The organism is Mucilaginibacter sp. 320_HR, assembly GCF_059691875.1.
Genome location: NZ_JCAWAI010000006.1, coordinates 115344 through 172258 on the forward strand (window position 1 = coordinate 115344; position 56915 = coordinate 172258).

57 protein-coding genes (2 of these 57 cut by a window edge) are annotated in these 56915 nt (G+C 45.1%); 42 read left to right on the forward strand and 15 right to left on the reverse strand.

Features of this window, described 5'->3' with window-relative positions:
• Together AC59GT_RS19265 and AC59GT_RS19270 are read left to right on the forward strand one after the other, a co-directional pair.
• On the forward strand, window positions 1–153 hold the end of the coding sequence (locus tag AC59GT_RS19265; RefSeq protein ID WP_497239166.1) for a leucine--tRNA ligase. 2790 nt of this gene lie to the left of the window's left edge; the window shows 153 of its 2943 coding nt (coding positions 2791–2943); its start codon lies off the left edge, out of view; it ends in the stop codon at window positions 151–153.
• A gap of 399 nt (window positions 154–552) precedes the next feature.
• The gene (locus tag AC59GT_RS19270; RefSeq protein WP_497239167.1) at window positions 553–3030 is read left to right on the forward strand and encodes a TonB-dependent receptor; all 2478 of its coding nucleotides are present in this window, start codon (window positions 553–555) and stop codon (window positions 3028–3030) included.
• Window positions 3031–3383: 353 nt separating this feature from the next.
• Here the strand turns inward: AC59GT_RS19270 and AC59GT_RS19275 are convergent, their stop codons facing one another.
• Window positions 3384–5180 (reverse strand): MutS-related protein, encoded by a 1797-nt coding sequence (locus AC59GT_RS19275; protein WP_497239168.1) that lies wholly within the window; start codon window positions 5178–5180, stop codon window positions 3384–3386.
• A gap of 69 nt (window positions 5181–5249) precedes the next feature.
• Here AC59GT_RS19275 and rlmH point away from each other — a divergent pair, with 69 nt between their 5' ends.
• Window positions 5250–5723, forward strand: coding sequence for a 23S rRNA (pseudouridine(1915)-N(3))-methyltransferase RlmH (gene rlmH, locus AC59GT_RS19280; RefSeq protein WP_497239169.1), 474 nt, complete (start codon window positions 5250–5252; stop codon window positions 5721–5723).
• Between the two features lie 83 nt (window positions 5724–5806).
• Window positions 5807–6295, forward strand: coding sequence for a VOC family protein (locus AC59GT_RS19285; protein ID WP_497239170.1), 489 nt, complete (start codon window positions 5807–5809; stop codon window positions 6293–6295).
• Window positions 6296–6298: 3 nt separating this feature from the next.
• Here the strand turns inward: AC59GT_RS19285 and AC59GT_RS19290 are convergent, their stop codons facing one another.
• Window positions 6299–7207, reverse strand: a complete 909-nt coding sequence (locus AC59GT_RS19290) for a serine hydrolase (RefSeq protein WP_497239171.1) — start codon at window positions 7205–7207, stop codon at window positions 6299–6301.
• Between the two features lie 44 nt (window positions 7208–7251).
• Between AC59GT_RS19290 and lpxK the strand changes: the two genes are divergently transcribed.
• Genes lpxK through AC59GT_RS19305 form a run of 3 tightly spaced genes read left to right on the forward strand, consistent with a single transcriptional unit; the run spans window position 7252 to window position 11265 of the window.
• Window positions 7252–8379, forward strand: coding sequence for a tetraacyldisaccharide 4'-kinase (lpxK, locus tag AC59GT_RS19295; protein ID WP_497239172.1), 1128 nt, complete (start codon window positions 7252–7254; stop codon window positions 8377–8379).
• Window positions 8351–9166 carry a purine-nucleoside phosphorylase gene (locus tag AC59GT_RS19300; protein WP_497239173.1) on the forward strand — a complete coding sequence of 272 codons (816 nt, stop codon included), beginning with the start codon at window positions 8351–8353 and terminating at the stop codon, window positions 9164–9166. Before lpxK ends, AC59GT_RS19300 begins: the two co-directional genes overlap by 29 nt.
• Window positions 9166–11265 carry a putative porin gene (locus AC59GT_RS19305; RefSeq protein ID WP_497239174.1) on the forward strand — a complete coding sequence of 700 codons (2100 nt, stop codon included), beginning with the start codon at window positions 9166–9168 and terminating at the stop codon, window positions 11263–11265. Before AC59GT_RS19300 ends, AC59GT_RS19305 begins: the two co-directional genes overlap by 1 nt.
• Here the strand turns inward: AC59GT_RS19305 and AC59GT_RS19310 are convergent.
• On the reverse strand, window positions 11262–12443 hold the full coding sequence (locus tag AC59GT_RS19310; RefSeq protein WP_497239175.1) for an asparagine synthetase B: 1182 nt from the start codon (window positions 12441–12443) through the stop codon (window positions 11262–11264). The genes AC59GT_RS19305 and AC59GT_RS19310 overlap by 4 nt on opposite strands.
• A 253-nt stretch (window positions 12444–12696) precedes the next feature.
• Here AC59GT_RS19310 and AC59GT_RS19315 point away from each other — a divergent pair, with 253 nt between their 5' ends.
• Together AC59GT_RS19315 and AC59GT_RS19320 are read left to right on the forward strand one after the other, a co-directional pair.
• On the forward strand, window positions 12697–13134 hold the full coding sequence (locus AC59GT_RS19315) for a peptidylprolyl isomerase (protein ID WP_497239176.1): 438 nt from the start codon (window positions 12697–12699) through the stop codon (window positions 13132–13134).
• Window positions 13135–13196: 62 nt separating this feature from the next.
• Complete coding sequence (locus AC59GT_RS19320; protein WP_497239177.1) at window positions 13197–13712, forward strand: DUF5606 family protein; 516 nt, start codon at window positions 13197–13199, stop codon at window positions 13710–13712.
• A gap of 79 nt (window positions 13713–13791) precedes the next feature.
• Here AC59GT_RS19320 and AC59GT_RS19325 read toward each other — a convergent pair whose 3' ends face one another.
• Complete coding sequence (locus AC59GT_RS19325; protein WP_497239178.1) at window positions 13792–14202, reverse strand: Dabb family protein; 411 nt, start codon at window positions 14200–14202, stop codon at window positions 13792–13794.
• Between the two features lie 34 nt (window positions 14203–14236).
• Window positions 14237–15154 carry a cation diffusion facilitator family transporter gene (locus AC59GT_RS19330; protein WP_497239179.1) on the reverse strand — a complete coding sequence of 306 codons (918 nt, stop codon included), beginning with the start codon at window positions 15152–15154 and terminating at the stop codon, window positions 14237–14239.
• Between the two features lie 119 nt (window positions 15155–15273).
• On the opposite strand from AC59GT_RS19330, the gene yihA reads away from it, so the two are divergent.
• From yihA to AC59GT_RS19350, 4 genes are all read left to right on the forward strand, one after another.
• Window positions 15274–15903 carry a ribosome biogenesis GTP-binding protein YihA/YsxC gene (yihA, locus tag AC59GT_RS19335; RefSeq protein WP_497239180.1) on the forward strand — a complete coding sequence of 210 codons (630 nt, stop codon included), beginning with the start codon at window positions 15274–15276 and terminating at the stop codon, window positions 15901–15903.
• 70 nt (window positions 15904–15973) lie between these two features.
• Entirely contained in the window at window positions 15974–16276 is a 303-nt protein-coding gene (locus tag AC59GT_RS19340; protein WP_497239181.1) for an endonuclease domain-containing protein, read from the forward strand.
• 133 nt (window positions 16277–16409) lie between these two features.
• Window positions 16410–17264: a UbiA-like polyprenyltransferase gene (locus AC59GT_RS19345; RefSeq protein WP_497239182.1), complete on the forward strand. Its 855-nt coding sequence runs from the start codon at window positions 16410–16412 to the stop codon at window positions 17262–17264.
• Entirely contained in the window at window positions 17252–17854 is a 603-nt protein-coding gene (locus AC59GT_RS19350) for a Crp/Fnr family transcriptional regulator (RefSeq protein ID WP_497239183.1), read from the forward strand. The genes AC59GT_RS19345 and AC59GT_RS19350 overlap by 13 nt, the downstream gene beginning before the upstream one ends.
• Before the next feature lie 12 nt (window positions 17855–17866).
• Here the strand turns inward: AC59GT_RS19350 and AC59GT_RS19355 are convergent, their stop codons facing one another.
• The 4 genes from AC59GT_RS19355 to panB form a co-directional block, all read right to left on the reverse strand.
• Window positions 17867–19234, reverse strand: a complete 1368-nt coding sequence (locus tag AC59GT_RS19355; protein WP_497239184.1) for a DEAD/DEAH box helicase — start codon at window positions 19232–19234, stop codon at window positions 17867–17869.
• Between the two features lie 208 nt (window positions 19235–19442).
• On the reverse strand, window positions 19443–19961 hold the full coding sequence (gene lspA / locus AC59GT_RS19360; RefSeq protein WP_497239185.1) for a signal peptidase II: 519 nt from the start codon (window positions 19959–19961) through the stop codon (window positions 19443–19445).
• Window positions 19962–20001: 40 nt separating this feature from the next.
• Complete coding sequence (locus AC59GT_RS19365; RefSeq protein WP_497239186.1) at window positions 20002–20724, reverse strand: RluA family pseudouridine synthase; 723 nt, start codon at window positions 20722–20724, stop codon at window positions 20002–20004.
• A gap of 77 nt (window positions 20725–20801) precedes the next feature.
• Window positions 20802–21617 carry a 3-methyl-2-oxobutanoate hydroxymethyltransferase gene (panB, locus tag AC59GT_RS19370; protein WP_497239187.1) on the reverse strand — a complete coding sequence of 272 codons (816 nt, stop codon included), beginning with the start codon at window positions 21615–21617 and terminating at the stop codon, window positions 20802–20804.
• A gap of 141 nt (window positions 21618–21758) precedes the next feature.
• Here panB and AC59GT_RS19375 point away from each other — a divergent pair, with 141 nt between their 5' ends.
• The 9 genes from AC59GT_RS19375 to AC59GT_RS19415 all read left to right on the forward strand — a co-directional run bounded on the left by AC59GT_RS19375 (window position 21759) and on the right by AC59GT_RS19415 (window position 29986).
• Window positions 21759–21935 (forward strand): hypothetical protein, encoded by a 177-nt coding sequence (locus tag AC59GT_RS19375; RefSeq protein ID WP_165852040.1) that lies wholly within the window; start codon window positions 21759–21761, stop codon window positions 21933–21935.
• A gap of 167 nt (window positions 21936–22102) precedes the next feature.
• Window positions 22103–23203 carry a glutamine-hydrolyzing carbamoyl-phosphate synthase small subunit gene (gene carA / locus AC59GT_RS19380; protein ID WP_497239188.1) on the forward strand — a complete coding sequence of 367 codons (1101 nt, stop codon included), beginning with the start codon at window positions 22103–22105 and terminating at the stop codon, window positions 23201–23203.
• Between the two features lie 222 nt (window positions 23204–23425).
• Window positions 23426–23749 carry a DUF6686 family protein gene (locus AC59GT_RS19385; RefSeq protein ID WP_497239189.1) on the forward strand — a complete coding sequence of 108 codons (324 nt, stop codon included), beginning with the start codon at window positions 23426–23428 and terminating at the stop codon, window positions 23747–23749.
• A gap of 71 nt (window positions 23750–23820) precedes the next feature.
• Window positions 23821–24675 carry a helix-turn-helix domain-containing protein gene (locus AC59GT_RS19390; RefSeq protein WP_497239190.1) on the forward strand — a complete coding sequence of 285 codons (855 nt, stop codon included), beginning with the start codon at window positions 23821–23823 and terminating at the stop codon, window positions 24673–24675.
• Window positions 24676–24750: 75 nt separating this feature from the next.
• Window positions 24751–25464, forward strand: coding sequence for a siderophore-interacting protein (locus AC59GT_RS19395; RefSeq protein ID WP_497239191.1), 714 nt, complete (start codon window positions 24751–24753; stop codon window positions 25462–25464).
• A 514-nt stretch (window positions 25465–25978) separates the two neighbouring features.
• A complete protein-coding gene (locus AC59GT_RS19400) occupies window positions 25979–27661 on the forward strand; it encodes a DUF5060 domain-containing protein (protein WP_497239192.1) in 1683 nt (560 codons plus the stop codon).
• 39 nt (window positions 27662–27700) lie between these two features.
• Window positions 27701–27913, forward strand: a complete 213-nt coding sequence (locus AC59GT_RS19405) for a hypervirulence associated TUDOR domain-containing protein (RefSeq protein WP_497239193.1) — start codon at window positions 27701–27703, stop codon at window positions 27911–27913.
• A gap of 92 nt (window positions 27914–28005) precedes the next feature.
• On the forward strand, window positions 28006–28770 hold the full coding sequence (locus tag AC59GT_RS19410) for an ABC transporter ATP-binding protein (protein WP_497239194.1): 765 nt from the start codon (window positions 28006–28008) through the stop codon (window positions 28768–28770).
• 79 nt (window positions 28771–28849) lie between these two features.
• A complete protein-coding gene (locus AC59GT_RS19415; protein ID WP_497239195.1) occupies window positions 28850–29986 on the forward strand; it encodes an ABC transporter permease in 1137 nt (378 codons plus the stop codon).
• 186 nt (window positions 29987–30172) lie between these two features.
• On the opposite strand, the gene AC59GT_RS19420 is transcribed toward AC59GT_RS19415, so the two are convergent.
• Window positions 30173–32122: a KUP/HAK/KT family potassium transporter gene (locus AC59GT_RS19420; protein ID WP_497239196.1), complete on the reverse strand. Its 1950-nt coding sequence runs from the start codon at window positions 32120–32122 to the stop codon at window positions 30173–30175.
• Between the two features lie 455 nt (window positions 32123–32577).
• Between AC59GT_RS19420 and AC59GT_RS19425 the strand changes: the two genes are divergently transcribed.
• From AC59GT_RS19425 to AC59GT_RS19460, 8 genes are all read left to right on the forward strand, one after another.
• A complete protein-coding gene (locus AC59GT_RS19425; protein WP_497239197.1) occupies window positions 32578–33099 on the forward strand; it encodes a T9SS type A sorting domain-containing protein in 522 nt (173 codons plus the stop codon).
• Window positions 33100–33164: 65 nt separating this feature from the next.
• A complete protein-coding gene (locus tag AC59GT_RS19430; RefSeq protein WP_497239198.1) occupies window positions 33165–33776 on the forward strand; it encodes a fumarylacetoacetate hydrolase family protein in 612 nt (203 codons plus the stop codon).
• A 66-nt stretch (window positions 33777–33842) separates the two neighbouring features.
• The gene (locus AC59GT_RS19435; protein WP_497239199.1) at window positions 33843–35585 is read left to right on the forward strand and encodes a M23 family metallopeptidase; all 1743 of its coding nucleotides are present in this window, start codon (window positions 33843–33845) and stop codon (window positions 35583–35585) included.
• 3 nt (window positions 35586–35588) lie between these two features.
• On the forward strand, window positions 35589–36053 hold the full coding sequence (gene bcp, locus AC59GT_RS19440) for a thioredoxin-dependent thiol peroxidase (protein WP_497239200.1): 465 nt from the start codon (window positions 35589–35591) through the stop codon (window positions 36051–36053).
• A gap of 64 nt (window positions 36054–36117) precedes the next feature.
• Window positions 36118–36672, forward strand: a complete 555-nt coding sequence (locus tag AC59GT_RS19445; protein WP_497239201.1) for an RNA polymerase sigma factor — start codon at window positions 36118–36120, stop codon at window positions 36670–36672.
• A gap of 50 nt (window positions 36673–36722) precedes the next feature.
• Window positions 36723–37637 carry a hypothetical protein gene (locus tag AC59GT_RS19450; protein WP_497239202.1) on the forward strand — a complete coding sequence of 305 codons (915 nt, stop codon included), beginning with the start codon at window positions 36723–36725 and terminating at the stop codon, window positions 37635–37637.
• A gap of 6 nt (window positions 37638–37643) precedes the next feature.
• Entirely contained in the window at window positions 37644–38141 is a 498-nt protein-coding gene (locus AC59GT_RS19455; protein ID WP_117382764.1) for a hypothetical protein, read from the forward strand.
• Between the two features lie 4 nt (window positions 38142–38145).
• Window positions 38146–38532 (forward strand): DUF1634 domain-containing protein, encoded by a 387-nt coding sequence (locus AC59GT_RS19460; protein ID WP_497239203.1) that lies wholly within the window; start codon window positions 38146–38148, stop codon window positions 38530–38532.
• Between the two features lie 13 nt (window positions 38533–38545).
• On the opposite strand, the gene AC59GT_RS19465 is transcribed toward AC59GT_RS19460, so the two are convergent.
• On the reverse strand, window positions 38546–40990 hold the full coding sequence (locus AC59GT_RS19465) for an outer membrane beta-barrel protein (protein WP_497239204.1): 2445 nt from the start codon (window positions 40988–40990) through the stop codon (window positions 38546–38548).
• A gap of 199 nt (window positions 40991–41189) precedes the next feature.
• Here AC59GT_RS19465 and AC59GT_RS19470 point away from each other — a divergent pair, with 199 nt between their 5' ends.
• Entirely contained in the window at window positions 41190–42476 is a 1287-nt protein-coding gene (locus AC59GT_RS19470) for an alpha/beta fold hydrolase (RefSeq protein ID WP_497239205.1), read from the forward strand.
• 6 nt (window positions 42477–42482) lie between these two features.
• Here AC59GT_RS19470 and AC59GT_RS19475 read toward each other — a convergent pair whose 3' ends face one another.
• Window positions 42483–42953 carry a DinB family protein gene (locus AC59GT_RS19475; RefSeq protein ID WP_497239206.1) on the reverse strand — a complete coding sequence of 157 codons (471 nt, stop codon included), beginning with the start codon at window positions 42951–42953 and terminating at the stop codon, window positions 42483–42485.
• 67 nt (window positions 42954–43020) lie between these two features.
• Here AC59GT_RS19475 and AC59GT_RS19480 point away from each other — a divergent pair, with 67 nt between their 5' ends.
• Window positions 43021–44820, forward strand: coding sequence for a DUF885 domain-containing protein (locus AC59GT_RS19480; RefSeq protein WP_497239207.1), 1800 nt, complete (start codon window positions 43021–43023; stop codon window positions 44818–44820).
• A gap of 14 nt (window positions 44821–44834) precedes the next feature.
• Complete coding sequence (locus AC59GT_RS19485; RefSeq protein WP_497239208.1) at window positions 44835–45026, forward strand: DUF5808 domain-containing protein; 192 nt, start codon at window positions 44835–44837, stop codon at window positions 45024–45026.
• A gap of 11 nt (window positions 45027–45037) precedes the next feature.
• Here AC59GT_RS19485 and AC59GT_RS19490 read toward each other — a convergent pair whose 3' ends face one another.
• Window positions 45038–45358, reverse strand: coding sequence for an FtsB family cell division protein (locus AC59GT_RS19490; RefSeq protein ID WP_235853983.1), 321 nt, complete (start codon window positions 45356–45358; stop codon window positions 45038–45040).
• Window positions 45359–45539: 181 nt separating this feature from the next.
• On the opposite strand from AC59GT_RS19490, the gene AC59GT_RS19495 reads away from it, so the two are divergent.
• From AC59GT_RS19495 to AC59GT_RS19510, 4 genes are all read left to right on the forward strand, one after another.
• On the forward strand, window positions 45540–46466 hold the full coding sequence (locus AC59GT_RS19495) for an NAD-dependent epimerase/dehydratase family protein (protein WP_497239209.1): 927 nt from the start codon (window positions 45540–45542) through the stop codon (window positions 46464–46466).
• Window positions 46467–46659: 193 nt separating this feature from the next.
• Window positions 46660–48360 carry a M3 family oligoendopeptidase gene (locus AC59GT_RS19500; protein ID WP_497239210.1) on the forward strand — a complete coding sequence of 567 codons (1701 nt, stop codon included), beginning with the start codon at window positions 46660–46662 and terminating at the stop codon, window positions 48358–48360.
• Between the two features lie 268 nt (window positions 48361–48628).
• A complete protein-coding gene (locus AC59GT_RS19505; protein ID WP_497239211.1) occupies window positions 48629–49120 on the forward strand; it encodes a glycosyl-4,4'-diaponeurosporenoate acyltransferase CrtO family protein in 492 nt (163 codons plus the stop codon).
• 94 nt (window positions 49121–49214) lie between these two features.
• On the forward strand, window positions 49215–49856 hold the full coding sequence (locus AC59GT_RS19510) for a hypothetical protein (protein ID WP_497239212.1): 642 nt from the start codon (window positions 49215–49217) through the stop codon (window positions 49854–49856).
• A gap of 1 nt (window position 49857) precedes the next feature.
• Here the strand turns inward: AC59GT_RS19510 and AC59GT_RS19515 are convergent, their stop codons facing one another.
• Window positions 49858–50514, reverse strand: a complete 657-nt coding sequence (locus AC59GT_RS19515) for a phosphatase PAP2 family protein (protein WP_497239213.1) — start codon at window positions 50512–50514, stop codon at window positions 49858–49860.
• 82 nt (window positions 50515–50596) lie between these two features.
• Between AC59GT_RS19515 and AC59GT_RS19520 the strand changes: the two genes are divergently transcribed.
• From AC59GT_RS19520 to eno, 3 genes are all read left to right on the forward strand, one after another.
• Complete coding sequence (locus tag AC59GT_RS19520) at window positions 50597–52291, forward strand: amino acid permease (protein ID WP_497239214.1); 1695 nt, start codon at window positions 50597–50599, stop codon at window positions 52289–52291.
• 158 nt (window positions 52292–52449) lie between these two features.
• On the forward strand, window positions 52450–53181 hold the full coding sequence (locus tag AC59GT_RS19525) for a DUF2490 domain-containing protein (protein WP_497239215.1): 732 nt from the start codon (window positions 52450–52452) through the stop codon (window positions 53179–53181).
• Between the two features lie 137 nt (window positions 53182–53318).
• Complete coding sequence (gene eno / locus AC59GT_RS19530; protein ID WP_117382754.1) at window positions 53319–54617, forward strand: phosphopyruvate hydratase; 1299 nt, start codon at window positions 53319–53321, stop codon at window positions 54615–54617.
• 135 nt (window positions 54618–54752) lie between these two features.
• Here eno and yiaK read toward each other — a convergent pair whose 3' ends face one another.
• A complete protein-coding gene (yiaK, locus tag AC59GT_RS19535) occupies window positions 54753–55739 on the reverse strand; it encodes a 3-dehydro-L-gulonate 2-dehydrogenase (protein ID WP_497239216.1) in 987 nt (328 codons plus the stop codon).
• Window positions 55740–55866: 127 nt separating this feature from the next.
• Here yiaK and AC59GT_RS19540 point away from each other — a divergent pair, with 127 nt between their 5' ends.
• Together AC59GT_RS19540 and purN are read left to right on the forward strand one after the other, a co-directional pair.
• Entirely contained in the window at window positions 55867–56373 is a 507-nt protein-coding gene (locus AC59GT_RS19540) for a lipocalin family protein (RefSeq protein WP_497239217.1), read from the forward strand.
• 44 nt (window positions 56374–56417) lie between these two features.
• On the forward strand, window positions 56418–56915 hold the 5' portion of the coding sequence (purN, locus tag AC59GT_RS19545; RefSeq protein ID WP_497239218.1) for a phosphoribosylglycinamide formyltransferase. Its footprint extends 81 nt past the window's final position; the window shows 498 of its 579 coding nt (coding positions 1–498); its start codon is at window positions 56418–56420; the stop codon falls past the right edge of the window.

The following is a 56915-nucleotide window of genomic DNA, read 5'->3' on the forward strand; positions in this document are numbered from 1 at the left end:
ATGAAGACCAACATCAGCATCCCGCTCAGCCTTGACGTAAAAGAGGTGGAAGCGTTTGTGCTGGCCAGTGCAGACGTGCAAAAATACCTCGACGGTAAAACACCTAAAAAGGTTATTGTAGTTAAGGGCCGGATAGTGAATATGGTGGTGTAAACCCAACTCACCCCGACGTTCTTCGCCGTCGACCATCTATCCGCTTCGCGCAAAGATGGTAAGAAAAAAGAAATTAAAATCACCACATAACAGCACCCCCTCTTTCCACGAAGTGGAGAGAGGGGGCAGGGGGGTGAGTCGGCTCGCAAAGCGATCGCGGATCAACTCACCCCGACGTGCTTCGCCGTCGACCCTCACTCCGCTTTGCGCAAAGAGGGTTAAAAAAGGTTGATAAAAAACATCTATTGATAGCACCCCCTCTTTCCACAAAGTGGAGAAAGAGGCAGGGGGGTGAGTTAGTGTAACATATACATTACAGTTATAACTATTTTACAAAAAAGGGAAATTACCCTGTAACATTTTAGGCAATTTCGCCTCAAAGTACCAAAATCAATAAATATGAGACGTATAATTTTACTTTTAATAATATTCTGTGCTTCAATAACAGCCAAAGCGCAATTCGGCGTTGGTGGCGGTGGCTCCGGTATTAAAGGAAAGATAAGCGGTACCATCGTCGACTCGCTTACCAAAAAGCCGGTTGACTATGCTACTATCAGCCTTTTCAGCAGCAAAGGCACCGTGCCAAAGAATGGTGTACTTACCGATGACAAGGGTAAGTTTTCTTTCGACAACCTAAGCACCGGCAACTACAAAATTGTAGTTTCTTTCCTGGGTTACCAATCAAAAACTATTGACCCGATTACCACTACAGCCGGCAAGCCCGACTTTAACCTGGGTAACATTATCTTGTCGCCTAGCGCACGCGCTTTAAAAGAAGTACAGGTGGTTGGTCAGCAGGCAATCATCGAAAACAAGATTGACAAGATTGTTTACAATGCCGAAAAGGACCTCACCGCGGCAGGTGGTACCGCTACCGATTTGTTGTCTAAAGTGCCATTGGTATCTGTAGACATTAACGGTAACGTATCTGTACGTGGCGACCAGAACGTACGTGTGCTGATCAATGGTAAGCCATCAGGTGCTACTTCGGCCAGCTTAAGCGACGTATTAAAGTCTATCCCGGCAAGCCAGATCAAGAACATCGAGGTGATCACCTCTCCGTCTGCAAAGTACGATGCAGAAGGTTCCGCTGGTATCATCAACATTGTTACCAAGCAATCAAACGTATCAGGCTTCAGCGGTGGTATCAACACTGCAGTGGGTACCCGCCAAAACAACGGTAACGCCAACCTCGCCTATAACAAGAACAGGTTTAACCTTAATGCCAACATTGGTGGTAACGCGTCATGGCCACAAACATCTAAAACGGATTTCAGGCAGTATTTTGGTACAGGAGCTAATATAGATTCGGTAATTACAACCGGCGAAAGCAGGTTGAAAAGACATGCATTGGTAGGCTCGGTAGGTGCCGGTTACCAGTTCAACGGTTTTAATAGTATTAATACCACCTTCAAATTTAACCAGATCAGGTTTGCTACTGAAGGGTTTAGTAATACCATGTCCAACGCTCCTTACTCTGTAAACAGCAATAACAACAACCAAATTAATGGTTTTGACTGGAACCTGGATTACACGCATAAGTTCAAAAAAGAGGGCCACGAACTTAGCCTGTCTACACAGTGGAGTCACAATACCGGTCTTACAGATTATACGAACGATTACAGCGCCGTTTATGCCGATGTAAAGAACAACATTGATGGTAAGAACAACGAGTACACTCTCCAGGCGGATTATACCCTGCCAATCAATAAAACGTTCAAGTTAGAAGCCGGTGGTAAATCTATCTTTCGCAGGTTAAACAGTGTTTCGGACTATTATAACTTTAATGGTGGCAACCTGGTACTTAACGACTCGTTGACTAACCAGTACAACTATGATCAAAACGTGTTTGCAGGTTACGGTGTGCTGACCACCACCCTTACAAAGGGATGGTCGGTATTAACAGGTTTGCGTTTAGAAAATACTGACATTACCGGTGAGCCGATCAGCACTACGCAATCGCTTACTCCATTTAATCAAAATTATAATACCTGGATCCCGAGCTTAACTATCCAGAAAAAGGTAAATGCAACCAATACGCTGAAGTTATCTTACTCTAAGCGTATTACCCGCCCAAGCCTGCAGTTCCTGAACCCGTTCCAGAACAGGAGCAATCCGCAAAACTTCCAGCAAGGTAACCCCGAGCTTAGTCCGGAAGTATCGCAAACCATTGAACTGGGTTTGAACAGCTTTATCAAAACATCTATCTTAAATCTGTCAGTGTACTATAAACGTACTTCCGGTTTAATTGAAGGTATATCTGATACCCTTACGTTTAACAACAGGCTGATCACCAATACCGTTTTCCAGAACGTGGGTAACAACAATTCCTTTGGCGGTAGTTTCTTTGGTACCATCAACCCAATAAAAGCTATTACCATAATAGGTAGTATTAACGCTTACACCTACAAGCCCGATCCTACAGGCAGGTTTATAGCGCAGCAGAGCCAGAACGGAACTTATATCCAATATAACGGCTTCCTGCGTGCAACTGCAACATTGCCAAAAAGCTTCCTGTTAGAGGCGTTTGCATTTGGCAGCGGAGCGCGCCGTACCATACAAGGCCAGCAACCTGCGTTCAGCATCCTTGGTTTTGGTGCACGCAGGCAGTTCATGCAAAAGAAAATGTCAGTCGGCCTGAACGTACTTAACCCTTTCTCGGAGTACAAAAACTTCAGGTCTAGCACTACAAGCCCTGGCTTTAGCCAGAGAAGCAATTTTGCATTGCCTTTCCGTTCATACGGCATCACATTTAGCTACAGCTTTGGTAAGTTAAACTTTAGCGGTCAGCAGCCTAAAAAAGGCGTTAACAACGACGACCTTAAACAAGGCGACCAGGGCGGCATGGGCGGCGGCGCACCAGCCGGCGGCAGATAATCTGTGCCAACAATATCATCTTCACAAGAAAGCCTCCCGAATGGGGGGCTTTCTTTGTTTTGTGGGGTTTGCAACCAATAACCGGGTTTATTTATCGGGTGCCTCGGTAAACAACAAGTATGGCTGTTATACAGACGGCGTCGCAATAAAACCGCCGCTCGCACGCTGCTCATGCCTGCAGCATAATGCTGTAACATCAGGTAAAAATTGCAAAAAAACTGTAACATGGTTCCAAAAACTGTAACATGTTCAAACATCTAAATTCTGTAATAACCTATTAAACAGATCGTTTGTTAATTTCACTCTGAAAAAAGTGTAACAGGTGTAACACCCTTTTTAGTGTTACAGTATGTTTAGAAGTTTATGCCTATGCGCTTAAGTAGGAGTGACGCATTAAAGGTTTTGCATTCGCCGTGCTTCAGCTTATAGTCGAACAGCATTTCGCCTTCCTGCACCTGTATATCAAAGTAGTAGTTGCGGACGTATTTGGGGTAGGTGTCTTCTAACCGCGCTATTTGCAGGTCGTGCGTAGCCACCATGCCCACACCCTTCTTACTGATGAGCTGCTCTATAACTGCTTTAGAGCCCAGGTATTTGTCAACAGAGTTGGTACCACGCAGCATTTCATCAATCAGGAAGAACACGTGATTCTCATTCTCTACAGCGGCAAGCAGCATTTGCAGGCGGTCGAGCTCGGCCTTAAAGGTAGAGGTGCTTTCGTTAAGGGAGTCCTTTATGCGCATATAAGTAACCACCCGTATCACCGAAACGCGCATAGCGGTAGCATACACCGGTGCGCCTGCCAGCGCAAGTACCGTATTAATCCCGATGGTGCGCAGGAAGGTGCTCTTGCCGGCCATGTTGCTGCCGGTGATAATATCGATGCTGAAGCTGTTATTCAGCTCGTAATCATTCGCCACCGGGTTAGTGCGGATAAGCGGGTGAGCTATGTTTGTAGCCGTTAAAGTATAACCATCGCCTTCGACTATCTCGGGGTAAGCCCACGTTGGATAATTAGTAGCTAACGATGACAGGCTGATGAGAGCCTCAAACTCGGCAATTACGTCAAAGGCTTCTTCCACGTATTTGCAGTTAGCGCGCTTCCAGTTCTCAATAGCAATAATCTGGCGGATATCCCACAGCAGGAAAGCGTTGAGTATAACGCCTACAATCATGTTTAAATGATAGTTGAGCTTATTGATGAGGTTGGACAGCTCTTTAATGTTCGCTGATGTTTGGTTTGCCTTGAGCTTCTGCGTCAGCCCGGCATTTAGCTCCGCCGACCAGTTTTGGGATTCTATTTTATTGAAAGCTGCAGCATAATTCTCCAGTGTCTTGCCAATCTTATCTGCCACTACATCCGCCTTGCGGATGTAGGCAGCTTTGGAAAATACCACACCCAGGTTAACCAACGCAATTAATATAGCAATTCCCTTTGCTACCGGGTAAAACAGAGTTACAACAATGGCAGCCGCCAGCAACCAAGGGGCAATTGCGGCGTATCTGCTTAATCCTTTTTCACCGGGCATGCTTAGCGGTAGGTGCAGGAACTTGAAAAGGTTTGTTAATCTGTTAGGTTCTTCACCATTAGCGAATAGGAGCAGGGCTTGTGTTTCCATCTTCCAATCGCGATTGGAGCTGATCTCCCGGACAGCCGCCTGCCGCTGCAAAACGGTTGCTTTATTTGCAGGCGACTTTAGCCACATCGCAAGTTTGTAATTGCCCGTAGATGTTGCCGAGCGATTTACTAGCTGGTAAAGCGATGATGGTCCGAAGATGTCCAGGTCTGAGGTATAAAAGTGTTTGTCGTTGCTATGCTGATCGCCGTTGTTGTACAGGTTAGCGCCTGAAGTTATGCTGTCCAGTTCATTACGGTTTACTGTCTGAAGGTTTAAATAGTAGTTGCGCTGGCGTTCGTATTCACCCTGTCGTGCAACCAGCCAGGCAAATGCAGTAAGTAAAAATACAAATGCTGCTGTAAGCACCACAAAGCTTTCTAGGGTGATGGTCAAATAGATTGCAAATACCATTAGCGCGAATACGCCTAACCGCAGCAGCGAATAGGTGTTCGCCAGCTTTTTATATTTTGCAGCTTCGTTACCTGCATTGTTTGCGGCTTGCTGATATACGTTTAAAATATCCTGTTCCATCAATAGTTATATTTGGATAGCTTTGTAACGTCTCAATTTTACAATAAATAGCTAACATTTCTGCGCGAAATGAAGATCACTTTTATAACCGTCGGCAAAACCGAAGATGCTTACCTTAAAGATGGTATAGACAAATATGTTAAACGGTTAAAACATTATACTAAGCTGGAGCTGATAGACTTGCCCGAGCTAAAGAATACGAAGGCGCTTACCGAAGAACAGCAGAAAGCCAAAGAAGCGGAGCTGATACTAAAAAAGGTGAATGCAACCGACCATCTTATATTGCTTGATGAAGCGGGGCAGGAGTTCACTTCCGTGCAGTTTGCCAACTATTTGAATAAACGCGCGGTATCATCATCGGCAAACCTGGTGTTTGTGGTGGGCGGTCCTTACGGGTTTGATGGGTCTGTTTATCAGCGGGCGAACGACAAACTATCTTTAAGCAGAATGACCTTCTCGCATCAAATGGTAAGGTTGTTTTTTGTTGAACAATTGTACAGAGCTTACACCATCATCAAAGGAGAGCCATATCATCATCAATAATAAATGTTTAAACATTTATTTACATACGTATTGCAGTTTTTGGGTGGGTAAACATCTACCTTTATATTGTTAAAACAATAACAATGAGCGATTATAAAATTCCGGCACAAACCCGTATCGGCCATGTACATTTAAAAGTAAGCGATCTGCAGAGGTCAATGGCTTTTTATTCCGATCTGCTTGGTTTTGAATTGGTGACGATGTATGGCGACCAGGCCGCATTTATATCAGCCGGCGGTTATCACCACCATATCGGACTAAATACCTGGCATAGCAAAGGTGCAGGTCCTGCTCCTGAGCGTGCGCCAGGATTATATCATACGGCAATTCTTTATCCTGAACGAAAGGACCTCGCTGCAATTTTACAGCGGCTGATAGACGCACGTTACCCGCTCACAGGCGCTTCAGATCACGGTGTATCGGAAGCCTTATACCTGGATGATCCGGATGGAAACGGTGTTGAACTTTATTGGGATCGCCCGAGGGATCAATGGCCTCTGGATGATGCAGGTAACCTCACTATGTATACACGCCGGCTTGATGCAGAAGGGCTGCTTGCGGAGCTGAAGTAGCGGCTACTCGTTTAACATATACTTGTCTACTCCGGGCGCTGGTTTCCAAACGCTTTTTGGCTCGAAGTAATGCCACAACATAGCTGATATTTTCTTGATGAGCAGTGATGCCTCGTTGTCAGCCGTCCAGCGCTGGTCGGTATTGTTTTTTGTTGTGATAGAAAAAACATAGTCACCATGAGGTGCATTCACCAAAACGGTTTCAGATTTCGCGTCATCAACAGCTCCTTGTTTTGAGATTGCCTGTACATAGGGCGGTATTTGCGACAAGGCTTTTTCGTCCCAATAAATACGGTTTAACGTACGGTACATACGCTCGCTTGCTGCCTGGCTAACTGCCTGGCCGTCGCGTATCATGGTAAACAGCTTGCACATTTCGCACGGAGTTGTTACACCCCAGCCATACCGCTTTTGCATTGCTTCGCGGCCGGGTACGCGCGAGTTTACCCGCATACTTTTAAATCCGTTGCTGTCCAGCCAGTTATTGATGTGCTGACCAGTCACCAGTTTTTGCAGCCATAAGCTTGCGGTGTTATCGCTCATGGTGATCATCAGCATGGTAACTTTGCTCAGCATTATGGTGTCTTTGTCTTTAAATGACCCGAGGATATCCTCACCGGCATATAAAAGGGAATCCCGATAGGCAAGTTTCTGATTATATTTAAGTTCACCGTGTTCTATTTTATCCATCACGCCGGCCAGTATGCTTACCTTAATCATGCTTGCCGTAGGAAAAAGAGTATCTGGGTTTATACCCGCAGTTTTGCCCGTTTTTAAGTTATGCACGTAAATGCCTGCCTGCCCGTGAAAACCTGCTACTGCTTCTTTAAGCTTAGCGGTGAGTTTTTCATCGGTTTGCGCATAGATGATTGATGGTGCCGCCAGCAGCAGCAAGACAAGTATTTTCTTCATTATAATTGATCAACGATGCCTAAGTTAATTAAAATGCAATAAACATGCTGTGCAAAGACGGACTGTCGCAGCATTGCATAGCAGATAAACGGGCTTTTTCTATCTTTACCCATCTTATGAAGTACCTGCGTTGGCTTTTATTACCATTCTCACTTCTTTACGGAGTTGCAGTGGTTGTACGCAATTGGTGCTACGACGCGGGCTTCTTCAAATCCCGGGAGTTTGATATGCCTGTTATAAGCGTTGGCAATTTGGATGTGGGCGGCGCAGGTAAAAGTCCTATGACGGAGTACCTGGTGCGTTTGTTGAAAAATCGCCATAAACTAGCAACATTAAGCCGGGGTTATGGACGAAAAACAAAGGGCTTTGTTTTAGCAAATGCAGCCAGCTCGCCTGCAGAGATAGGCGATGAGCCTGCACAGTTTAACAACAAATTTGCAGACATTACTGTAGCTGTTTGCGAAAATCGTGCTGCCGGTATAGATAAGCTAAAGGATGATCATGAGGTTATTATATTAGATGATGCATTTCAGCACCGTGGAGTAAAGGCCGGATTGAGCATATTGTTGTTCGACTACAATAAACTCTTCGACCCAAACCTCTTGTTACCCGCCGGTAACCTACGCGAACCTTTTAGCGGCAAGTGGCGCGCCGATATGTTTGTGATCAGTAAATGTCCTTCACATCTTACTCAAGAGGAGAAAACCAGGTGTTACTACCGCGTAGCTCCTCACCATGGCCAGCCGTTATTCTTTTCGGCCATTAACTATTTGCCTTTACAGGATATTCACGGTAATGCCATTCAAGATACAATTGATGCGGATACCACTGTGTTCCTGCTCACCGGTATTGCTAATCCAATCCCGTTGTACACTCACCTGAAAACCTTTACACAGTACATTGTTCATCATAATTATGCCGACCATCACCAGTTTACGTTGAAAAATATCGCTAAACTTGCCGATGCTTTTAATGCCTGCCCTTCACAAAAAAAGGTGATCATCACAACAGAAAAAGATGCGCAGCGTTTAGGTGTACGTGACCTGGCCCCGGCCGTTGCCAAATTGCCCATAAGCGTGTTGCCCATAGGCGTTAAATTTCTGGATAACAGCGGGCACGAGTTTGATAAATTAATTTTGAATTATGTTAGAAAGTATACAGAACACAACTAATTATATAAAGAAACGCATTAGTGATTTTGAGCCGGAAGCCGGTATTATACTGGGCACAGGACTGGGCGGTTTGGTGTCGGAAATAGAGGTAGAAAAGCAGCTGATGTACAGCAATATTCCCGACTTTCCTATGTCGACCCTGGAGTTCCATTCCGGTAAACTGATATTCGGTACACTCGCCGGGAAGAAGGTAGTTGCAATGCAAGGCCGGCTGCACTATTACGAAGGATACAGCATGCAGCAGATAACATTGCCTGTGCGGGTGATGAAGATGCTGGGGATAAAAACCTTGTTTGTTTCCAATGCGAGTGGTTCGCTTAACCCCGCAATAAAAAAGGGCGACCTTATGGTAATTGACGACCATATTAACCTGCAGCCCATGAATCCGCTTATAGGCAGGAATGACACCGAACTTGGTCCGCGTTTCCCCGACATGAGCCAGCCTTATAAACGTGAGCTGATAGAGAAAGCACTTCGCATTGCTGCGGCAAATAATATTACCTGCCATAAAGGTGTTTACGTGGCTGTTACAGGCCCTAACCTGGAAACTCGTGCAGAATATAGATACCTCCGTATTATTGGCGGCGACGCCGTAGGTATGAGCACTGTGCCGGAAGTAATTGTTGCCAACCATATGGGTTTGCCCGTTTTTGCTATATCGGTACTAACAGACGAAGGTTTTACAGAGGAGCTGACTCCGGTTTCATTGGAAGAGATACTGACTGTGGCTCGCGAGGCTGAGCCAAAAATGACGCAAATACTTAAAGAACTTATAGCAGGGCTTTAATGGCGCATAAGATTAGATACCTGTTACTTCTTTTGTTTTTTGCTGCGGCAGGAAAGGCTACCGCGCAGGTGCGCCCTACTTACCCCGGCCAAACGCCGCGTGAACCTGTTTATAGCCGTGATACATCACGTAATGTCAGACGCAATAATGGGTCGGATAACATCGATTCGCTGCGCAAACGGGAGGAGAATAAAAAAGATTCTGTGGTGTTCACCTCTAAGTTTATAAAGGTGACCAACGAAAGACTCCTGGCAGATAGCACCCAGCTTTTTCCGCTGGATACCGGGTTGGTAAATTTCGAGAATTACAGTCCGTTAAATCAACCCCGTAATCCAAAGATACACTTAGGCTACTTGGGAACGCCTCAACGCGACCTGTTGTTCAATCCGCGCAAAACAATAGGTTTTGACGAAGGTATGCATGCTTTGGACGCCTACCTGGTAAATCCGCAGGACTTAAACTACTACAATGCGCGGGCGCCTTACACGCTGCTTTCTTTATCAAGCACCTTTGGCAGCAGTGTAGAGCAGTATTTTAAGGCGCTGCATACACAAAACGTTAAGCCAAACTGGAATGTCGGCTTTTTGCTGAATTTTAACGGCTCAAGAGGTTTTTACAGCAGTAACAATGTATTAAGCCAAAACGTAAGCGGGTTGAATGCCGGAGTGTTCACCTGGTATCACTCGGTCAACCAGCGTTACAACCTCCTGGCCAATATATTATTCAATAACTTAAAAACACCGGAAACAGGTTCGCTTGTACGTGACGATATTTTCACAGGAGCATCTTCATTTGATAAAACAACTGAGCCTGTTCGTCTTCCGAGCAGCTATACTAACTGGCGTAATACAGGGATATATGTAAAGCAATCTTATTACATAGGGCATATAGATACGCTGAAAAAAGGCCTTGCAACTACAAACGTGCTCCCTACCCAGCGCGTGGCTTATACGCTTTATTACAACACACGTAAGTACAACTATTTGCAAAACTCGCCGGATACTTACGGTGTGTTCCCCGATTATTTCTTCAGCGCAGCCCATTCACGCGATTCACTTAACGTTACACACCTGCAGAATGAGTTCTCTTACAGTTTTTACCTTCGGGGTAAAACAACCAGCCTGGTAAAGAATGAACTAAAACTGGATGTTGGCCTGGCACAGGATTATTACAAATACTCGCAGTTTGTGAGCGATACGGTTATAAACGAGTTTGGCAGAAAAGTGTTAAAGCCATCAAGAGTACAAAACGAATCCTTTCAGAACATTACACTTAAAGCCAAGCTTGGTTACCGCTTTAGCGACCGAATAAACCTGGATGGCGACATCAGGCAGATAGTACAGGGCCGCAACTTTGGTGACCTTTTGTACGATGCTAAACTTACCCTTGCGGGCGGCAGAAAAGCAGGGCGAATAGTATTGGGTGCATACCTGCAAAGCAGCTCTCCGGGACTTATTTATAATGATTGGATAAGTAACCATTATATCTTTCACAACGATTTTGATAATCAGAAGGTAACCAATCTGTCCTTTAACTACGTAAACGACGCGTTGCGGCTGGATCTGAAGGCGGAATATTTTTTAGTAACCGACTACCTTTATTTTGCCTCGCCTAACGGCGGAGTGGATGTTAGTCCGCAGCAGTTTGGAGGCAGCATAAATATGCTTAAGCTTAGTTTAGGTAAGAACCTTACCTGGCACAAGTTTCATTTTGATAACTATATAGTTTATCAAAAAACAGATAACCAAAATGTGCTACGCACGCCAGAAGTTTATACCTATAGTAGCCTTTACCATAACTCAACATTATTCAATGTTTTGAAATCAGAGTATGGAGTATCGGTAAGATATAACACACAATACACTGCACCATCTTATGCAGTAGGGCTGGGCCAGTTTTATAATGGTGCTAATGTTACATTCTCATCCTACCCAATTGCAAGTGTGTTCTACAAGGCTACGTTGCAACGCACCAACATATTTGTTCAGTACGACTACGCAAACCAAGGGCTTTTTAGCCGTGGTTTTTATACAGTCAATCGTTATCCTCAGCAGAACGCTATCCTGAAGTTTGGCATAGCATGGACGTTTTATAATTAAGTCTTCTGTTTCTTCTTGTTTGCTGCAGGGAATAACACGTTATTTAAAATTAAACGGTATCCCGGCGAGTTGGGGTGGAGCTTTAAATCCGTAGGCGGGTCGCCAACAGCATGCTGGTAATCTTCAGGGTCGTGGCCTCCGTAGAACGTCCACTGACCTTTGCCATATTCCCCATGTATGTAGCGCGCTTCGTTGCCGGTTTTCATTTCACCCATTATAGTTACACCCGGTTTAAGGCGGTTCTTATTAAAGGCAGTTGTAAGCCCCATAAAGCCCTTAATTACTTTATCATGATCCTGCGTGAGCATGCTGGGCACCACATCCCACTTTGCAGAAAAGTCGAATAAGGTAAAGAAATCCCGAGTGCGTTCTACCTGCCTGGTTGGTGTTACATCAATATTGGCAAACTGGTGCGACTCCGGGTTCATATCCAGCTGGAAGTTTTGAAAAGCAAAAGTTTGGCTAAAATCCAGTTTAGATTGTGCTCCAGGATCTGCTGCATCTCCGTCGAACATAGGGCCGCATATATCTGTATTTGCCGCAGCAAGGGCAATGTCGAAGGTGTCGGTACCGCTGCACATCGCAAACAGGAACCCTCCTCCGGCGCAAAAATCGCGTATGTGTTGAGCAACTGCTAGTTTCATCTGAGACACCTTTTGGAAGCCCAGCTTTCTTGCTAATGCGTTTTGGCTCTTAACATCATCGCTGTACCATTGCGCGTAGCGGTAAGCTGCATAAAATTTGCTGAACTGTCCTGTAAAATCCTCGTGGTGCAGGTGCAGCCAGTCGTACTTTGGCAAGTCGCCTTTTATCACCTCCTCGTCGTAAAGTACATCATAAGGGATTTCGGCGTATTTAAGCACCATGGTAACGGCATCATCCCAGGGCAGCTTGGTCTTTGGTGAGTAAACTGCCATTTTAGGCGCCTTCTGCAGTTTAACCAGGTCCATGTTAACAGATGGGTCAGTCACCTCTTTTAATATCTCGTTCACCCGAGCATCGGCGATTACCTCATAACTAATACCGCGTATTTTACATTCCTCTTCCAGTTTTTGCCCGTACTTGGTTATAAAGCTGCCGCCGCGATAATTAAGCAGCCAGTCCACTTCCTCGCCGTTCTTCAGCACCCAAAACGCAATACCGTATGATTTCAGATGGTCTTTCTGCTCCTCATCCATTGGGATGAGAATGGATGATGCCCGTGTGAATTGAGCTAAAAGCAAAAAGGCAAAAGCTAAAAGAAGTTTTCTAGTGGCGGACCGAAAGTTATTACAAGGGTTGTTTTTACTCACGTTTAGATGCTGATATTCAAATGTAACGAATAAAAGGATAATGTATTACGATAACCAAATTGGTGTAACTGTATTGAAACTCAAACTTTCCCAATCCCGTCAAAATACCTACCTTTGCCACCTGTTTAAATTAATAACAATGAGCAAAGCAATAATCAAAACCGAAAAGGGCGACATGACCGTTCAATTTTATGACAAAGATGCGCCTAATACTGTGGCTAACTTTTTAGGTTTGGCCAAATCAGGTTTCTATGATAACGTAACGTTTCACCGCGTTATCCCTAACTTTGTAATACAAGGTGGCGACCCTACTGGTACAGGTGCAGGTGGCTCGGGTAAACGCATCGATTGCGAACTGACCGGCGACAACCAATACCATGACCGTGGCGTATTGTCAATGGCTCACGCTGGCCGTAACACCGGCAGCTCACAATTCTTTATCTGCCACAGCCGCGATAACACTGCTCACCTCGACCGTAACCACACCGTGTTTGGTAAAGTTATAGAGAACGTGGAAGTAGTTGACGCTATCCGCCAGGGCGATAAAATTTTAGGTGTAGACGTAATAGAGGAATAAGACAGTAAAGGAAACATTAAGCGTTTTAACACGCTTAATGTGGCTACTCACAACAATTAAACATGAATTTACAGGGAATAGTTGCGGTATCAGGAAAGCCGGGTTTATGGAGAGCGCTTGCGCAAAACAAAACCGGTTATGTACTGGAAAGCCTCGACGCGCAGAAGACCAAGCTGATTGCAAATCTATCAACTGCAAAGCTGGCGGCACTGGCCGAGATCACCATCTTCGGGATGGAAGGTGACATCAAATTAGTAGATATTTTTGAAGCGATGAAGAGCACCACTGTGCCTTCAGTGAAAGACGACGGCAATAAACTGCGCAAGTTCTTTTACGAAGTTGCTCCTGATCACGATGAGGAAAAGGTTTACTCGTCTGACATCAAAAAGATCATTAACTGGTATCTGATCTTAAAGGACATGCCATTGTTTAACGAGGCTGACCCAACCTTAGCGCTTCAAGCTGCAGAGGAGCCGGTAGCTGCTGAGCCTGTAAAAGAAGAAACACCTGTTGCTGAAGCTGCTGCTGAAGAAGCTCCAAAAGCAAAAGTTAAGAAAGCTCCCGCCAAGAAAGCGTAAGCTGATAAAGCAAGCAAAAAGCCCCGGCAGATTTCTTGACGGGGCTTTTTATTTAATGGTTTTTGCAGAGCGTTAAAGCCTACACCTCTTTCGCATCATACACGATCACCTTTTCCCAAAGGTGGCTGCAATCTTTTATGAACTGCTGATGTATAGGGTGGCTTTGGTAGGTAGCCTGGCCTTCCAGGTCTTTAAAGAACATCAGTTCAGATACTGCCCAGCTGTTGTCTACTACATCGCGTTTTTCGGTGCTTGCAACAACGCCTATGCGCAGTTCTTTAATGGTCTCTATCTTACGCAGGGTCTTCAATCCGGCTATTATCCTGTCGCGGTCTTCTACCGAACCGGGGTTCTTCAACCAGAAAAATACATGATGTACTATTGGGTATTTGCTTTCCATATTTATTGTGGGCATTGCGTTTACTATTGCGGTACCCGCGGCAACAGTTGCAGCGGTAGCGATGAATTTACGGCGGGAGGTTGGTTTCATGGGTGTTAAATGGATAGCAATTTAATAATTATCATTAACACTTTGGCTGTTCGCACTTTTCATCCTCAAATTCAGGCTCAAAGGTGCTATGGCTTATGGACAGATGCTCTAACCGGTGCCTTAGATCGTGCTTTATATCGTCAAACATCACCATGTCTTCCTGCTTCATTACCAGGTGGGCTGTTAGCGCATTCTCGGTGGTACTCAATGCCCAAACATGCATGTGGTGTACATCTACCACGCCTTTGGCTTTCTTTAGTTCAGCTTTTATTTTGGACAGGTCCATTTCCTTTGGCACGCCGTCCATCTCCAGCCGCAGGCTGTCCTTCAGCAGGCTCCAGGTACCGGTTAGGATAACGATACCGATGATGATGCTTACGGCGCTATCAACCCAATACCAATTTGTAAAATATATTACCACGCCCGATACCACCACACCAAACGATACAATAGCGTCAACCGCCATGTGCATATAAGCGCCTTTTACATTAAGGTCGGTGTCTTTATCTTTAACAAACAGCCATGCGGTAAACGCGTTAATGGCTATCCCTGCAAAAGCTACCCATGCTACTGTGGTGCCGGCCACACCTTCGGGATGGATAAACCGCATTACCGCCTCGTAAACTATAAAGCCTACTGCAACTACCAATATGACTGCGTTAAAAAAAGATACAATGATGGTAGAGCGTTTATAACCGTATGTATACGTACTGTTAGATTTTGCTTTAGCCAGCTTAAATGCCAGCAGCGCCAGGGCCAAAGATGCCACATCGCTGAGGTTGTGACCTGCATCCGTTAGCAGGGAGAGCGATCCGCTGATAAGCCCGGCGATCACCTCTATAATAACGAACGCCGAGTTTAGTACTATGCCCCAGATGAACGCCGCGTTAAGGTGGTCCAGCTTGGGGGCGTGATCGTGATGGTGTCCGTGCGAATGATCGTGACTGTGCATAACGTAAAGGTAAATCAAATTTAATTATCAGCCCAAAGCTTCAGTCAACCCAGCGTAGTAAGTAGCACGTGGCATTTAGGTTAAGGTTATATTAAAATGTAAAACCCTACCTTTGCATAATGGTAATAAAGACCGCCGATTTCATTTGCAGCAATACCCAAATATCCAAGTTGCCGCTACCGTTAAAACCCGAGTATGCTTTCATAGGAAGGTCTAACGTAGGGAAGTCGTCGCTCATTAATATGCTTACCCAAAAGAAAGGGTTGGCCAAAACGTCACAAACTCCCGGCAAAACACAGCTTATCAACCATTTTTTGGTTAACGACACCTGGTATATTGTCGATCTGCCGGGTTATGGTTACGCCCGCACTTCTAAAAGCAACAAAGAGGACTGGAACAAATTTATACGTACCTATCTTGATAAACGCGAGAGCCTGCAATGCGTTATGGTGTTAATAGATAGCCGACTCGATCCGCAGAAGATAGATCTGGAGTTCTGCAATTGGTTGGGCGAAAAGGGCTTATCATTTGTGACCGTATTTACCAAGGCTGATAAGCAGGGCAGCATTAAAACAGATCAAAACGTTGCTAAATTCAGGAAGGCATTGCTGGGCTACTTCGAAGAGGCTCCTCCTTACTTTGTAACCTCATCAGAAACCATGCTGGGCCGTGATGAAGTGCTTGGATTTATAAACGACATTAACAAAAACTTTACTCCCCCCAAGTTTGATGGGGAGCATTATAAATAGAAGTATGTACGTGTTTTTTGGTGTTTCCCCTCTTGAGAGGGGTTAGGGGTGTGTTAATAAACGGTTATTAATGAAGCGTAGAATAATTCCCTACGATGCTAAACTAAAGTTATTAGCTCGCAAAATAAGAAATGAAAGCACCATTGGAGAGATATTGCTGTGGAAGGAATTAAGAAATAAGAAGTTTTACAGTTTTGATTTTCACCGACAAAAACCGCTGCTGAATTATATTGTAGATTTTTATTGTTATGAGTTAAATTTGGTAATTGAAATTGATGGCAGCTACCACAACAACGAGGAACAGCATGCATCTGACGTTAGTCGTGATCCTAGAACTTGCCAAATACCATTTGACCGTTCTGCGTTTTACTGAAATGGAGATAAGGCAAGATATACTGAATGTATTTAGAACCATAGAAATGCACATAGAGGCGCAAGGTTTTAATATTGACAAATAAAAAGTTAGAAAACACACCCCCAGCCCCTCTCAAGAGGGGAGATTACACATGAAGAAATACTTTTCGCTTGTAACTTTTTCTCATACCATATTTGCAATGCCATTTGCATTTATCGGCTTTTTTTTGGCTGTTACTACTACAGACCATAAGTTCGAGTGGCAGAAACTTGTAATGATGCTGCTTTGTATGGTATTTGCCCGCAACTCGGCAATGGCATTTAACCGATACCTGGACCGGAATATCGATGCAAAGAACCCGCGCACTAAGCAACGCGACATACCCGCAGGCCGGATAAGCCCTGCTGCTGCATTGATCTTTACACTGGTTAACTGCGCTTTATTCATCCTGATGACGTGGTTCATCAACCCGCTCTGCCTTTATCTTTCGCCAATAGCGTTACTGGTAGTGTTAGGTTATAGCGCCACCAAACGTTTTACAGCGCTTTGCCACATGGTGCTGGGTGCTGGCCTATCGTTAGCGCCAATTGGTGCTTACCTGGTTGTTACAGGTGCTTTCGCGCTAACGCCGGTTTTCTTTTCGCTGTCGGTACTGTGCTGGGTAAGCGGTTTCGATATCATCTATGCTTTGCAGGACGAGGAGTTTGACCGTAACGAAAAGCTGCATTCTATACCCGCATGGATGGGCAAGGTAAATGCACTCAGGCTATCTACATTTTTGCATGTATGCTCGGCTATATTTATATTAATGCCTGTATTTTATACTAACGTAGGGTTATTGTATTACATCGGAATAGCATTCTTTTGCGCCATGCTTGTTTACCAGCACCTGCTGGTAAAACCAAATGACCTGAGCCGGGTGAACATCGCGTTCATGACTACAAACGGCATTGCCAGCGTGGTATTTGCAGGGTTCTTTTTACTTGATAGGATATGGATGCGCTAACGTCGGCTGAGTTAGACGCCTTCCGCGAAAGCATTAAACGTTATGTCGATTTTAACGAGGCTGAGTGGATTGTTTTTACCCAGCACCTTACGGTAGTTAATCTTAAGAAAAAGCAGCATTTTGCCGAGCCTGGAAAGGTTTGCAACCACATCGGGTTTGTTTTGCGAGGTTCGGTAAGATATTACCTCGTTAAAGATGGTGTCGAGATCACCGGCTACTTCAGCTTTGAGAACGAGTTTGCAAGTTCGTACAAGAGCTTTCTGACACGTGAACCTGCCCTCAACTATATACAGGCATTGGAGCCGAGCCGCATATTGCTCATTAGCCACGCCAATCTCCAGTTGATGGTTAATAACCCGATGCTGGCTTACAAGATGGAGCGCTTCGGTCGCCTCATTGCAGAGCATTATCTTATTTGCTACGAAGAACGTATGAGCGATTTCATCACCCACACGCCCGAAGAGCGCTATCTTAAACTCCTGCGAACAGGTAAAGATATATTGCAGCGTATGCCGCAGCACTATATTGCAAACTTTTTAGGAATAACGCCAGTATCGTTATCCCGTATCAGGAAACGTATACTGGCGTAAAATATATTCTTTTTAGTACCTGCGACCTGACTTGGCTGCACCGCTCATGCCGCTGCTGCCGCCCGCCTTGCTGCTACTGCTACCACCATTACGGCTATTGCCGTTGCGGCTGCTCCTGCCACTGCGATTACCGCCGCCATTGCCATTACTACGACTGCTGCGCCCAGATCCGCCGCCTGCACTGCCTTTCTTTGCAATGCTGATGGGTTTACCATTCATGCGCGACTCTATAAGTTCCATACTTACAGGGTAAGGGTGCCCTTCTTCAACAGGGATTTGCTTAGCAATCAGCTTATGAATGTCCTTCAGGTATTCCAGTTCTTCTTCGCCATCGCAAAAAGAGAATGCAATACCGCTTGCACCTGCACGGCCAGTACGGCCAATACGGTGTACATAAGTTTCCGGTATGTTTGGTAGCTCGTAGTTGATAACGTGCGTAAGATCATCTATATCAATACCACGTGCTGCAATATCAGTAGCAATAAGTACACGTGTGGTACGGTTCTTAAAATTTGTAAGCGCGCGCTGACGTGCGTTTTGCGATTTATTACCGTGTATAGCCTCGGCAGTGATGCCTGCCTTAACCAGGTCTTTTACCACCTTATCTGCCCCATGCTTGGTACGGGTGAATACCAGTACGGTTTTAATGGTTTTGTCTTTTAGTACGTGCAGCAGCAAGCCTCGTTTGTCGTTCTTTTCTACGTAGTAAACCGACTGCTGTATTGTATCAGCCGTGCTGGATACAGGTGCAACTTCCACACGTGCAGGGTTGTTCAGGATGCTGTCTGCAAGGTGCTGGATCTCCTTAGGCATGGTAGCCGAAAAGAAAAGCGTCTGCCTTTTTGCAGGTACTTTAGCGATGATCTTTTTTACATCATTAACAAAGCCCATGTCCAGCATGCGGTCGGCTTCGTCCAGGATAAGTATCTTGATGTGCTGTAGGCTGATAAAGCCCTGCTGCATTAAATCTAGCAGGCGGCCGGGAGTAGCTATCAATATATCTACGCCACGACGTAAAGCATCAACCTGCGGGTTTTGCGATACACCACCAAATATTACAAGGTTTTTTAATCCGGTGTTGCGCCCGTAAGCACTAAAGCTCTCGCTAATCTGGATAGCCAGTTCGCGGGTGGGGGTGAGTACAAGCGTTTTTATGGTTTTTTGTTCGCGGTGCTGCTGCCTGTCCTGGTATAATAACTGCAGGGTAGGAATAGCAAAGGCCGCTGTTTTACCGGTACCGGTTTGCGCGCAGCCAAGCAGGTCGCGGTTTTGTAGTATGTATGGTATTGCCTGTTGTTGTATTGGGGTTGGGCTGGTATAACCCTCTGTTTGCAGAGCCTTTAAAATAGGCTCGATTAATTTAAGATCTGTAAATAACATGTAATTGTATTGTATCGTAATGCTGATGCTTCGATCAGTAGAATATGAAGAGTAAATGGTATGATACCGTAATGAACGGCTTTTAATTACCGCAAAGATACGTTTTTAGATTCAATGATGAACATGCCCATATTATTGTGGCTGATGGCTGACAAGAGAAGCCTAATTAAACTGAATAAAAGGCGTTTTGGCAGGATAAGAAGGATATCTATGAGGTAACTGCCTCTTGCTTTTTTTCTTCTTTATGACGCACCCAGGCATCAAGAAGGATAAGACCCATGCCAACCATAATGGATACATCAGCTACGTTAAAAATGCCTGTTTGAAAGATGCCGAAGCGGATGTGCATGAAATCGGTAACTGAGCCGTGCATAATGCGGTCGTAAATATTGCCTATACCACCGCCCACAACGCATATGATTCCAGCTAAAGTTATCCTGTTGAAATTGGTTTTAATGATGATGTAAACCACCGCAGCCAAAAGGGATAGCACCGGCAGTAGTGTTAATAGTATGAACCTGTATGGATTTGCCAATTTATCGCCCAGGCTCAGGAACGCGCCGGTGTTCTCTATTTTTATCAGCGTGAAGTGGTTATTTACAAAGCTAATCGGCTCGTCGTAGCGCATCTTTTGGCGTACAATGGTTTTAGAAACCTGGTCGCAGCCGATGTTTAATGCCAGTACAACAATTATCAATATCGCCCGGTAAATTCCTTTCAGATTCATCGTTGCAAAGTTAGCCAGAGATTTCGGTATTTGCTATCGGTTACTTTATCCATTGCTCAAACTTCTCCCAGAAGCCATCCTTCGGTGACGATGCCTCGATAACTACAGGTTCGTTCTTTACGGGGTGAATAAACTGAAGGCGTCGCGCGTGAAGGCAAATGCTTTTACGAAGGCTGCCACGCGGATAACCGTATTTGTTATCACCAACAATAGGGCAGCCCAGGGTAGACAGTTGTACCCGTATCTGGTGGGGGCGACCGGTTATTGGGTCGACCTCTATTACATAGTAGCCGTTATGTTCGCCGACTAGTTTATAGTTCAGTTCAGACCGCAGGCTGCCTGCAACTTCTTTATCATGTGCTTTAGTTACGTTCTTTTGTGAGTTTTTTACGAGCCAGTGTACCAGGTTGCCGGTTTCAGGATTGGGGCGGTTGCGTACAATAGCAAAATAGGTCTTGTGCATTTCGCGGCCCTTGAACATTTTGTTTATCCTGTCCAGTGCTTTACTGGTTTTGGCGAACAGGATTACACCGCTTACGGGCCTGTCCAGCCGGTGCACTACACCCAGGAAAGCGCCGTTTGGCTTGTTGTATTTTTTTGCAATGTACTTCTTAACCTTCTCGTCCAGCGGTTCGTCGCCGGTTTCATCAACCTGCACAATATCGCCTGCGCGTTTGTTCACAGCAATTAAGTGGTTATCCTCGTAAAGGATATCCGCATCAGTTATCTCGTGGTTAACGTATTTTGGAACAATGTTGGCCAATTCTGTTTAAGAATTTAGATGTACAATTCTGGACTGATGTGAACGCTTTTAAATGTTGCTGTACTAACGGCAAGAGATTAATACTCTTCTTTTTCGTTTGGGAACGCTTTGCCCTTTACATCAGATACATAATTACCAATAGCATTGTGCATTACGTCGTACAAGCCGGCGTACTGGCGTAAAAAGCGCGGTTTAAAGCCCTTATTTATACCCAGCATATCGTGTATCACCAATACCTGTCCGCTGCAATGCTGCCCTGCACCAATGCCTATGGTAGGTATGCTAAGGCTTTCAGTAACCTCTTTGGCAAGTTTTGATGGTATCTTCTCAAGCACAACGCCAAAGCAACCCAGCTCCTGCAGTTTTAATGCGTCTTCTTTCAGTTTATCAGCTTCGGCCTCTTCCTTAGCGCGAACGGTATAGGTGCCAAATTTATAGATCGATTGTGGCGTAAGCCCCAGGTGCCCCATTACTGGTATACCTGCAGTTAGTATCCTGCTGATGCTCTCTGCTATCTCAACTCCGCCTTCCAGCTTAACAGCGTGGGCGCCCGCTTCTTTCATAATGCGGATAGCTGACGCCAGCGCCTCCTTTGAATTGCCTTGGTAAGAACCGAAAGGTAGGTCGACCACTACCAGCGCCCGCTTAGCGGCCCTCACTACCGACGATGCGTGATAGATCATCTGGTCGAGGGTTATCGGCAGGGTGGTTTCGTGCCCGGCCATTACGTTGGATGCCGAGTCGCCTACCAATATAATGTCCGTGCCTGCTGCATCAACTATAGTAGCCATAGAATAATCGTATGCGGTAAGCATCGCTATCTTTTCGCCTTTGTTGCGCATTGCCTGCAGGGTGTGCGTGGTAATGCGCTTAATTTCCTTATTTACCGACATTGGGTATATGGTGTTTATACAAGCAAAGGTAGAAACTCAATCCGAATTTCCTTTGCAGTAAATAGTGTGGGTTTGCACACTGCCAAATAATTATTATTTTGCAAAAACCAATTAAATACGCCTCATCGTATTTCACACTTCATGGATACTAAGATTATACATTGCATGTATTGCAATAAGGCTATGAACTATACCGACCGTGCTAAACGCAGCTACTGGTTAAAAACGTTTTTTCCTTTCCTGTCTGTAAGGCCTTACTGGTGCACGCATTGTTTGCGCACTACTTACGTATGGGGCAAAAGCGCTGCGGATAAATAAACCTGTTTGTATTAGCGGATAAATTTCATTTTTCTGTGAATTTCTGCAAGAAAACAATACCTTTGCGCCGTGAATAAAGAGGTGCAAAACTTCATTCTTCCAGCTTATTCTTACGGAGCTTCGAGCCACAAGATCCGGACCGTTCACCCTTTCAATCTTTTTGCTAAATGAATCATTTCACCAAGCTTCCGGCTATTTTATTGCTGGCCGACGGCACCGTTTTCCATGGTAAAGCTGCCGGCAAGATCGGCACTACCACAGGCGAGATCTGCTTTAACACGGGCATGACCGGGTATCAGGAGATATTTACCGACCCATCTTACTTTGGGCAGATTATGGTTGCCACCAACGCTCACATAGGTAACTATGGTATCAATACCGAGGAAGTAGAATCGGCACAGATACAAATTTCAGGTTTGGTTTGTAAGAATTATAACATCGCCTATAGCCGCAAGCAGGCAAATGAGTCTATCCAGGATTATTTTCAACAGCAGAACATCGTGTCGATATCAGACATTGATACCCGCCAGCTGGTGCGCCATATACGCGATAAAGGTGCCATGAACGCCATTATATCATCAGAGATACTGGACCTTGATGAACTGAAAGCAAAGCTTGATGAAGTGCCGTCTATGGATGGCCTGGAGCTTTCATCACAGGTGTCTACAAAAGAAACCTACACCTTTGGTAACGAAGATGCTAAGTACCGCGTTGCCGTGCTTGACCTTGGAGTGAAAAAGAACATCCTGCGCAACTTTGATGACCGCGATGTTTTTGCTAAAGTGTACCCGGCGAAAACCACCTTTGAGGAGATGGAGAAAGATTTTGCACCATCGGGCTACTTTATCTCCAACGGCCCCGGCGACCCGTCTGCAATGCCGTACGCTGTGAGTACGGTAAAAGAAATTTTAAATGCCGATAAGCCGCTGTTTGGGATTTGCCTCGGTCACCAGTTGTTAGCACTTGCAAACGATATCCCTACCAGGAAGATGTTTAACGGGCACCGTGGCCTTAACCACCCGGTTAAAAACGTGATTATTGACCATTGCGAAGTAACCTCTCAAAACCATGGTTTTGGTGTAGTGCCCGAAGCAGTGCGCGCGAGCGATAAGGTGGAGATTACACACATAAACCTTAACGATCAATCGATAGAAGGTATCCGCGTTAAAGACAAAAAGGCATTCTCGGTGCAGTATCACCCGGAATCCTCTCCCGGCCCGCACGACAGCCGCTACCTTTTTGATGATTTTATTAAACTAATGCAATAGAATTAAGATCCCCTTAATATATATCTAAGGCCCTGCAGAACTTCTGCAGGGCCTTTTTTGCGTGCGTACTAAAATATAAACCTTATTTTTATTTGGATTTATTCTAAATAAGGTTTTTCTTTGTGGTGAGCCAGCGGCCAAAAAGCTTAAGTTCTGTTGTAAAGGCAACCTTCGTGGGTGAGGGGCGCCGTTGCAGCGGGCACAAATTAACACCATTTACCTATGTGCGACGCAAAAGTTTTAAGCCATAAAGGGGCATCGGTAATTAGCCGGTGCTCCGAGTGTCAGTGTATTTTCATCTGGAACCACAATCTTATCCTTAGCTTTTCGCCGCTGCAGTTCACGCAATTCAAGGATTTTTCGGTCGAGCTTGACTTTGAAGCGCACTCTTTTCCGTTTCCTGACGGGGAGGAGCGGATGGTGATGCGTACCCCTGCTGACGATATACAATTCACGTTTACCAATTGTGAGTGGGAAGATTTTCACGCCGCCCTGGGCGAAGCCAGTTACATGCTGGAGGTGTATTTGCTTATGGAGGGCCGTTAATGTTGTTATTGCAAAGTCGATATTGCAATTAAATAAGGCGCTATGCGTGGTAATTGCTTTAATTTAGCCGTATGAAAGATATCCCTATTCATCAGTTGCAGGCCAGGGCCGTAACCGGGTTAGAGATAAGCTACTTTGCGCCGGGAGAAGTAGACACCGACGAAGTACAAGCGCTTGGCATCCACCGGGATGACCATTACATTTTCTTTTTGCTGGATGAGGGCAACGCCTCGTTAATGGTTGATTTTAGGGACATGTACTTTACTGCGCCGGCGCTATATTATATTTTGCCGGGACAGGTGCATAAAAGGATAGAAGCGGAAAAGGCAGGCGGATGGTTCATCGCCATTGACCCGATGCTGGTTGCGCAGGATTATCGCACCGTGTTTGACGATCAATTGCCTTTTCAGCAGCCGCACATGGTATCGCCACAACAACTTGCGCAATGCAGCGGAACGCTGCGTTTGCTTACGGAAAGGTATGAAAACGAGGACGGGTCACCATTTTACCTGCCGGTAGTTCATTCGCTGCTGCAATCTTTCCTGGGGATGGCTGCTTCATGTTATTGCCTGCATACCGGGCCAAGAGAGCAGCCATCGCGCCCGGTGCAAATAACGCAGCAATTTAAACGCCTGCTGGCAGCAAACATCCGTACAGTAAAAAGCCCTTCGGCTTACGCGGCTATGCTCAATATTTCTGAAACTTACCTGAACGAAGCGCTGCGTAAAACCTCGGGCCTGCCGGTAAGCTACTGGATAATGCAGGAGGTTATGCTGGAAGCTAAACGGCTGCTGTACTATGGCGACATGAACGTTAAAGAGATAGCGCATCTGCTGGGCTATCCGGATCCCACCTATTTTTCCAAGCTGTTTAAAAAAGCGGCAGGTACTACGCCGCTTGCATTTCGGGAGAGTTACCGCAAATAGTACAATCATTCCCCCAAAGCTGCCATTTCAGGCCGGGTGCTTTAAGCCTTTCTTTGTGCTATTAAAACATCAGCAATGGAAACACCCGTTTTACAAAAACTTAAGGCTAAAGCAGGCAGCCTGCTGGAAAAACGCCTGATACAAAGCGCCAACGTACTTGAGGTAAGGCACTGGGTACCATCTACCATGATAGAGGTAGACCTGCACCTGCCTGCCGCAGAAGTGGCCGCCTGGCAGGAAGTACCTTATCTTAAATTTAAAGTGGCCGACCTTACTTACCGTGATTATACCCCATCCGGCTGGGACGCCGAAACACGCACCTGCACTATTTATGTAGATGCTGCGCACACTGGCCCCGGCAGCCGCTGGGCATCATCGCTAAAAAAGGGAGACGAGGTATACTATATTAAAATTGGCTCAACCCGCCATTCGCCAAAAAGCACACCGGCCATTATTGGCTTGGGCGATGAAAGCAGCATGGGGCACCTGCTTGCCTTACAGCAAATGGTAGTGCCAAAAGCGCGCTTTTCCGGCGCAGTAGTAATAGCAAACGAAGATCACCGCAGGCAATTTGAGGAATACTTCTGGTCGCCGCTGCAGCCGCTGGCCCGTACTGATGTACACGGTCACCAGAGTATTATAGAGTGGGTTAAACAGCAGCACTACGATGTTAGCCAAACTGCTTTTTACCTGGCCGGTAACAACACCATGGTGCAAAAGTTACGCAAGATGCTTCGGGAGATGGGTTTTCCGCCTGCACAGATAAGTACACAAGGGTTCTGGAGTTAAGCAAGGTACACCATGCAGAGATGCTGGTACAAACATGAGGCATGGCTGTAACCTTGTTGTGTGTTGTAGCGTCGTACTTGCAATAGTTTAAGGGGAATCAGGAAGCTTCTCGCTTTTTGATAAAACTTAGTTTTGAGTGTTTCAGGGCTTATTTTGCCGAAAATTCGCCGATGATACGCCATTCACCGATTTGAATGGGCCTGCTTATCGACCGGTATACACGTTTACCGATGATTTGGCATACTTCGCCTAATATCTGTAACGCAAAATCCTGTGGTGATGCAATTTTGTGGTGTTCAAAACGAAAAACACCATCATGACAACTTCACTCACCAGCCCCTCACTTTACGCAATAGTAGCTATAGCTGTAAATGTTGCAGTAGTACTTGGCCTTATTGTTTGCCAGGTTTGTAAGTAACCCAACCGGTAACTGCCCGGCTGGTTACTTTTACAGCACCGGGGCAATTTGCAAAAAAACATAATAGCTATATTAGGGCTTTAAACCATTACACCAATGAAGCCCTTACGCATAATACTCCTGCTGCTGGTGATATCGTTCACCTATACTTTTTGCGAGGCTCAGCCGGGGCTTGTTAACTTCACCTATAATAATCAACCCTTTAAGCAGTACCAAAAGTTTGAGTGGACCATTAATTTGTCTGCTGCTTTTACAAACCCTTACGATCAGCACGACATTAAGGTTGATATGGAAATTGTATCGCCTTCAGGCAAGCAGCTTGGCCTGCCCTGCTATTACGAAAGCGGCGACAACAAGGCATCAGTATGGAAAGCTCGCTTTACCCCGCAGCAAACCGGTGAATACCGTTACACTTTCGTGGTAAAAAGTAAGAGTGGGGAGTGGCGGTCTGATATGAACTTTATTACTGCCACCGCAACTGCTAAGCAAGGCTTCCTGCACAAGAATAATCTTTGGACCTTTAAGTACGACAATGGCGAACTCTTTCGAGGCGTAGGCGAAAACATCGGCTGGGAATCCCGTTCATTCGAAAACGATAAATACACCTACGATTATCTATTACCAAAACTTGCCAAAAGCGGCGGTAACTTTTTCCGGACGTGGATGTGTTACTGGAACCTGCCGCTGCAATGGAAAAAGGTGCAGTCGACCAAGCGCTACAGTAACAGCGACGATTATTTTAACCCCGGCGCCATTAAGCGGATGGACGAACTGGTTGATCTTACCGACTCGCTCAACCTTAAATTCATGCTTACTTTAGACTGGCACGGTCATTTAATGGAAGAAGGCGGCTGGAAAAACAGTAACTACAACGCGGCTAACGGCGGCCCGGCCGAAACCCCGGCGGAGTTCTTTACCTCGCAGGAAGCCCGCGCCATGTACAAGAATAAGTTACGGTATATAGTAGCACGTTGGGGATACAGCACCAGCATAGCGGCGTGGGAATTCTTTAATGAAGTAGACAACGCTGCATTTACAGGCGCCGACAGCGTGCTAATACCGCTACATACCATTACCGAATGGCACGACGAAATGAGCCGTTACCTGAAAGATATTGACCCCTATGGCCACATGGTGACCACCAGCGTATCGCACCGTGATATTACTGGCATGAACGCCATCCCTTACATTGATTTTAACCAGAAACATATTTATAAGCATACCGATAAGATTGCGGCAATTTACCCGGATTACATTAGTGCGTTTGGAAAGCCCTACGTAATTGGTGAGTTTGGTTTTAGGTGGGAGGACGACGACCAAAAATATGGTTCCGACGCTGACTTCGAGTTTAAGCGTGGCCTTTGGTATGGTATGTTCAGTCCCACGCCTATCCTGCCCATGAGCTGGTGGTGGGAAATGTTCGATCAACGAAACATGACCCCGTATTTTAAAGGTGTGCGCATAATAGGCGATGAGATGCTGAAAGCAGGAAACGGCTCTTTTGAGCAGGTGACGGCAACGTCGGGCAATATAGAAACCTACGTAGTAAAGTGCGGTAAAAGCTATTTTGTGTACATGCTTAATAACACCTACGGTACACTGCCGCCGAAAATTGTTTTTCCGGTAAATGGCAGCAGTTTTACCATGCAATATTTCGATCCGGCAACGCAAACCTACGGTAACCATGGCATTGTAACAGCAAAAGGAGGCAAGCTTACGCTTAACAATGTGCACCCCGGTTTAAAAAAAGAGCGGGTGCTGATACTTACCGCAAAGTAAACTGGCCGGCATATTGCTATAGTTCTTGAAACATTCGTTATGAAAAAGGGAGATACCGTACACTGGAACTGGGGCAGCGGCGAGGCTGAAGGTAAAATAGAGCAAAAGCATACCGAGCCAGTTAAAAAGAAGATAAAAGGCAGCGAGGTAAAACGCAATGCCAGCAAAGAAGAGCCTGCTTACGACATTAAGCAAAAGAACGGCAGCAAAGTGCTGAAATCAGAAAGCGAACTGAAAAAGGGCGGCAAGTAGCCCACCTTACCCAAGCTATAATTTAATTAAATTTTAATGCCCTTAACAGGTTGGGTGTATGTAAATGCGATAAATCCGTCGCATATTTACATATGGCAAAACAACCTATAATAACGGTAAAGGACCTGGTTAAAAACTACGGCGATTTCGCAGCCATAAAAGGCATTAGCTTTGACGTTTACGAAGGCGAAATATTCGGTTTGCTAGGGCCGAATGGCGCCGGTAAAACTACTACGCTGGAGATAATTGAAACGCTTCGCGAGAAAACCTCGGGCGAAGTTACTGTTGACGGTTTTTCGATAGACAAGGATGCCGACAGTATTAAACAGCGTATAGGTGTGCAGTTGCAGGCTGCAGGTTACTATCCTAACCTAAACCTGTCCGAACTGATCACTCTTTTCTCCGGACTGTATGGCATCCACAAAACACCAATGGAGATGCTGGAAAAGGTAGCCCTGACCGACAAAGCCAAGGCCAAGTACAAAGACTTGTCCGGCGGGCAGAAGCAGCGCTTCTCCATTGCCACTACACTTATAAACAACCCCCGCATAATCTTTCTGGACGAGCCTACAACAGGGTTAGACCCGCAGGCGCGTCGTAACCTTTGGGACCTGATACGGCAGATACGTGATGCCGGTACCACCGTGGTGATCACTACACATTACATGGATGAAGCCGAGGTGCTATGCGACCGCGTAGCCTTTGTAGACGGGGGCCATATTGTTGGTATAGACACTCCTGATCATTTTATTGATGACCTTGTTGAAAAAGGCTTCGAACGCAAGAAGCAGGTTAAGGCAGCCAATCTGGAGGATGTATTTATAAACCTTACTGGCAAGGAGTGGAGAGAGGGATAGAAGCCCCCCAGCCAACTGAAGGATAACCCCCCAACCCCCTAAAGGGGGTGTAAAATTTAACTATTGAACTAAACTCATAATGAAACAAAATTACAGCAACACACGTGCTACGCTGGCCATTGCAAAAGCAAGTTTCCGCTCTATCATCCGCAGCCCGTCGGCAGTAGTGTTCAGCCTGGCATTCCCACTGGTGTTTATTGTGGTATTCGCTAATATAGGTGGCGGCGGTGTGAAGGTAGACGTGGGCGTGGTAAAAGGTACCGACACCATTAGTCCGGTATATCAAGCTTTAAAGAAGTCGTCTGTGATCAACCTTATACGGGATCAGTCACCTGATGATATGAAGAATAACCTGGCAAAAGGCAGCCTTGACGCGACCATTGAAATCAGGAAGAACAGTATTCCCGATAGAGCAGTATACCAACCCTCGTCAGTTGCGCCTTATGCAGTAAACGTGCAGTATACTAATTCATCCAGTAAGGGGAGCATCCTTAAGTCGGTACTGAGTAATATACTGATGCAAATGAATGCCGAGTTTGCAAAAAGAAATGGCGTACCAGCCTTGCCACAAGCAGCTGACCTGCATGAAACTACAGTTACCGGCCGCGAGTACAAGTACATCGATTTTATTCTGCCGGGCCAACTGGGCTTCTCGTTGCTGAGCAGTGGCGTATTCGGTACCGCTTTCGTGTTCATCAGTCTTCGACTCACCCTTGTTATCAAGCGCTTTTTTGCCACCCCGGTAAAACGTTACAGCATTGTACTGGGCGAGGCGCTGGCCCGTATTGTGTTCTCGTTACTGGGGGCGCTATTCATTATTATGGTTGGTCACTTTGTATTTGGTTTTACCCTGATACATGGAGTGGTGACCGTGCTGAACATGCTGGTGCTCTCGGCGATTGGTCTTATTATCTTTATGGGCTTCGGTTTTACCGTGTCGGGCATTGCGAAAAACGAAAGTACGGTTCCACCTTTGTCCAACATTATTACCCTGCCGCAGTTTCTGTTGTCGGGTACTTTTTTTTCGGTAACGGCATTTCCTAAATGGCTGCAGTATGTAAGTAACGCTTTGCCGTTAACACACCTTAACAATGCTATGCGTAAGGTAGCGTTTGAAGGTGCCGGCCTGGGCGATGTTTCGCACCAGTTGTTTATCCTGCTCTTGTGGGGAATAGGGGTTTATGCAGTAGCAACCAAAACCTTTAAATGGGAGTAATTGGGAAGCGCGTTCAACCAACGTCAGTATTTAGGCTATTATTCTCACTACGATAGTTCCGGTAGTAAAAAAATGTGGTTTTTGCAGATTCTTGCTCATTAAACCCCCTTTTCCCAGGATGTTTTTATAAAAAAAATGCCGCTCTGTTTTTTCAGGCGGCATTTTCATTATCGTTGTAGCCAACTATCAAGATGGCATTACACGCTCGAGTTTTACGCTCTCGGGAGAGGTTAACATCAGCGGTACTTTCTCTATGGTAACGAAGCTCAGATCCAGGCCAAAGTTGCGTTCTTCGGACAAGCTGATCTTTCTGAGGTACGAGTAAATAAACATGATAACACGTTCAAAGAAAGAAAGGTTATGTGAGCGTGATAGCACTTTTTCTATCACCACAAACCGGAAATCGCCAACGATCTTGTGTTTGTTAAGTGACTGGTAGCGACTGGTAATGTCCACTTCGCCATTCTTAACCAGGTCTTCCACCACGCGGCGGAACAATAAGTTAATTTGCTGTTCTACCCTGAAACCTAGTTTAAAGTCCACGCGGATAAGCTTTCCAGGTATCAGGAAATCAACTTCGTACTCGCTTTTGTAAGGCTCATCCACTACGTCAACGTGAACCAGCCAGTACACATCGGCGCGCTTGGGTTGCTTTTGCAGGATGGAGTAAATGATCTTTGATTCTACTTCAGAATTAAAGTTGGCGCTGGTTAAATAAATGAGCTGTGAAGCGTATTTAGGCACACTTTCATCCTCGCTCATCTCCTTTATAATGTTGAAATAGTCGTCTATCTCAATAAACTTCACGTAACGGTTTTTGATCTTTCGGGCAGTGTGCCAGGTCCACATGACGATGAACAGCATCAGGCCTATAGATAGCGTAAACCAGCCCCCATGGATAAACTTAACCAGGTTACCCAGCAGGAACGTGCCTTCTATCAGCATGTAAACCGTTAAGAAAGCCCCGATAAGGTATACAGGTGCCTTTTTCCTCTGCAGGAACTTAGAAACCAGTATAGTGGTCATGAGCATGGCTACGGTTATACTTAAGCCGTAAGCAGCCTCCATGTTAGAGGAGTGCTTGAACAATAATACTACCCCGATGCAACCGATACATAGTATCCAGTTGATGCTGGGTACGTACAACTGGCCTTTCTGCTCTGACGGGTACTGTATGCGCACCTTAGGCCAAAGGTTAAGCCTAACTGCCTCTGCTATAAGCGTAAAAGAACCGGATATTAGCGCTTGTGATGCAATTATCGCCGCGATAGTGGCAATTCCGATACCGAAAATGAGGAACCACTCCGGCATAATCTGATAGAATGGATTTTTCTCGTTAAGATCTACAAGCTGACCGTTGCGCTGTAGCAGCCAAACTGCCTGGCCCAGGTAGTTGAAAATAAGGCAGGCTTTTACATAAATCCAGCTGATCTGGATGTTCTTGCGCCCACAGTGGCCAAGGTCGGAGTATAGTGCCTCCGCACCTGTGGTACACAGGAATACCGCACCTAGTATGATGAATGCATTGTAATCACTGGCGAGCAATTGGTAAGCGTAATAAGGGTTGAGCGCCTTTAAAATAGAAGGCATTTGTACAACATAGCTTATGCCTAGTACGCCCATCATGGTAAACCAAAGGAACATAATAGGGCCGAAGGCCTTGCCAACCAACGAGGTACCAAACTGCTGTATAATGAACAGTACCGCTATAATGGCTATCACTATCTCTACCGTTGGCAGGTGTGGATAATAGGTCTCCAAGCCTTCAATGGCAGAGGATATAGTAATAGGAGGTGTAATAATACCATCAGCAAGCAGAGCGCAGCCACCAACCACGGCCGGGACGATCAGCCACTTAGCCTTGCGCCTTACCAACGAGAACAGCGAGAATATACCACCCTCACCCTTGTTATCTGCCCTTAAAGTAATTACCACATACTTTAATGTAGTTTGCAGGGTAAGCGTCCAAACGATAAGGGAGATTCCTCCGAGCACCAGCGTTTCGGAAATTTTATTTGAGCCGACAATGGCTTTGAATACATATAACGGGGATGTACCGATATCGCCGTAGATTATTCCTAAACTAATGAGCAGCCCACCGGCTGTTAGTTTTTGCAGATCTTTATGACTTGACACAGTGTTTTTGAAAAGTTTACAAAACTATAAAAATTACATTGTATGGACTGTAACTTTCACAATAAGGTATAAGGCCCTTAATTATTACAAATCCTGCAAAAGCGTTGCTGTATTGTTAAAGATTTTTGAGCAGCCGCAATTGTTCAGATAGCTACGTTGATAAACTTTCAATTTTAGTATTTGTTTACAAAGCTGTATTTCACAAGCAAATACAACAGCGGCGGTCTAAAACGGCGTAAAGTGTACGTTGCTACAGTGATGTTGTGATTATTGTATTATCGTATATTGATAATAATATCCGGAGAGCCAACTTAAACTATTGTTGATCGTATAAGTCCATATAGAAACAACATACAAAACGACAGTTTTTGTTAAAAAGTGTTAAAACTATTTATTAATTTATCACATTATGAATTCTGAAGTACAATATTTATACTTTTGCAGATAACACTGATATGGTTAGAAAATTTACTCAGCTAAATTCCTGGTTTACCTTAATACTGATGGCAGTAGCGGTAAACGTTGCGCTGGCTAAAGGAGTTGCTGCACAAAGTTCTGACACGTCATACCTTAAGTTCCTCAGGAGTAAGACGGCCAAGTCCATAAATACCAAAAACATCCTACATCTATCACTCCCGCCTATAAAACCGGCTGTAATATCCAGCACCAAAGTGTCTGTGGCACCGGCTAAACCTGCAGGGCCAATTTCAGATAAGTTGCTTTCTAATGTACAGATATACCCTAACCCGGTAAATGATGTACTTAATGTAAAATACACAGTTTCCCGTGGCGTGTTTGTTAATGTAAAGATTATGGATGTGCTGGGTAATGATGTACTCACCTTATTCTCTCAACGTGTAGATCTTGGCGAACAAAACCTTACCTACAACATTAACAGCAAACTTACCCGCGGTTTTTATTTCCTTCGCATCAATGTAGGTACAGAATCTATTAACAAAAGGATTTCTATACTGTAACAATTTCCTTATTTGATTTCCTGCCGTATTTTTAATTTTTAGCTTTGGGCTGATAAGCATTTACTATGAAAATTATTGCCATTGGCCGTAACTACGCCGAACACGCTAAAGAACTAAACAACCCTGTTCCTACCACTCCGGTGATATTCATGAAACCGGATACTGCGCTTTTAAAAGATAATAAGCCATTTTACCATCCGGACTTTTCGCAGGACATTCATCACGAACTGGAGATTGTTCTTAAGATAAGCAAAGAGGGTAAGCATATCAACGAAAAGTTTGCGGCTAACTATTACGAAGAGATTGCGCTGGGGATAGATTTTACTGCCCGCGATATTCAATCCCGCCATAAAGAAAAAGGCCTACCATGGGAGCTGGCCAAGGCCTTCGACGGATCGGCACCGGTGAGCAATTTTGTTCCTAAAACGCAATTCTCAAATTTATACGAACTTAATTTCAACCTGGATGTTAACGGTGAGGCCCGGCAGCAAGGCAATACAAAAGGCCTGCTTTTTTCTTTCGAAAAGATAATAGCCTTTGTATCGCAGTACATTACACTTAAGAAGGGGGATCTTATATATACCGGTACGCCGCAGGGCGTAGCCAGGGTAAATATAGGCGACCGTTTGGAAGCATATCTCGAAGGAGAAAAAATGCTTGACTTTGAGGTAAAGTAAGCAGCTTAAGTGCAAGCAGGTGTCGCCGGCGCGTATTAGTGCATTGAAGTAAGCTTATAAATAATAATGTTGGAGAATCGAACGGATAAAAAGAACTACATCGTAAATTTTTTAGCAGCAGCACTGCTGTTATTTGCAAACTACTCATCCGCGCAGGACATTATTCAGAGTAAAAAATACCCGCAGAACTACTTCCGCTATCCGCTGGACCTGCCGCCTACCACTGCAGGCTCATTTGGTGAATTGCGCCCGGCGCACTTCCATTCCGGGCTCGATTTTAAAACCATGCAGCGCACCGGCTATCCAGTGTATGCTGTTGCAGATGGTTATGTGTCACGCTTACGAATACAGTTTGGTGGCTTTGGGCAGGCCATCTATATCACCCATCCTAACGGCTACACCTCTGTTTATGGCCACATACAGAGCTTTACGCAGGCAATGTTCAAATACATACGCGATTACCAATATAAAAACCAGGTGTTTGATGCCGACATAAAGGTACCGCCGGGTCTGTTTAAAGTGCAGAAGGGAGATGTTATAGCCATATCCGGTAACGAAGGCGCTTCTGCTGGTCCGCATGTGCACTTCGAGTTGCGCGACAGCCTTACCGAAGAAACCATCAACCCGCAGCTATTCGGACTAACCATCCCTGATAAAGTGCCGCCAACTATTACAGCGCTGGCAGTTTACCACCTTAACGGCAATCCTTTCAGCGAGAACACGCCAAAGGAATTTATGTCGGTAACGGGCGCGGCGGGTAATTACCGGCTCGCCACTCCAAAAGTACTGCAGCTGAGTGGTAACACGGGTTTTGGTATAGCCGTAACCGATCAAAACAGCGCATCTGCAAACCATAACGGCGTTTACTCTATAGAGATGAAGCTGGACGGCAGCACCGTTTATACCTTTACGGTTGAGCGGTTTGCGTTTGATCAAACACATGCCGTAAATGCCTATATAGACTATCCTGCCTTTTTGCTTACCCGGCGAATGTTCCAAAAATGCTTTATACTGCCGGGTAGCCGCATATCATTGTATCCGCAATCGGTTAACAGGGGTATTATCCCTTTCAATGATAATGAAATGCACGATGTAGAGTTCGTTTGCCGGGATATAATGGGCAATACTTCAACCATTGCTGTTAAGGTACAATCAAACACTACAGCCAACAGTAACCAGCCGGCAAAGCCTACAGGTACTTTTTTTCATTATGACGAACGCAGCATTTTCGCAAACGATAAGGTACGGGTGCAAATAGAACCCGGGAACTTATATGACGATCTGGACTTTCAATACTCAACTCAGCCTATCAAGGCCGGAGCATATTCCGTCACGCACCGCATCCATAATAAGTTTACCCCAATACACGACGGCTACGACATTTGGATTAAACCCGATGTAAGCCTGGGCAACTACGCGGATAAAGCAGTAATTGTGAACGGTGCTACGGGCAGTATAAATGGTAAATACGACGGAGGTTACGTAAAAGCTGTAGCGCGTACTTTTGGCGATTACTACATCCGCATAGATACTGTACCGCCGGTTATTACTCCGCTCAACATAAAAAACGGCAGCAATATGGCAAAGGTTAAAGCCATAAGGCTGAAAATGAGCGACAATCTTTCGGGCGTAAAAAGCTTTGCCGGTAAAATAGACGGTAAGTGGGTGCTTGTAGAATGGAGCTATAAAACAAGGGTATTAAGTTATACCTTTACCGAAGATATTAAACCCGGCAAGCACAATTTTGAATTTACAGTGATAGACGGGAAAGACAATACTGCTAAATTTACTGCTGAATTTACACGTTAACCTATGGCAACCACATTAAAAGCAGGCGACAAAGCCCCCGATTTTACAGCAAAAGACCAGAACGGCAAAGAGGTATCCCTTTCAGATTACAAGGGGAAGAAAGTGATCTTATACTTTTACCCTAAAGATGATACCCCTGGTTGTACTGCCGAATCATGCAGTTTTAGAGATAACTATCAATCGTTGCTGGGTCAGGGGTTTGATGTTATTGGCGTAAGTGTAGATGACGAAAAATCGCACAAGAAGTTTGAGACCAAGTACAGCCTGCCATTTACTTTGATTGCTGATACCGAACACAGTATTGTGGAAGCCTATGATGTTTGGAAAGAAAAGAACATGTATGGCAAAAAATACATGGGAACCGTCCGCACAACTTTTGTTATAGACGGCGCCGGTATTATTGAGCACGTTATAGAGAAGGTAGATACAGCGGCCTCGTCACAGCAGGTGCTCGACCTGGTGAAATAACCGTCGATGAAACATATCTAAACCAAAATGCGTTATCTTTATTTTTATAAATAAATTTTTATAGATGGCCATACAGGCAGAAGACGAAGAGATACTAAGCAAGTTTCGCGACGATAAGACAAGGAACGAAGCGTTTAACATGCTGCTGAAAAAGTACCAGCAGAAAATATACTGGCATGTACGCCGCATGGTTATTGACCATGATGACGCCGACGATCTTACGCAGGACGTATTCATCAAGGTATGGAAAAACCTGCCAGGCTTCCGTAACGATGCCCAGTTATATACCTGGATGTACCGCATTGCAACCAACGAGTGTATCACCTTCCTTAATAAAAAGAAGCAGAAGAACAACGTTTCTATTGACGATGTGGATTATGAACTGGCAGACACCTTGTCCAGTTCTGATCAGTTCAGCGGCGACCAGATACAGCGTAAGCTGCAGGAGGCCATACTTACCCTGCCGGATAAACAGCGCCTTGTATTTAACATGAAGTATTTCGATGATATGAAATATGAGGAAATGAGTGATGTGCTTGGTACCAGCGTGGGTGCCCTGAAGGCATCGTTCCACCTTGCCGTAAAAAAAATAGAAGCATTTATAACATCAAGGGATTAATTTTAAATTCGCATTAAACCATTGGAAACTTTATTCATCTATAAGACAGTATGAAAAGCGAAATGGATAATAACGAGTGGGCAGACGAAGAAATGTCACTTGAACGGTTCTCCCGAAAGAACCCGTTTACGGTGCCGTCTGGCTATTTCGAAGAAGCCGGTCAGCGCATTTTATCATTGGTGAAATTAGATGAATTAAAAAGTACCGACACGGCAAACGGATTTGAAGTGCCTGCAAATTACTTTGATGAACTTTCGGCGAACATCAGCAGCAGGATTAATATTGAGATGGTTACGGATGCTGAGCAGCCGGGCTTTGCCGTGCCTGAGAATTATTTTGAACAGCTTACGGCCAATATTACCAGCAGGATAAATATTGAGACCGAAAGGGAAATGGCTGACTTTGCTGTTCCTGAAGGATATTTTGATAACCTGACTGCTAATATACAAAGCCGTATAGCAGTTGAGGAAGCTGCCGGTGCTGGCGACGCGGGGTTTACCGTACCCGCAGGCTACTTTGACAATTTGCAGCAGCAAATTACTTCGCGCATTGAGGTTGAAGAGGCACTTGAGGCAGCACCAGAAGCATTTACAGTACCTGAAGGTTATTTTGAAGAGCTTAACAGGAACATTCTTAATAAAACTGTTAACAAGGATGCGGTTGTACGCAAAACTATTGTACGTAAACTGTTTGCTACTAACACCTTTAAGTATGCTACCGCTGCCTGCCTGGCTTTAATAGTAGGTGCGGGTGTGTTCTTAAGAGATGCTGGTAACACCGCGGTACAACCACATAAAAAAACGCTTTTACACACACAGTTGTCAACCATTCCGGTTGACGAGATAAAAGACTATCTTGAGCTGCATGTTGACGCTACCGATAACCACGGTATAATGGATGATGATAAGGGTATAAACACCCAGGCACTTGATGAGGACCTGAGTGATTATGTCGATATTAATTGATTTTAAATGAGTAATCTGTTCAGATATATTTTTTTCGTTTTAATTATAGCTGCGGCTACCGGCTATGAGGTGTCTGCTCAGGGGACTGATGTGCGTAGTTTTAGGCCGGGCAATACGCAAAAGGGTGCCGCCGTAGTAAAGACAAAGGGCGTAGGTAAAAAGTTAGCGGCAGCACGAGATAAGTTCCTATCAAACCAGCTTAACCTAAGCGATGACGAGGCTGTACGCTTTTGGCCTCTTTACCACCAGTACCAGCAGGAACTTACTGCCGTGCGCATACTTAAGCGCCTTAATAACTCAAACGCATCTGCAAACGGTACCGAACAGATAAACAAAGATCTTTACTACGAGAATCAGCTTCTGAACATCCGGAAACATTACCGTGATGAATTCCTAAAGATATTGCCACCTGAAAAGGTAAGTGAGCTTTACAAAAGCGAACGCGAGTTTACCGATGAGTTGATTAAACAACTTAGCGAGCGCAGCATCCGTGCAGGAAATTAATAGAATGAACCCATCGTCCTTTAAAGAAAAAGACCTTCAAAGCGTAATCGGCTGGATACTTCGTGCGGGGGTGTTAATCTCTATGTCGGTTGTGATTGTTGGCGGTGTTCTTTTTCTTTACCGTCACGGGCAGGGCAGGGCCGACTACCACGAATTTACCGGCGTGCCCGCTTTTGTGCATAGTCCACAGGGCATTATTAACGGTATTTTAGAACTAAGAGGGCAAGCTATTATACAAGCTGGTATTGTATTGCTCATTGCAACGCCCATTGTGCGGGTGATTTTCTCTGCGATAGGTTTTGTGCTTGAGCGCGATTACCTGTATGTTGGCATTACTATGCTGGTGTTGCTGGTAATAGTATTGAGCATGCTTAGCGGCCACGCCGGATAACTCAGGTACTGAATCAATTAGTGCTCCTGCGCATACGCAATTGTTCGTCCTCGTTACCGGTACTATGGCTGGATGAACCCTTAACTGTTGTTTTGCCGAACTTATAAGTGAAGTTTAGCCTTACTATCCTTGTTTCTCTTTTATCGTAAAAGCGTAGATCCAGATTCTGGAAGTTGGTGTATGCCCTGTCCCGGTCTGTATTGAACAGGTCAGATACGTTTAGGCTCAATTTACCACGTTTTTCAAACACCTGCATGCCAACGGCCGCGTTCACCGCATAGTTTGCCCTAAACTGCCTTATACCGTAAAACGCAGGTGTTTCATACCTTCCTCCAAGTTCAGCCGAGATCTTTTTACTCAACGTAAATGTTTGTGTTGTGGTCAGTACCAGATCTCCGGTACCTCTGTCAAGCGTTCCGTTCTCCGGGTAAACACGGTAACGCTGGTAACTGCCGTCTGCATTTACGTTGCCCTTCCACCATTCGTTAACCTTCAGCTCAGCGTTTATCTTTAAGCCATAACTGTTTACCTGCCCAAGGTTAAGGCTGGTGCCCAAGTTTACCTTGGTTGCATCATTCTGATAAAAGTAGGGGAAGATGGCGTTTGTATTAATATTTGCGTAAGCGGTTATCCCTAAGTTTTGATCATACAAATAGCCAATTTCTATAGAGTTGGTGTATTCGGGCCGTAAGTAAGGGTTACCACTCTGGTAATTGTACGGATCAACATAATACAAAAAGGGGTTAAGACTCTCGTAATCTGGTCTTGTTATGCCCCGGTTAAAACTAAGCGTATACTCATTCTTTTCATCCTTAGTATAGTGCAGCAACACGTTAGGGAACAGGTTAAAGTACTTGCGCAATGTTGTTACCCCGCTTACTGACGCGGCACCTAAAGAATATCCTTCTGAGCGCGTGTATTCCCCTCTCAACCCGGCAGATACGTCTATCTTGCCCCATGTATTGCTGTAGTTGAGGTAAGCAGCATCCACATCTTCCTTGTAAATAAAACTGTTGCTAAAATTAGGGTCAACAGTATATACGCCTTGCACTTGCGGACCAAAGATCAAGTTGTTGTTGCTTTTGGTGTGGCTGTACTTTAAGCCTGCTTCCAGTTTAGCGGTTTTGCCAAGCGGGCTCACGTAATCAAGTACGCCTGTGTAATTGTGCCTATTTGAGGGTGACAGGTTCTGTAGTAACAAAGCATCTTTGTAAGCTTGACCTAAGCTGTTAAGAAATCTGTTTGTTATATACTCGTCAGAGCTGCGCTTGTATGGCGAATATGTGAATGCAGCAGAAAGGGTTTTGCCAGCTTTATCCAGTTTGCCGCTGTAGTTAAGATTATAGTTAATGTTGCGCAGGTCGCGGTCAAGGGCTGAGGACACACGGATCATGGAGTCTAAATGCCCTTGGTTGGCAATTTCTAAATGGTTGTCTTTAGTGTAATTGTTATTGCTAACAAAGCCGCTCACAAACGCCCCGATGCTGTGATTGGCCGATAGCGACACATCTGCACCTAAACGGAAGTTATGGGTAACAAACTCCTGGATGCTGTTGTAGTCCAGGTTGTAGCTGCTTATGGTTCCATTGTCATTAATGTTGCGGTCGTTTGTGAACCGCTTGTAGCGTTTCTCTGCTATTGCACCGTAGCTGCCAAAAATATTGACTTTTTTAGTGCGGTTGTTAAAGGTTATGCCACCCGCCGATTTGTAGTACCTGCCGTAACCGGCACTTAAATTTACGGTGCCATTTGTGCCTATGTTCTTTCCTTTTTTTAGCACAATATTAATAATGCCACCGGCGGATGCATCGTACTTTGGAGAGCCGGAAAGGAGCTCGATCCTCTCTACATTGCTGCCGGGCATGCCCCGCAGTAGCGCGGCCAAATCCGTACCGGTCATGTTGGTTGTTTTGCCGTCTATAAGTACCAGCGCGCTTTGCCTTCCGCTTATGCTGATGTTGTCATTATGGTCGACCCTTACGCCAGGCGATTGTGCCATTATGTCCAGCACGTTTTTACCATCGGCACTGATGCTTGCCTGCGGGTTAATGATGGTTTTACCTGGCCTTACTTCTACAAGGGGGCGCTTTGCTGTTACTACCACTTCTTTGAGGCTGGTACTAAGCGGCTGCAGGTAAACCAGATCAGCAGTAATGTTATCGGTAGAAACAGTAAACGCGTTTGAATAAGCTTTAGCATAGCCCACACTGCTTGCCAGTACCAGGTAACGCCCCTGGCTGACAGCAGGGAACCAGTATTGCCCACGACCGTCTGCAAGGGCAGACGTCACGATGGACGAGTCCGTCGCTTTTAACAATATGGCGGTGGAACCAACAGCAGGAACGTTGTTGGGTAAATAGATAAGTCCGTTGATATTTGCAGAAGGCGACTGCCCGTAGCTATTACCAGATACAGTTAAGGCAAGCGTAAGAAAAAGGCAGTATAAAAATAACCTCATTAATTAGCCGGATAGGTTTAGTTTTTTCTTTGGAAGAAAGCCCTAATCTACAGAAAATATTAAGTTGACATATCGTTAATGCTCTTTTTACGTTTCCGGCTGCCGAATGTTGCTATTACTGAGCAGGATGTCATCAAATAATCGGTGTTATTTTGCTAATTTCGCATATTGTTAAGCCCGATATAAGTGGCTAACCCTAATGATGAGAAGAGTATACACAACAGCTTTAGCACTCCTGCTTACTATAAGCGCTTTCGCGCAAACTGCACCGGCAAACTTCGCACCTGTATTAGCCAGGTTTAAAAAGTTTTATAATGCTAACCAGCCCGACAGTATCTACGCCATGTTTAGCCCGGAGATGAAGGCCAGCATGACGCAAGACAAGTGGAACACCACAACGGCACAAATAAAAACACAACTTGGTGCATTGGTGAAAGCAGAGGAAAGCAAGTATGTTGCACCTACAGCTATTTACAAAACAACGTTCGCCAATGCTGTCTTTAATCTAAACTTGTCGCTAAATGCGCAAAATAAACTGATCGGAGTTTTCTTCACACCTTACCAGGAGGATGTGAAATCTATAGCGATGGACCCCTCACTTAAAGAGGAGCCGGTGCTGCACAAAACGTTCAACTCTTCAATTTCGGGTACATTGACCATCCCAACCAAGGTTAGCGGGCCAATGCCGGTGGTGCTTATTATAGCAGGTTCGGGCCCTACGGATCGCGATGGTAACAGCCCTAAACTAGGTCTCAACAGCAATACCTATAAGATGCTGGCTAATGAGTTGGGTAAAAGCGGTATTGCCACGCTGCGTTATGACAAGCGTTCAATTGGAGCGGCAGTAACTGCCGCTAAAGAAAAAGAACTGCGATTTGAAGATTATGTGGATGATGCGGTTGGTTTGATACAAATGCTGAACGAAGACAAGCGTTTTGCTAAAGTGATTGTACTGGGCCACAGCGAAGGTTCGCTGGTAGGATTGCTCTCTATTCGTGATCAGCCGGTGAGGGGCTTTATTTCTGTAGCGGGCGCCGGCCAGCCGGCCGAGTACCTGGTTAAAGAGCAGCTTAAATCGCAGCCTAAGTTTTTACAGGATCAGTTCCAGACGATGGTAGACAGCCTTAAGAAGGGCAAGTTTACCGACGATATTAATCCTTCCCTGTATTATATAGCACGCCCAAGTATACAGCCTTATCTGATGTCGTGGTTCCGGTATGATCCAATCCGGATGATGAAGAAGACCAAAATGCCGGTGCTGATACTGCAAGGCGCAAATGACCTGCAGGTAACGGTGTCTGACGCTGAGAAGTTAAAAAAGGCCGACTCCGATGCCAAGCTGGTAATTATCCCGGGCATGAACCATGTACTAAAAGATGCACCTGCCGACCGGCAGCCAAATATTGCCACCTACAACAAGCCCGATCTGCCGCTTAAACCAGAACTGGTAACCAGCATAGTAGATTTTTTGAACGGCGTAAAGTAGAGCCGCTTACTTCCAAATACCCAGCAAGCGCCTTAGCAGGATGATCTCGGAGGTATGGTAAGCGTTGTGATCTGCTATTTGTAAAGCTTCCCGCAGGATGCTTTGCCCGTCTCCATGTGGTATTTTGGCGTAAATATCTCCGCTGTTTAACAGCTCAATAAATTTTGCACGGTCAGTATATATCTGCTCTATTGTTTTTTCCCAGGCACCATCTGAAGGTTCGCTTTCCTTAGGCCAGTAATCGTCGGGCCAATTGGGCGATTGATGGCTGCCATCTTTACTAAACTCCAGCATATCCCATTGCGCTATGCGGATGTGCTCTGCAAGCTGCCATATGCTATAAGGCAAACCATGAGGTTTAACACCCCGGTATTGCGGCTCTATATCGCTCAATGCATCTTCAAGGGTAGCGTGCGCGCCACCGCCCTGCAGCATTTTAATCAGTTCTTGTATCAGTATATTATGTTCGTTGCTCATGTTCTGTTTTGGTGTATCAACAAAAAGAAAGGGGCTTTGCTTTATGTTCGGCAAATTTTCTAAGTTTATGCATCAAAGTAAACTGCTAAAAGTGATCAGAAAAATACTCTTGCTTTGCCTGTATGTGGCCGCATTTTCGGCCTGTAAAAAAGAAGGCCAGTCTTCGGGTCCGCTAACTTCAAAAGACGATGCGGCTTTTACCCGTTACGAAGAACACTTTCTTGAGGACCTGTGGAAGCACAACCCGGATTGGGCAACTACTGTAGGTTACCACAAATACGATAGCTTGCTGCTGATCCCAAGTGACGAGAACCGGAAGAAGCTGATTGGCTTTACCAAGGTGCAAATGGACTCGTTAAGCAGGTTTGAGGTGAACTCGCTCTCTGATGCCAATAAAATGGATCATCGCATTATGATGAACCAGTTGGAAGCTATGCAGTGGAGCACAGAGCAGTTGAAAGAATACCAGTGGAACCCGGCATCTTACAACGTGATAAGCACTTTCGCATACATCTTAAACGAGCATTATGCCCCTTTGGAAAAGCGGCTGCGTAACTTCTACCAGAAGATGGCATTCATTCCGGCGTACTATAAAGAAGCGCAAAAGCAGATAAAGAACCCGGTACCCGAACTTACCAGCCTTGCTGCCGATCAGCACCTGGGCGGCGTAAGCGTTATTGAAAGCGACTTTGCCGATTCACTAAAAAAAACGAAGATACCTGAAGCCGAAAAGAAGCAGATGCTGGATCGCGCCCGCATTTCTGCGGATGCCATAAAAGCTTTTGCTACGTGGTTAAAGGCACTTAAGGCTGACAAACCCCGGAGCTTTCGCCTTGGTAAAGAGTTTTACGAAGCCAAGTTTAAGTATGATATACAGGCAGAAGGCACTGCGCAGCAAACCTACAACTCTGCTGTTGAGCGTAAAAAAGCAGTTCACCGCGAAATGGCCAAGCTAAGCCGCCAGCTGTGGCCAAAGTATTTTGGTACTAAGGCTATGCCTTCGGATTCGCTTGAACTGATCAGCATGATGATTGATACGCTGTCGGCCAAACACGTTGCTCCTAATGAGTTCCAGTCGGCTATAGAACAGCAGATACCCAAGCTTACCACATTTATCAAAAGCAAAGATCTGCTAACGCTTGACCCTGCCAAACCGTTGGTGGTACGTAAAGAGCCCGGCTATATGGCTGGTGTGGCAGGTGCATCGGTAAGTTCGCCCGGCCCGTATGATAAGGAGGGAAATACCTATTTTAACGTGGGCAGCCTGGCAGGCTGGGCGCCTGAGCGTGCGGAAAGCTACCTGCGCGAATACAACAACTATATATTGCAGATACTATGCATCCACGAGGCTATTCCGGGGCACTACACCCAACTGGTTTATGCTAATAAATCGCCTAGTATAATTAAAGCAGTACTGGGCAACGGGGCAATGGTAGAAGGTTGGGCGGTATATACCGAGCCAATGATGCTGGATGCAGGCTTTGGCGACAATGCCCCCGAAATGCGGCTGATGTGGTATAAATGGCACTTACGATCGGTATGTAACACCATTTTGGATTACAGCGTGCATGCTGGCAGCATGACCAAAGAACAGGCTGTTAAGATGCTCACCAGAGAAGCTTTTCAGCAGCAGGCCGAGGCGGACAACAAATGGAAGCGTGTAAGTGTAAGCAGCGTGCAGCTTACCAGTTACTACACCGGTTACAAAGAAATAAGTGAACTACGTGCCGCATGGAAAAAGAAAAAAGGAGATAAGTACAAGCTTAAAAGCTTTAACGAACAATTCTTAAGCTACGGCAGCGCTCCTGTGAAGTTTATTAAAGAAGCCATGATGGCCGACCCTAAAATAGACACCAAGGGTAACTAATTAAAAAACTGATTATGACAGATGCAGAACGGACAAATCCTGAAAATTGGAAGTTAGGGTTGATCTATTACAATCCGGCTGACGAAAAGCTGGTAGTGCCAAAACGTTTCGGCCTGGGGTGGACGTTCAACTTTGCGCACAAGGGTACCTGGTTTTTCCTGTTGGCAGTAGTGGTTATAGCAATAGCAGTAAAGGCTTTTGTATAGAATGTTGAGCCTTATTCTGCCTTTTCGCGTTCTACAACAAATACATCTTCGTTGTCCTTTTTCATCAGGTATTTCTCGCGGGCAAACTTTTCCAGTTTAACCTTGTCAGAGCTTAACTCGTCAAGGTCCCTGTTTACATTGGCGGTCTCAGTTTTATAGAAGTCGCGCTCCTGCTCCAGTTTATTTAGTTGCTGGTGATACTGGTATTGAGAAAACAAATCGTTCCGGTCAAAAAATATCATCCATACTACAAATGCAACCGTAACCAGGAAGTACTTGTTCTTGATAAGATCTAACAATCGTTTCATTTTCTCGGCAGAAATATTCATCATAAAGCTATTTAATTTGCAGCAGCCGCGCAAATATCGTTATTAACATTTTAACATTATTGCTTGCTTCATTAAAAGTACAGTTCGCGTGGCTTAACAGCTGTACTGCAATTCCTTATCTTTTGTTAACGTTTTTGGTGACAATGGTTGCCCACCTTTGTGGTATAACTTAAAACAAAATAAAATGCATACCATATTAGGAGCCGGCGGACCAGTAGCAAACGCCCTGGCACGCGAATTACAAAACAACAACACTACCATCCGCCTTGTAAGCAGGCGCGAAGTACCCACCGGTAAAAACACAACCTGGCAAAGGGCAGATCTGCTAAACCTGGCGGAACTAAGCCAAGCGGTTAAGGGATCTGAGGTAATATACCTTTGCGCCGGGCTGGTGTACGATGCCGATGTGTGGAAAGCCCAATGGCCGGTGATAATACAAAACGTTATTGCGGTAACGAAGGAGAACAACGCAAGGCTTATATTTTTTGATAACGTATACATGTACGGGCCGGTAAACGGGCCAATGACAGAAGATACCCCTTACAACCCCACCAGTAAAAAAGGAAAGGTACGCGCCGGCGTTGCAGATATGTTGATGAACGAAGTTAAGGCAGGTAACCTGCGCGCATCCATAGCCCGGGCCCCCGATTTTTATGGGACCGATAGCATGAACAGCTTTTTAGATATGATGGTAATAAGTAAATATGCTAAAAAGCAATCGGCCCAGTGGATAGGTGATGTTACTAAAAAGCACAACTTCATCTATATAAAGGATGCCGGTAAAGCTATGCTGCTGCTTGGGCAAAACCCGGACAGTGATAACCAGATATGGCATTTACCTACGGCCCCTGCTTTAACCGGCAAACAATTTTTAGAAATGATAGCCGCGGTATACAACCAAAAGCCCAAGTTCATGAGCGTTGGTAAGGCTATGTTATGGTTGATAGGTTTGTTTAAAAAAGTGGTGATGGGTACGGTAGAAATGTATTACCAGTATGATCGTGATTATATTTTCGATTCCTCTAAGTTTGAGAAGGCGTTCAATTACAAGCCTACAAGTTATGAAGAGGGGATAAGAGAACTATCGCAAACCTTGTTCAAGCCGGAGTAAGTGAAATTTGTCGGAAGTTCGGCTTGGGTATTCCGAAGTCCGAAGAAGTCCGTGAGAAAGAAAGTGTATTCTGAAATTTGAGCAGCGAACTTTGTTTTTGGCTTCCGGACTTTACCGACTTCTCACTTTCAGACTTCCCCAGTATTGCGCATATTTGCACATACGCATACAGCTAATGGTAGCGTTATAAACCATGATCCATAAAAAAACAAGAACCTATATTCCCGCTGATCTCGAGATCAAATGGGAGACATTAGAGCCCATATACCAAGAACTGCTTAACCGCCCCATTAACTCTGCTGAAGAGCTGGAGAAGTGGCTAAAAGACGGCAGCGAACTGCAGGCGGCCCTCGAAGAAGATTTTGCATGGCGCTACATCCGAATGACGTGCGATACCACCAGCGAAGAGCTGCTGCAAAGCTTCCAGTATTTTGCTACCGAGATAGAGCCCAAAACTGCACCATATAACAACGAACTGAACAAGAAGCTGGTGAACAGCGATTACGTGCAGCAGCTGAACGAAGAGAAGTACTATATTATGCTGCGCGGCGTAAAAAAAGCGCTCGAACTTTTCCGCGAAGAGAACATTCCGCTGCAAACGGAGTTGCAGGTAGAACAGCAGAAGTACCAGTCCATTACCGGATCTATGTCGGTTCATATTGGCGACAAAGAATATACGCTGGAGCAGGCATCGGTATTTTTAAAAGATGCCGACCGCGCTAAACGCCAGGATACCTGGGAGAAGATAACTGCCCGCCGTTTACAGGATAAAGATCAGCTGAATACCTTGTTTGATAAACTGCGTGCTTTACGCCACCAGGTTGCCCTGAACGCCGGTTTTGAGAATTACCGCGATTACAAGTTCCAGGAACTGGGCCGCTTTGATTACACCCCGCAGGATTGTTATGCTTTCCATGCAGCTATAGAGACCGAGGTGGTGCCTATTCTGCGTGCTTTTGCCGAGCAGCGCCGCGAGGCCCTGGGTGTGGATACCCTTAAGCCGTGGGACATGGATGTAGACCCGCTTGGCAGGGCTGCCCTTAAGCCGTTCCACAATGGTGCAGAGCTGGTTGAAAAATCTATCCAGTGTTTCAGCAATATCAACAGCTACCTGGGCGAGCGCCTGGAGATCATGAAAGAAAACAACCTGTTTGATGTAGAGAGCCGAAAAGGAAAGGCTCCGGGAGGATATAACTACCCGTTGTCTGAAACCGGCGCACCATTCATCTTCATGAACTCGGCGAATACTTTCCGTGACCTGACCACCATGGTGCACGAAGGCGGGCACGCGGTACACACCTTCCTTACTGCCGACCTGGAACTTAACGATTTTAAACATTGCCCAAGCGAGGTGGCCGAGTTGGCCTCTATGTCGATGGAACTTATCTCCATGGATAAGTGGGATGTTTACTTTGATAACGAGGAAGACCTTAAACGTGCTAAGCGAGATCAACTGTATGATGTATTAAAGACGCTGCCGTGGGTTGCCGTGATAGACCAGTTTCAGCATTGGATATACACCAACCCGGCCCATACCGATGCTGAGCGCACCGACGCCTGGCTAAAGATATATGAGCCTTTCGGTGCCGGCTTTGCCGACTGGAGCGGTTTGGAAGAAGCCGAGCAGAACCTGTGGCAAAAGCAGCTGCACATTTTTGAGGTGCCGTTCTATTACATTGAGTATGGCATGGCCCAGCTTGGTGCAATAGCCGTTTGGAAGAATTATAAGGAGAACCCTGAAAAAGGCTTGCAACAGTATATGGATGCACTTAAGTTAGGGTACACCAAAACAATTAAAGAGATCTATGAAACAGCCGGCATCAAGTTTGACTTCAGCGCCGGTTACGTAAAAGAGCTTGCCGGGTTTGTAAAAGAAGAACTCGAAAAGATTTAATTTTTTAGAAAAGGCCGCCTATAAAAGCGGCCTTTTTCTTGAATGAAAAACGGCTCGTTTTTACCTGTATTAAAACAATCAGTTGCAAATATATTTTAAAAAAGGCTTTTAGATTAGTGTGGTTTTTGAAGGTCGGTGAAGGAAAAAACTCTAAAAAACTGCATTTAGATGCTCTGCTGAGCTTTTCTAAAGGTATTTACTTAGATAGCCGAGAGGTGTTCAAAACGCACGGGCACAAAAAAAGCTGAACACTTTTGAACACTAAACCATGAATCAGGCCATCAACGCTTTTTGGACTGCACTAGCATTTATCCCCATATTTGCTTTCTGGAGTAGGGTAAGTTTTATGCCCTGGTTCTATGTTTTTATACTGATTGCTGTAGCAGCGTTGTTGATCCCTCCCAGGCTTATACAGCTAAGCAACCGCGCTAGGTATTACGAAAGCCTGGGTGTGAAAACCATTCGTAAACTGGTGCAGAATGGCGATCTGGTAAACCGTTTAATCCGCAAGAAGAACCCTAATTACAAGGTAGTTAAAGATAGAGCAGCAGCTGTTAAGTACCTGCGTTCGGTAACGATGTATGAGCGGTTTCATTTCTTTTTCTTTATCTACTTTTTACTTGTGGCGGGCTACGCAATCAGCCTTTACAGGTATGATCTTGGCGCTATAATTCTGGTGATGAACATTATTTACAATGTATGCCCGATCCTGCTTCATCAGTATAATAAGTTAAGAATATCACGCTTTAAAAAAGTGTAGCTTTTCTGCTTATTTATAATTGCTTAACGAGTTACGAATATTGCAATTTGTAATGCTGCTAAAACTTATCTCTTTTTTTCAGGTTTAAGCTTCTATGAAAAAGATAGTTATAAGTTTTAGCCTCATACTGCTATCATTTGCCGGATTTGCCCAGGCGCTTAAGCCCGTAAAATTAGATAGCCTTGTTAGTGTTTCACTCCCGAAAGAATACACCAAAAAGGATACCCTTGGTCAACAGATATATTCAGGTAATTCCGATCTGGGCTACATGGTAGTTATTCGCGCACCTAATCAGGATACCTCTGCCCTTAAAAAGGAAAAGGATCTGAACAAAGTGCTGCAGAAATACATTAAAGGTATTAAAGGCCAGGCTGATGGCAGCACCATGAACGTACGCGATACGCTGATAGGTCACCTTAAAGCCAAAACGTTCACCCTTTCTACAGACCAGGGTGCCGGTGTACAACTGCGTAATTATGTAATCATTTATACTCAGGAAATAACTTATACTTTCGAGTACTACTTTGCAGAGTCTAGGCTTGACTTGGCCAAGGACGAGTGGAAAGCATTTTCGTCCTCTATCAAAGTATCACCGGAACTAAAACGTACCGACCAATACTTGTCAAATGCGAAGGGCCTGTCTACAGGTGCTAAGATTGCCATCTACGGTGGTGGAGCTTTGCTGGTGATATTGATAATTGTGTTCCTGATGCGCCGGAAAAAAACCGACGAATAAACTAGATTTTAATGATCCCCCTGGTCCACCTGGGGGATTTTATAAACTTGCGCTGGTCTATATACCCAAGCCAGAGTACCGTAACAAATACCCCAATAGCAGAGCCAACGGTAACATCCTCAAAAAAATGCTGGCTTAGGTACATCCTGGAGTAGCCTACCATTACAGCCATCAGCAGGCAAAGCAGTCCCCACATTCTTTCTTTTATTAAATAAGTAAGCACCACTCCTGCAGAAAAAGCAGTTACCGTGTGCCCTGACGGAAAGCTGTGCGAGCCATGTATATACACGTTTTTAACAAAGTGTATACGTGAGAGTTCCTTTTCGAAATACACCCGCGGCCTTGGTGCGTCAAAACCGTACTTAAGCAGCTGTGCTACAGCCGAAGTTATCAGATAAGATGTAAAAAGCAGGAAGGCATTACGATAGCTGTATAATGTAAGTAGCAATGATATCACAATAATGGTTATACCATCGCCTATATCAGTAATATAAGGCGCAGCTGCGTCAGCCCAGGCACTATACAAACTGTTAACAGCAAAGTAGATGTCGGCACGGCTATAAAGCAGCTTTAGTACAAGGCAGGTACACAACAGTAAAAGATAGGGGATTAAAAAGTACCTGGTAGCGTGCAAAACGCCTTTTGCGCCGGTTTTCATTGGCTACAAAGTAACACATATCCTTTCCCAATGCAAAAAAATGGTTATGTTTGGTTTGCAGAACTTAACTGATCATACTCTAATGTCCAAAAGCATATTTCGCCGGAAGTCTGTTGATAGAATAATGGCCGACGTCGCAAGCGGCTTCAGCGATAGCGAACACTCGGGCTCCCACCTGGAAAAAGCATTAACTACAAAAGACCTTACCCTGATGGGTATTGCAGCTGTTGTTGGCGCAGGCATATTCTCTACCATCGGCGAGGCCTCTTTTAACGGCGGCCCCGGGGTTACCATCCTTTTCGTGCTTACCGCAATTACCTGCGGCTTTTCCGCACTTTGCTATGCCGAATTTGCATCCCGCATACCTGTTGCAGGCAGTGCATACACCTATGCTTATGCCTCATTTGGTGAACTGATTGCCTGGATAATAGGGTGGGACCTGCTGATGGAGTACGCAATAGGCAATATTGCCGTAGCTATATCCTGGAGCGAATATTTTGTAAACCTATTGGAAGGTTTTCATATCCACATGCCGGCGTACCTTACAATGGATTACTTCAGCGCCTTTAAAGCGCACGAGCTGGTAACCTCTGGCAATACAGCAGAAATTACGGACAGAGTAAAACTAGCAGCATCTGCTTGGGCAAACGCACCAGGCGTAGGGAGCTTTAAGCTCATCGCCAATATTCCCGCACTCGCAATTGTTGTAGTAATTACCTATTTAGTTTACATCGGCATTCGGGAAACAAAAAAAGCTACCAATGCTATGGTATACCTAAAAATAGCGGTGGTAATTGCGGTTATTGCAATAGGTTTCTTCTATGTAACGCCTGCTAACTGGCACCCGTTTTTACCTAATGGCTTCGGTGGCGTAATGAAGGGGGTGTCGGGTGTTTTCTTTGCTTACATCGGGTTCGATGCCATATCCACAACAGCCGAAGAGTGCCAGAACCCGCAACGTGATCTTCCTAAAGGGATGATCTACTCGCTTATTATTTGTACCGTACTTTACATCCTCATAGCGCTTGTACTTACCGGTATGGTAAATTATAAGGACCTGCAGGTAGGCGACCCGCTGGCATTTGTGTTTAGTAAAGTAGGGTTAAAAGGAATAAGTTACGTGATTTCTATCAGTGCAGTTGTAGCCACCGCCAGCGTGTTGTTGATATTCCAGTTAGGGCAGCCCCGTATCTGGATGAGCATGAGCCGCGATGGATTACTGCCAAAAGCATTCTCGCGGATACACCCCAAATTCCATACGCCATCGTTCGCAACCATTGTAACCGGTTTTGTTGTGGCTATACCTGCATTGTTTCTTAACCTTACCGAGGTAACAAACCTCACCAGCATAGGTACATTGTTCGCTTTCGTATTAGTTTGTGGCGGTGTATTGCTGCTGCCGCGCGAGGCAACAGTAAAAGGCAAATTTCAGTTGCCTTACATTAATTCGCAGTTTATTGCGCCTGTGCTGTTTATTGTGGCCGTATTCATATTCCGAAACCAAATTGTTAACCTGTTTAGTGGTGAGAACGTGCACCAAAGGTTCCCATATTTCTTATTCATCTTGCTGTCTACTTCTCTTACTGTAGCAGCCTTTATAAAAAAACTTTCTCTTATTCCAGTGCTAGGATTACTAAGTTGCTTTTACCTGATGGCCGAACTGGAATATGAAAGCTGGATTCGCTTTTTAATTTGGTTGATAATAGGCCTGGTAATATATTTCTTTTACGGATACCGAAACAGCATTATTGGTAAAGAGCAAAAGACTAAAGCATAAACACAGATTGACTAAACGTGATAAAAAGCCCCGAGTAAACGGGGCTTTTTTTATTATACGCGCTCTTGATAAACTTAACACTAACTTAACATTAACACTTCTATATTTAACACTATAATAATATATAGATAATACATTTGTGTTAAAATATTAACAAAATGTTTAAGTTAAGTTTACGTACCGCATTGCTGGTTCTGCTATTTAGCAGCTTTTTAAAAGTTAATGCACAAGACAGTAAATCAGGTACCTGGGGAATAGCCACAGTAGTGATGCCCGGCGACAGCGTACACAAATGGGGCGGCTATACGGAGTTCCAGACAAGGACTAATGGTCCGTTTAGCCAGTTTCAGTACTACGAAGCGAAAGCGGGTGTCAGCTATGATCTTGACAAAAACTTTATCGCCTTACTCGGTACTGGTACATATCATACTTACGATTATAGAGATGTTAGCGCAGGCCCAAATACAAACGAGTTTCGCTTGTGGGAGCAGATGACGGTTAACCAATACCTGGATAGATTGAAGTTTGAACACCGTTACAGGGTGGAACAGCGGTGGGTGAACGGCAATTACCGCAACAGATTTCGCTATCGGGTAAATATGTTTATTCCCCTTAATAACAAAAAGATCGTTGCCAAAACCTGGTTTTTATCTGTGTTCGACGAAATATTCCTGAACAACAAACGACCAAACTTTGAGCGCAACCGTGTATCGGCTGCCCTTGGTTATCAATTTGATAAAAAGTGGATAGCGCAGGCAGGCTGGATAAGGCAAACTAATTTTACAGAAGCGAATACCAGCGGCAAGAACAACATTATGCTGATGTTAATGTATCGTATAAACCGTAAAGGCGGCGCTCCACGGGAACAAGTACCTACTACAACGGACTAAACAAGGCAAAAACCCGCAGCTTAACCTAATAATAACACTATAAATGCAAAATTTAGGTTGGTATTTGCGGCATTTGCGCTTAACTTAGCCGACCAAATAAGTATAATAATTCTAAAGTATCACCCACAAATTCAACTATGAGCTTGATTATTGACGTTCATGCGCGCCAGATACTGGACTCGCGCGGTAACCCTACCATAGAAGTAGATGTTTTAACAGACAACGGCATACTTGGCCGTGCCGCGGTTCCATCTGGTGCCAGCACCGGTATACACGAGGCTGTTGAGCTTCGCGATGACGATAAATCAGTTTACATGGGCAAAGGCGTATTAAAGGCCGTTGCAAACGTAAACGACGTTATTGCAAAAGAACTGCAGGGCATTGATGTATTTGAGCAGGTTGCTATTGATAAGTTAATGATAGAGCTTGATGGCACCGAGAATAAAGGTAAACTGGGTGCTAACGCTATCCTTGGTGTATCATTAGCAGTGGCTAAAGCTGCTGCGCAGGAAAGCCGCCAGCCGTTATACCGCTACATTGGCGGCGTTAATGCAAATGTATTGCCTATACCGATGATGAACATCGTGAACGGCGGTTCGCACTCCGATGCACCTATCGCGTTTCAGGAATTCATGATCATGCCTGTTGGTGCACCAACTTTCTCCGAAGCTTTGCGTTGGGGTACCGAAGTGTTCCATAACTTAAAAAAGATATTACACGACCGTGGCCTCTCAACTGCAGTAGGTGACGAAGGCGGTTTTGCTCCAACTTTTGAAGGTACTGAGGACGGCGTTGAAACCATCCTGAAGGCTATCGAAAAAGCAGGTTACAAACCTGGTGTTGATATATTCCTGGCTTTTGATTGTGCTGCCTCTGAGTTCTACAAAGATGGTAAATACGATTATACTAAGTTCGAAGGTGAAAAGGGAGCTATCCGCACCAGTGCAGAACAAGCTGAATACCTTGCATCATTAACAGAAAAATACCCTATCATCTCTATAGAAGACGGTATGGCTGAAGATGACTGGGATGGCTGGAAATTACTTACCGAGCGTATTGGCGACAAGGTACAGTTGGTTGGTGACGATTTGTTTGTAACCAACGTAAACCGTTTGCAAAAAGGTATTGATACAGATACTGCTAACTCTATACTGGTAAAAGTAAACCAGATTGGTTCACTTACTGAAACCATTAATGCAGTTAGCCTTGCAAAAGATAACAGCTATACATCAGTAATGAGCCACCGTTCCGGCGAAACTGAAGACAGCACGATTGCGGATCTTGCAGTGGCGCTTAACTGCGGACAGATTAAAACTGGTTCTGCATCCCGTAGCGACAGGATCGCAAAATACAACCAACTACTTCGTATTGAAGAAGAACTGGGCGAGAACGCAAGGTTTATTGGTAAAAACTTCAAGTACTACAAAAACCGGTAATCTCCGGCTTGTAAAATGAATATAAAAAGCCCTGGCGTGAGCCGGGGCTTTTTATTCACTTCTTGTTTGAAATTGCTAATTGATTGTACTCCCGGCGCGTCCTAAAGTAAATTAAGCTTCCAATGGCTTTGCCTTTTACAGCTTCTTAACTTCCTCCCATATCTTTTCATCTACCGTTACACCTTCGCGTAAACTTTTTTCGCGCGTACGCATCGTGTTCTCACCGGGATATAAAATCTCTTTGTCGGCAATAGTCGCACTTGTTTTAGTATAATCAACAATTTGATTGATAAGTTCCTCATTGTTGCTACCGTTTGGCTTAATGCAAATAAACACCTGCGACACCGCACTCTCTTTTTTGCCGTTTTTCGAGATAGCGGCGGTAGAGTTGCCTCCGCTTAACAAGGTGGCAAGCATATCCAGCACCAGTGATAATCCAGACCCTTTCCAAAACCCGATTGGCAATGCTCGTTTTGTGGCCATAATGGTGGCGGCATCGGTTGTTAAGTTATCTTCATTGTCGTACCCGCCTGGCAGTGGCAAAGGTTTTCCCTCCGCTTTATACTGGCCTAACTTCCCAAATGAGTATTGGGAAATAGCCATGTCCAGTAACACGGGGCCGCCTTGTTTAGGCACTGCCACAACGAGGGGGTTATTACCCAGGCGTGGCTCAGTTCCGCCCCACGGCGGCAGGTTAGCCGTAGTATTGGTGAAGCATATGCTTATGCAGCCAGCTTCTGCCGCCTGCAAGCCGTAAGTACCACCGCGCATCCAGTGATTGGTGTTTTTTAAGGCAACACAGCCAATGCCGTTTGCAGCGGCAAGGGTAATCGCCCGGTCCATGCAAAACTGCGCATTCAGCATTCCCGGGCCAAGGTTTCCGTCCCATTGTTCTATAGCGCCAAAGGCAGTCACCATCGCCGGTTCTGCACTTGGTATCACTAATCCTTCCTTAACATACTGCACAAACACCGGAAAGCGGTTTAATCCATGCGAGGCAACACCATCGCGGCTATTGTCGGCAAAAATCCTGGCGCATTGTTCAGCTTTAAGCTCAGAAAAACCGAGGTTAGGCAGTATCCGGGTAAATTCGTTTTTGAGCTGATCGTAGTGGACTTTCATGGCAGGAGATAAACAAAGCAACAAGATAGTTGCTTAATACTTGTTTGTAAAATAATAACAGGTTTAAAGAGTTATTGGTTTGTATAATGTTGGTGTAGGAGAATTCCTATTTTTGCCGATATAGCTAATGAAAAGAAACTTTGTTTTTTTAGGTCTCCTGCTGATTGTTGTGTCAACAGTAGTAAACTCTTGCAAGAAGCAGGATCAAAGCAACATCCCCAACCTGCTCACCGGCGGTAACTGGCAATTGGCGTCGTTACTGGTTTACCACTATGTGGGCGACACACAGCAGTCGGTAGATACGCTGAACACCAAATGCGATACCACGCAACTGTTTACCTTTTTTAAAGATAAAAGCTGTACGTACACCAATTTTGATTGCAAAGTACAGCCAATAGCCCGAGGCACCTGGAACCTAAGCGATAACAAACTGGTACTTAGTGCAGACATGACCTGCCAGGATACTACTAAAGAAGGTAGTTCAAAGCCTTTCGCTAATTCGCAGATAATCAACCTGGGTGACTTTTCTTTGGTACTACAGACCGGAGATATACAAAACTATTACACTTCAACCCAGCCAAGAACGATATACCGTTATGGTTTCATCAGGCAAAAAGCTACGGGTACAAGATAATTTGAAGAAAATTTATATTTTGCGTATTAAAGCAGCCATTAATTTTGAAAAAGAGAATAGCCATTTTTGCTTCCGGATCGGGTTCTAACGCTCAAAAGATAATGGAGCACTTTAAGCGTCATTCGGATGCGGAGGTTGTTTTAATATTGACCAATAACCCGCAAGCTTATGTGCTGCAGCGCGCGGATAACTTCGAGATACCATCTCACATATTTACCCGCAACGAGTTTTATCAAACCGATGATGTTATTAACCTGCTTAAGAACTTGCAGGTAGATCTTATTGTACTGGCCGGTTTTTTATGGCTGGTGCCGCAGAATTTGTTGAAGGCATTCCCTAACAAGATCATTAACCTGCACCCTGCATTGTTGCCTAAATTTGGTGGCAAGGGGATGTACGGCGACAATGTACATAAAGCGGTACTAGCTGCCAATGAAGAGGAGTCGGGCATAACCATCCATTTTGTAAATGCAGAGTTTGATGAAGGTGAGATCATCCATCAGTCAAAGTTTAAGATTGAACCCGGAGACAGCCTGGAGATG

Excerpts from the sequence above, each read along its gene's own strand:
- AC59GT_RS19425 (WP_497239197.1), top strand. The coding sequence starts at position 32,578 with ATGGTTAGAAAATTTACTCAGCTAAATTCCTGGTTTACCTTAATACTG.
- AC59GT_RS19330 (WP_497239179.1), bottom strand. The coding sequence starts at position 15,154 with ATGCACAGTCACGATCATTCGCACGGACACCATCACGATCACGCCCCC.
- AC59GT_RS19460 (WP_497239203.1), top strand. The coding sequence starts at position 38,146 with ATGAACCCATCGTCCTTTAAAGAAAAAGACCTTCAAAGCGTAATCGGC.
- AC59GT_RS19345 (WP_497239182.1), top strand. The coding sequence starts at position 16,410 with ATGAAGAAATACTTTTCGCTTGTAACTTTTTCTCATACCATATTTGCA.
- AC59GT_RS19310 (WP_497239175.1), bottom strand. The coding sequence starts at position 12,443 with ATGGATGAGGAGCAGAAAGACCATCTGAAATCATACGGTATTGCGTTT.
- AC59GT_RS19395 (WP_497239191.1), top strand. The coding sequence starts at position 24,751 with ATGGAAACACCCGTTTTACAAAAACTTAAGGCTAAAGCAGGCAGCCTG.
- AC59GT_RS19340 (WP_497239181.1), top strand. The coding sequence starts at position 15,974 with ATGAAGCGTAGAATAATTCCCTACGATGCTAAACTAAAGTTATTAGCT.
- panB (WP_497239187.1), bottom strand. The coding sequence starts at position 21,617 with ATGTCGGTAAATAAGGAAATTAAGCGCATTACCACGCACACCCTGCAG.
- AC59GT_RS19430 (WP_497239198.1), top strand. The coding sequence starts at position 33,165 with ATGAAAATTATTGCCATTGGCCGTAACTACGCCGAACACGCTAAAGAA.
- AC59GT_RS19525 (WP_497239215.1), top strand. The coding sequence starts at position 52,450 with ATGTTTAAGTTAAGTTTACGTACCGCATTGCTGGTTCTGCTATTTAGC.
- AC59GT_RS19435 (WP_497239199.1), top strand. The coding sequence starts at position 33,843 with ATGTTGGAGAATCGAACGGATAAAAAGAACTACATCGTAAATTTTTTA.
- AC59GT_RS19500 (WP_497239210.1), top strand. The coding sequence starts at position 46,660 with ATGATCCATAAAAAAACAAGAACCTATATTCCCGCTGATCTCGAGATC.
- lpxK (WP_497239172.1), top strand. The coding sequence starts at position 7,252 with ATGCTGTGCAAAGACGGACTGTCGCAGCATTGCATAGCAGATAAACGG.
- AC59GT_RS19465 (WP_497239204.1), bottom strand. The coding sequence starts at position 40,990 with ATGAGGTTATTTTTATACTGCCTTTTTCTTACGCTTGCCTTAACTGTA.
- AC59GT_RS19515 (WP_497239213.1), bottom strand. The coding sequence starts at position 50,514 with ATGAAAACCGGCGCAAAAGGCGTTTTGCACGCTACCAGGTACTTTTTA.
- AC59GT_RS19400 (WP_497239192.1), top strand. The coding sequence starts at position 25,979 with ATGAAGCCCTTACGCATAATACTCCTGCTGCTGGTGATATCGTTCACC.
- AC59GT_RS19305 (WP_497239174.1), top strand. The coding sequence starts at position 9,166 with ATGGCGCATAAGATTAGATACCTGTTACTTCTTTTGTTTTTTGCTGCG.
- AC59GT_RS19275 (WP_497239168.1), bottom strand. The coding sequence starts at position 5,180 with ATGGAACAGGATATTTTAAACGTATATCAGCAAGCCGCAAACAATGCA.
- AC59GT_RS19405 (WP_497239193.1), top strand. The coding sequence starts at position 27,701 with ATGAAAAAGGGAGATACCGTACACTGGAACTGGGGCAGCGGCGAGGCT.
- AC59GT_RS19510 (WP_497239212.1), top strand. The coding sequence starts at position 49,215 with ATGAAAAAGATAGTTATAAGTTTTAGCCTCATACTGCTATCATTTGCC.
- AC59GT_RS19315 (WP_497239176.1), top strand. The coding sequence starts at position 12,697 with ATGAGCAAAGCAATAATCAAAACCGAAAAGGGCGACATGACCGTTCAA.
- rlmH (WP_497239169.1), top strand. The coding sequence starts at position 5,250 with ATGAAGATCACTTTTATAACCGTCGGCAAAACCGAAGATGCTTACCTT.
- AC59GT_RS19505 (WP_497239211.1), top strand. The coding sequence starts at position 48,629 with ATGAATCAGGCCATCAACGCTTTTTGGACTGCACTAGCATTTATCCCC.
- AC59GT_RS19290 (WP_497239171.1), bottom strand. The coding sequence starts at position 7,207 with ATGAAGAAAATACTTGTCTTGCTGCTGCTGGCGGCACCATCAATCATC.
- AC59GT_RS19390 (WP_497239190.1), top strand. The coding sequence starts at position 23,821 with ATGAAAGATATCCCTATTCATCAGTTGCAGGCCAGGGCCGTAACCGGG.
- AC59GT_RS19485 (WP_497239208.1), top strand. The coding sequence starts at position 44,835 with ATGACAGATGCAGAACGGACAAATCCTGAAAATTGGAAGTTAGGGTTG.
- AC59GT_RS19325 (WP_497239178.1), bottom strand. The coding sequence starts at position 14,202 with ATGAAACCAACCTCCCGCCGTAAATTCATCGCTACCGCTGCAACTGTT.
- carA (WP_497239188.1), top strand. The coding sequence starts at position 22,103 with ATGAATCATTTCACCAAGCTTCCGGCTATTTTATTGCTGGCCGACGGC.
- AC59GT_RS19495 (WP_497239209.1), top strand. The coding sequence starts at position 45,540 with ATGCATACCATATTAGGAGCCGGCGGACCAGTAGCAAACGCCCTGGCA.
- yihA (WP_497239180.1), top strand. The coding sequence starts at position 15,274 with ATGGTAATAAAGACCGCCGATTTCATTTGCAGCAATACCCAAATATCC.
- AC59GT_RS19375 (WP_165852040.1), top strand. The coding sequence starts at position 21,759 with ATGGATACTAAGATTATACATTGCATGTATTGCAATAAGGCTATGAAC.
- AC59GT_RS19355 (WP_497239184.1), bottom strand. The coding sequence starts at position 19,234 with ATGTTATTTACAGATCTTAAATTAATCGAGCCTATTTTAAAGGCTCTG.
- yiaK (WP_497239216.1), bottom strand. The coding sequence starts at position 55,739 with ATGAAAGTCCACTACGATCAGCTCAAAAACGAATTTACCCGGATACTG.
- AC59GT_RS19470 (WP_497239205.1), top strand. The coding sequence starts at position 41,190 with ATGATGAGAAGAGTATACACAACAGCTTTAGCACTCCTGCTTACTATA.
- AC59GT_RS19450 (WP_497239202.1), top strand. The coding sequence starts at position 36,723 with ATGAAAAGCGAAATGGATAATAACGAGTGGGCAGACGAAGAAATGTCA.
- AC59GT_RS19455 (WP_117382764.1), top strand. The coding sequence starts at position 37,644 with ATGAGTAATCTGTTCAGATATATTTTTTTCGTTTTAATTATAGCTGCG.
- eno (WP_117382754.1), top strand. The coding sequence starts at position 53,319 with ATGAGCTTGATTATTGACGTTCATGCGCGCCAGATACTGGACTCGCGC.
- AC59GT_RS19270 (WP_497239167.1), top strand. The coding sequence starts at position 553 with ATGAGACGTATAATTTTACTTTTAATAATATTCTGTGCTTCAATAACA.
- lspA (WP_497239185.1), bottom strand. The coding sequence starts at position 19,961 with ATGAATCTGAAAGGAATTTACCGGGCGATATTGATAATTGTTGTACTG.
- AC59GT_RS19300 (WP_497239173.1), top strand. The coding sequence starts at position 8,351 with ATGTTAGAAAGTATACAGAACACAACTAATTATATAAAGAAACGCATT.
- AC59GT_RS19480 (WP_497239207.1), top strand. The coding sequence starts at position 43,021 with ATGCATCAAAGTAAACTGCTAAAAGTGATCAGAAAAATACTCTTGCTT.
- AC59GT_RS19540 (WP_497239217.1), top strand. The coding sequence starts at position 55,867 with ATGAAAAGAAACTTTGTTTTTTTAGGTCTCCTGCTGATTGTTGTGTCA.
- AC59GT_RS19475 (WP_497239206.1), bottom strand. The coding sequence starts at position 42,953 with ATGAGCAACGAACATAATATACTGATACAAGAACTGATTAAAATGCTG.
- AC59GT_RS19285 (WP_497239170.1), top strand. The coding sequence starts at position 5,807 with ATGAGCGATTATAAAATTCCGGCACAAACCCGTATCGGCCATGTACAT.
- AC59GT_RS19320 (WP_497239177.1), top strand. The coding sequence starts at position 13,197 with ATGAATTTACAGGGAATAGTTGCGGTATCAGGAAAGCCGGGTTTATGG.
- bcp (WP_497239200.1), top strand. The coding sequence starts at position 35,589 with ATGGCAACCACATTAAAAGCAGGCGACAAAGCCCCCGATTTTACAGCA.
- AC59GT_RS19520 (WP_497239214.1), top strand. The coding sequence starts at position 50,597 with ATGTCCAAAAGCATATTTCGCCGGAAGTCTGTTGATAGAATAATGGCC.
- AC59GT_RS19490 (WP_235853983.1), bottom strand. The coding sequence starts at position 45,358 with ATGATGAATATTTCTGCCGAGAAAATGAAACGATTGTTAGATCTTATC.
- AC59GT_RS19350 (WP_497239183.1), top strand. The coding sequence starts at position 17,252 with ATGGATGCGCTAACGTCGGCTGAGTTAGACGCCTTCCGCGAAAGCATT.
- AC59GT_RS19415 (WP_497239195.1), top strand. The coding sequence starts at position 28,850 with ATGAAACAAAATTACAGCAACACACGTGCTACGCTGGCCATTGCAAAA.
- AC59GT_RS19410 (WP_497239194.1), top strand. The coding sequence starts at position 28,006 with ATGGCAAAACAACCTATAATAACGGTAAAGGACCTGGTTAAAAACTAC.
- AC59GT_RS19385 (WP_497239189.1), top strand. The coding sequence starts at position 23,426 with ATGTGCGACGCAAAAGTTTTAAGCCATAAAGGGGCATCGGTAATTAGC.
- AC59GT_RS19445 (WP_497239201.1), top strand. The coding sequence starts at position 36,118 with ATGGCCATACAGGCAGAAGACGAAGAGATACTAAGCAAGTTTCGCGAC.